This window comes from Pseudomonas sp. LBUM1657, assembly GCF_059716075.1.
Genome location: NZ_CP166799.1, coordinates 5446514 through 5504184, shown reverse-complemented (window position 1 = coordinate 5504184; position 57671 = coordinate 5446514). Strand labels below are relative to the sequence as shown.

The 57671-nt window shown below is 58.6% G+C and carries 48 protein-coding genes, 2 tRNA genes and 3 rRNA genes (2 of these 53 running past the window's edge); 26 read left to right on the top strand and 27 right to left on the bottom strand.

Going from position 1 to position 57671, the window contains the following annotated elements:
• The 15 genes from ACA055_RS25430 to dksA form a co-directional block, all read right to left on the bottom strand.
• A protein-coding gene (locus ACA055_RS25430; protein WP_497681111.1) for a DUF748 domain-containing protein crosses the window boundary here: on the bottom strand, positions 1 to 1064 show its start. 1891 nt of this gene lie to the left of the window's left edge; the window shows 1064 of its 2955 coding nt (coding positions 1-1064); the start codon lies at positions 1062 to 1064; the stop codon falls past the left edge of the window.
• A 93-nt stretch (positions 1065 to 1157) separates the two neighbouring features.
• Positions 1158 to 2174: a class I SAM-dependent rRNA methyltransferase gene (locus ACA055_RS25425; RefSeq protein WP_497681110.1), complete on the bottom strand. Its 1017-nt coding sequence runs from the start codon at positions 2172 to 2174 to the stop codon at positions 1158 to 1160.
• A 156-nt stretch (positions 2175 to 2330) separates the two neighbouring features.
• Positions 2331 to 3203: an oxygenase MpaB family protein gene (locus ACA055_RS25420; protein WP_497681109.1), complete on the bottom strand. Its 873-nt coding sequence runs from the start codon at positions 3201 to 3203 to the stop codon at positions 2331 to 2333.
• 68 nt (positions 3204 to 3271) lie between these two features.
• Positions 3272 to 5206, bottom strand: a complete 1935-nt coding sequence (acs, locus tag ACA055_RS25415; protein ID WP_497681108.1) for an acetate--CoA ligase — start codon at positions 5204 to 5206, stop codon at positions 3272 to 3274.
• A gap of 194 nt (positions 5207 to 5400) precedes the next feature.
• Entirely contained in the window at positions 5401 to 7065 is a 1665-nt protein-coding gene (gene pgi, locus ACA055_RS25410) for a glucose-6-phosphate isomerase (RefSeq protein ID WP_497681107.1), read from the bottom strand.
• Positions 7066 to 7295: 230 nt separating this feature from the next.
• Entirely contained in the window at positions 7296 to 7676 is a 381-nt protein-coding gene (panD, locus tag ACA055_RS25405) for an aspartate 1-decarboxylase (protein ID WP_497681106.1), read from the bottom strand.
• 194 nt (positions 7677 to 7870) lie between these two features.
• The gene (panC, locus tag ACA055_RS25400) at positions 7871 to 8731 is read right to left on the bottom strand and encodes a pantoate--beta-alanine ligase (protein ID WP_497681105.1); all 861 of its coding nucleotides are present in this window, start codon (positions 8729 to 8731) and stop codon (positions 7871 to 7873) included.
• Positions 8728 to 9528, bottom strand: a complete 801-nt coding sequence (panB, locus tag ACA055_RS25395; RefSeq protein WP_497681104.1) for a 3-methyl-2-oxobutanoate hydroxymethyltransferase — start codon at positions 9526 to 9528, stop codon at positions 8728 to 8730. The genes panC and panB overlap by 4 nt, the downstream gene beginning before the upstream one ends.
• Positions 9529 to 9807: 279 nt before the next feature.
• Entirely contained in the window at positions 9808 to 10293 is a 486-nt protein-coding gene (folK, locus tag ACA055_RS25390) for a 2-amino-4-hydroxy-6-hydroxymethyldihydropteridine diphosphokinase (protein WP_497681103.1), read from the bottom strand.
• 2 nt (positions 10294 to 10295) lie between these two features.
• Positions 10296 to 11696: a polynucleotide adenylyltransferase PcnB gene (locus ACA055_RS25385; RefSeq protein WP_059401961.1), complete on the bottom strand. Its 1401-nt coding sequence runs from the start codon at positions 11694 to 11696 to the stop codon at positions 10296 to 10298.
• 710 nt (positions 11697 to 12406) lie between these two features.
• On the bottom strand, positions 12407 to 13843 hold the full coding sequence (locus ACA055_RS25380; protein WP_497681102.1) for a sigma-54-dependent transcriptional regulator: 1437 nt from the start codon (positions 13841 to 13843) through the stop codon (positions 12407 to 12409).
• Positions 13844 to 13865: 22 nt separating this feature from the next.
• Positions 13866 to 16820 carry a sensor histidine kinase gene (locus ACA055_RS25375; protein WP_497681101.1) on the bottom strand — a complete coding sequence of 985 codons (2955 nt, stop codon included), beginning with the start codon at positions 16818 to 16820 and terminating at the stop codon, positions 13866 to 13868.
• Positions 16804 to 16980 carry a hypothetical protein gene (locus tag ACA055_RS25370; protein ID WP_003176118.1) on the bottom strand — a complete coding sequence of 59 codons (177 nt, stop codon included), beginning with the start codon at positions 16978 to 16980 and terminating at the stop codon, positions 16804 to 16806. Before ACA055_RS25370 ends, ACA055_RS25375 begins: the two co-directional genes overlap by 17 nt.
• Positions 16981 to 17057: 77 nt before the next feature.
• Positions 17058 to 17954: a tRNA glutamyl-Q(34) synthetase GluQRS gene (gene gluQRS / locus ACA055_RS25365; RefSeq protein ID WP_497681100.1), complete on the bottom strand. Its 897-nt coding sequence runs from the start codon at positions 17952 to 17954 to the stop codon at positions 17058 to 17060.
• A 203-nt stretch (positions 17955 to 18157) separates the two neighbouring features.
• Complete coding sequence (gene dksA, locus ACA055_RS25360) at positions 18158 to 18598, bottom strand: RNA polymerase-binding protein DksA (protein WP_497681099.1); 441 nt, start codon at positions 18596 to 18598, stop codon at positions 18158 to 18160.
• A gap of 334 nt (positions 18599 to 18932) precedes the next feature.
• On the opposite strand from dksA, the gene ACA055_RS25355 reads away from it, so the two are divergent.
• Both ACA055_RS25355 and sfsA read left to right on the top strand, forming a co-directional pair.
• Positions 18933 to 20105: a pyridoxal phosphate-dependent aminotransferase gene (locus ACA055_RS25355; protein WP_497681098.1), complete on the top strand. Its 1173-nt coding sequence runs from the start codon at positions 18933 to 18935 to the stop codon at positions 20103 to 20105.
• Positions 20105 to 20818, top strand: coding sequence for a DNA/RNA nuclease SfsA (gene sfsA, locus ACA055_RS25350; protein WP_497681097.1), 714 nt, complete (start codon positions 20105 to 20107; stop codon positions 20816 to 20818). Before ACA055_RS25355 ends, sfsA begins: the two co-directional genes overlap by 1 nt.
• Here the strand turns inward: sfsA and ACA055_RS25345 are convergent.
• Positions 20815 to 21132, bottom strand: coding sequence for a Rieske (2Fe-2S) protein (locus tag ACA055_RS25345; RefSeq protein WP_497681096.1), 318 nt, complete (start codon positions 21130 to 21132; stop codon positions 20815 to 20817). The genes sfsA and ACA055_RS25345 overlap by 4 nt on opposite strands.
• A 165-nt stretch (positions 21133 to 21297) precedes the next feature.
• On the opposite strand from ACA055_RS25345, the gene ACA055_RS25340 reads away from it, so the two are divergent.
• Genes ACA055_RS25340 through ACA055_RS25325 form a run of 4 tightly spaced genes read left to right on the top strand, consistent with a single transcriptional unit; the run spans position 21298 to position 24843 of the window.
• On the top strand, positions 21298 to 22170 hold the full coding sequence (locus tag ACA055_RS25340; RefSeq protein WP_497681095.1) for a heme/hemin ABC transporter substrate-binding protein: 873 nt from the start codon (positions 21298 to 21300) through the stop codon (positions 22168 to 22170).
• A gap of 50 nt (positions 22171 to 22220) precedes the next feature.
• Positions 22221 to 23204 carry a FecCD family ABC transporter permease gene (locus tag ACA055_RS25335; RefSeq protein WP_497684488.1) on the top strand — a complete coding sequence of 328 codons (984 nt, stop codon included), beginning with the start codon at positions 22221 to 22223 and terminating at the stop codon, positions 23202 to 23204.
• Complete coding sequence (locus tag ACA055_RS25330) at positions 23204 to 23971, top strand: heme ABC transporter ATP-binding protein (RefSeq protein ID WP_497681094.1); 768 nt, start codon at positions 23204 to 23206, stop codon at positions 23969 to 23971. The genes ACA055_RS25335 and ACA055_RS25330 overlap by 1 nt, the downstream gene beginning before the upstream one ends.
• A 20-nt stretch (positions 23972 to 23991) precedes the next feature.
• Positions 23992 to 24843, top strand: a complete 852-nt coding sequence (locus ACA055_RS25325; RefSeq protein WP_497681093.1) for a ChaN family lipoprotein — start codon at positions 23992 to 23994, stop codon at positions 24841 to 24843.
• Positions 24844 to 25158: 315 nt separating this feature from the next.
• On the opposite strand, the gene ACA055_RS25320 is transcribed toward ACA055_RS25325, so the two are convergent.
• The 3 genes from ACA055_RS25320 to ACA055_RS25310 all read right to left on the bottom strand — a co-directional run bounded on the left by ACA055_RS25320 (position 25159) and on the right by ACA055_RS25310 (position 27668).
• Positions 25159 to 25431 carry a TfoX/Sxy family protein gene (locus ACA055_RS25320; RefSeq protein WP_009050884.1) on the bottom strand — a complete coding sequence of 91 codons (273 nt, stop codon included), beginning with the start codon at positions 25429 to 25431 and terminating at the stop codon, positions 25159 to 25161.
• 245 nt (positions 25432 to 25676) lie between these two features.
• On the bottom strand, positions 25677 to 26021 hold the full coding sequence (locus ACA055_RS25315; protein ID WP_497681092.1) for a pentapeptide repeat-containing protein: 345 nt from the start codon (positions 26019 to 26021) through the stop codon (positions 25677 to 25679).
• Between the two features lie 90 nt (positions 26022 to 26111).
• Positions 26112 to 27668, bottom strand: coding sequence for a bifunctional aminoglycoside phosphotransferase/ATP-binding protein (locus ACA055_RS25310; RefSeq protein WP_497681091.1), 1557 nt, complete (start codon positions 27666 to 27668; stop codon positions 26112 to 26114).
• A gap of 118 nt (positions 27669 to 27786) precedes the next feature.
• On the opposite strand from ACA055_RS25310, the gene mrcB reads away from it, so the two are divergent.
• The 3 genes from mrcB to ACA055_RS25295 are packed head-to-tail and all read left to right on the top strand — an operon-like array spanning position 27787 to position 31197.
• The gene (gene mrcB / locus ACA055_RS25305; RefSeq protein WP_497681090.1) at positions 27787 to 30111 is read left to right on the top strand and encodes a penicillin-binding protein 1B; all 2325 of its coding nucleotides are present in this window, start codon (positions 27787 to 27789) and stop codon (positions 30109 to 30111) included.
• Between the two features lie 16 nt (positions 30112 to 30127).
• On the top strand, positions 30128 to 30862 hold the full coding sequence (locus tag ACA055_RS25300) for a tetratricopeptide repeat protein (RefSeq protein WP_497681089.1): 735 nt from the start codon (positions 30128 to 30130) through the stop codon (positions 30860 to 30862).
• A complete protein-coding gene (locus ACA055_RS25295; RefSeq protein WP_462007497.1) occupies positions 30862 to 31197 on the top strand; it encodes a YqcC family protein in 336 nt (111 codons plus the stop codon). Before ACA055_RS25300 ends, ACA055_RS25295 begins: the two co-directional genes overlap by 1 nt.
• Before the next feature lie 18 nt (positions 31198 to 31215).
• Here the strand turns inward: ACA055_RS25295 and ACA055_RS25290 are convergent, their stop codons facing one another.
• Complete coding sequence (locus ACA055_RS25290) at positions 31216 to 31638, bottom strand: DUF4124 domain-containing protein (RefSeq protein ID WP_497681088.1); 423 nt, start codon at positions 31636 to 31638, stop codon at positions 31216 to 31218.
• Positions 31639 to 32039: 401 nt separating this feature from the next.
• Between ACA055_RS25290 and ACA055_RS25285 the strand changes: the two genes are divergently transcribed.
• From ACA055_RS25285 to ACA055_RS25220, 14 genes are all read left to right on the top strand, one after another.
• On the top strand, positions 32040 to 33764 hold the full coding sequence (locus ACA055_RS25285) for an acetolactate synthase 3 large subunit (protein WP_497681087.1): 1725 nt from the start codon (positions 32040 to 32042) through the stop codon (positions 33762 to 33764).
• Between the two features lie 2 nt (positions 33765 to 33766).
• Positions 33767 to 34258, top strand: coding sequence for an acetolactate synthase small subunit (ilvN, locus tag ACA055_RS25280; RefSeq protein WP_003176102.1), 492 nt, complete (start codon positions 33767 to 33769; stop codon positions 34256 to 34258).
• Positions 34259 to 34306: 48 nt separating this feature from the next.
• Entirely contained in the window at positions 34307 to 35323 is a 1017-nt protein-coding gene (gene ilvC, locus ACA055_RS25275) for a ketol-acid reductoisomerase (protein WP_007948647.1), read from the top strand.
• A 144-nt stretch (positions 35324 to 35467) separates the two neighbouring features.
• Positions 35468 to 36325: a CDP-diacylglycerol--serine O-phosphatidyltransferase gene (pssA, locus tag ACA055_RS25270; protein WP_497681086.1), complete on the top strand. Its 858-nt coding sequence runs from the start codon at positions 35468 to 35470 to the stop codon at positions 36323 to 36325.
• 63 nt (positions 36326 to 36388) lie between these two features.
• A complete protein-coding gene (gene msrP / locus ACA055_RS25265; RefSeq protein WP_497681085.1) occupies positions 36389 to 37402 on the top strand; it encodes a protein-methionine-sulfoxide reductase catalytic subunit MsrP in 1014 nt (337 codons plus the stop codon).
• A complete protein-coding gene (msrQ, locus tag ACA055_RS25260) occupies positions 37402 to 38022 on the top strand; it encodes a protein-methionine-sulfoxide reductase heme-binding subunit MsrQ (RefSeq protein ID WP_497681084.1) in 621 nt (206 codons plus the stop codon). The genes msrP and msrQ overlap by 1 nt, the downstream gene beginning before the upstream one ends.
• A gap of 544 nt (positions 38023 to 38566) precedes the next feature.
• Positions 38567 to 40105 (top strand): 16S ribosomal RNA (locus tag ACA055_RS25255).
• A gap of 82 nt (positions 40106 to 40187) precedes the next feature.
• Positions 40188 to 40264: transfer RNA gene (locus ACA055_RS25250), tRNA-Ile, on the top strand.
• 30 nt (positions 40265 to 40294) lie between these two features.
• Positions 40295 to 40370, top strand: a tRNA-Ala gene (locus ACA055_RS25245).
• 237 nt (positions 40371 to 40607) lie between these two features.
• Positions 40608 to 43499: ribosomal RNA gene (locus ACA055_RS25240) — 23S ribosomal RNA — on the top strand.
• 156 nt (positions 43500 to 43655) lie between these two features.
• Positions 43656 to 43771 (top strand): 5S ribosomal RNA (gene rrf, locus ACA055_RS25235).
• Together the 16S, 23S and 5S rRNA genes with 2 tRNA genes alongside form the textbook arrangement of a ribosomal RNA operon.
• 149 nt (positions 43772 to 43920) lie before the next feature.
• A complete protein-coding gene (locus tag ACA055_RS25230) occupies positions 43921 to 44580 on the top strand; it encodes a paraquat-inducible protein A (RefSeq protein ID WP_497681083.1) in 660 nt (219 codons plus the stop codon).
• Positions 44567 to 45190: a paraquat-inducible protein A gene (locus tag ACA055_RS25225; RefSeq protein WP_497681082.1), complete on the top strand. Its 624-nt coding sequence runs from the start codon at positions 44567 to 44569 to the stop codon at positions 45188 to 45190. The genes ACA055_RS25230 and ACA055_RS25225 overlap by 14 nt, the downstream gene beginning before the upstream one ends.
• Positions 45183 to 47486, top strand: coding sequence for a PqiB family protein (locus ACA055_RS25220; protein ID WP_497681081.1), 2304 nt, complete (start codon positions 45183 to 45185; stop codon positions 47484 to 47486). The genes ACA055_RS25225 and ACA055_RS25220 overlap by 8 nt, the downstream gene beginning before the upstream one ends.
• A gap of 224 nt (positions 47487 to 47710) precedes the next feature.
• On the opposite strand, the gene mksF is transcribed toward ACA055_RS25220, so the two are convergent.
• From mksF to mksB, 3 genes are read right to left on the bottom strand one after another with little or no spacing between them, the layout of a single operon-like run.
• Positions 47711 to 50551 (bottom strand): Mks condensin complex protein MksF, encoded by a 2841-nt coding sequence (gene mksF, locus ACA055_RS25215; RefSeq protein ID WP_497681080.1) that lies wholly within the window; start codon positions 50549 to 50551, stop codon positions 47711 to 47713.
• On the bottom strand, positions 50548 to 51249 hold the full coding sequence (mksE, locus tag ACA055_RS25210) for an Mks condensin complex protein MksE (protein ID WP_497681079.1): 702 nt from the start codon (positions 51247 to 51249) through the stop codon (positions 50548 to 50550). The genes mksF and mksE overlap by 4 nt, the downstream gene beginning before the upstream one ends.
• Positions 51239 to 52516, bottom strand: a complete 1278-nt coding sequence (mksB, locus tag ACA055_RS25205; protein WP_497681078.1) for an Mks condensin complex protein MksB — start codon at positions 52514 to 52516, stop codon at positions 51239 to 51241. Before mksB ends, mksE begins: the two co-directional genes overlap by 11 nt.
• A gap of 206 nt (positions 52517 to 52722) precedes the next feature.
• Here mksB and ACA055_RS25200 point away from each other — a divergent pair, with 206 nt between their 5' ends.
• Both ACA055_RS25200 and rimI read left to right on the top strand, forming a co-directional pair.
• The gene (locus ACA055_RS25200) at positions 52723 to 53463 is read left to right on the top strand and encodes a P-loop NTPase family protein (RefSeq protein ID WP_497684487.1); all 741 of its coding nucleotides are present in this window, start codon (positions 52723 to 52725) and stop codon (positions 53461 to 53463) included.
• Positions 53456 to 53908 carry a ribosomal protein S18-alanine N-acetyltransferase gene (rimI, locus tag ACA055_RS25195; RefSeq protein WP_497681077.1) on the top strand — a complete coding sequence of 151 codons (453 nt, stop codon included), beginning with the start codon at positions 53456 to 53458 and terminating at the stop codon, positions 53906 to 53908. The genes ACA055_RS25200 and rimI overlap by 8 nt, the downstream gene beginning before the upstream one ends.
• 130 nt (positions 53909 to 54038) lie before the next feature.
• Here the strand turns inward: rimI and ACA055_RS25190 are convergent, their stop codons facing one another.
• The gene (locus ACA055_RS25190; RefSeq protein ID WP_497681076.1) at positions 54039 to 54443 is read right to left on the bottom strand and encodes a serine kinase/phosphatase; all 405 of its coding nucleotides are present in this window, start codon (positions 54441 to 54443) and stop codon (positions 54039 to 54041) included.
• Positions 54444 to 54594: 151 nt separating this feature from the next.
• Between ACA055_RS25190 and can the strand changes: the two genes are divergently transcribed.
• Positions 54595 to 55239 (top strand): carbonate dehydratase, encoded by a 645-nt coding sequence (can, locus tag ACA055_RS25185; protein WP_497681075.1) that lies wholly within the window; start codon positions 54595 to 54597, stop codon positions 55237 to 55239.
• Between the two features lie 6 nt (positions 55240 to 55245).
• Here the strand turns inward: can and ACA055_RS25180 are convergent, their stop codons facing one another.
• The 3 genes from ACA055_RS25180 to ACA055_RS25170 form a co-directional block, all read right to left on the bottom strand.
• Positions 55246 to 55770: an SET domain-containing protein-lysine N-methyltransferase gene (locus tag ACA055_RS25180; RefSeq protein ID WP_497681074.1), complete on the bottom strand. Its 525-nt coding sequence runs from the start codon at positions 55768 to 55770 to the stop codon at positions 55246 to 55248.
• A gap of 181 nt (positions 55771 to 55951) precedes the next feature.
• Positions 55952 to 57124, bottom strand: coding sequence for a hypothetical protein (locus tag ACA055_RS25175; RefSeq protein ID WP_497681073.1), 1173 nt, complete (start codon positions 57122 to 57124; stop codon positions 55952 to 55954).
• A gap of 208 nt (positions 57125 to 57332) precedes the next feature.
• A protein-coding gene (locus ACA055_RS25170) for a short-chain fatty acid transporter (protein WP_497681072.1) crosses the window boundary here: on the bottom strand, positions 57333 to 57671 show its final stretch. It continues 1080 nt past the right edge of the window; 339 of the gene's 1419 nt are visible here — the last part of the coding sequence; its start codon lies off the right edge, out of view; the stop codon is at positions 57333 to 57335.

Genomic DNA, 57671 nt, shown 5'->3' with positions numbered 1-57671 from the left:
GCCGGGGTGCTGGCCGGTTCGGCTTCGGCTTTGACGGTTTCTTTGGACGGTTGGCTGGCGAACAGCTTCTGCCAATCGAGTTGCCCATCGGCTTCGAGGGCGGCCCAGGTTTCCAGTTTCTGGCTGCGGATCTTGCCAACCACCACTTGTTGCTTGGCCAGGTCCACGGTGGTTTCGCTGATGTCCAACCGCTCGAGCTTCGCCAGTGGTCGACCATCCGGGGCCTTGATGGCGAAGGGGGCGACGCTGATGGCAACGTTGCTCATCAGCAGTTCGGTTTCCTTGGACAGGTTGAGTTTGTAGTCGGTGCTGAGGTTGATGACGCCGTCTTCGAGCTCCAGTGGCAACGCGTCGCGCACGTAGGGCCAAAAGGCTTTCATCTTGCCGTCGGTGACTTTCAATTTACCTTCGGAGGCGATCGGGACCAGGCTGAAGTTGCCGGTCCAGTCGATCTGTCCACCTGCCGGGCCGACGGCCACCAACGTCATATCGGCACTGTCTTCGGGCAGGGTGCTGAGGTTCTTCAGTTCGAAATCGAGCTTGTCGTAGAGGAACTCGATCGGCTCGCTCGGCCGTGCGTCCTGGAAATGAACATAGCCGTCGGCCAGTTTGATGCGCTCGATGCGCAGCGGGAACGGTTTGGCGTTCGGATCGGCCGGGGTTGGCTCGCTGGCGGGTATTTTGAACAACCCTAGCAGGTTGAGTTTTCCGTCTTTGCCAAAGAGGATTTCGGTCTTGGGTTTGTCCAGTTCGATATCCGACAGATGCAGTGCCTTGGTCCAGAGGCTGTCGATCTGCAGATTGGCATACAGGCGTTCGAAGCCGACCTGTTCCTTTCCCGGCTCGCCGACGATCAGGCCCCACAGGGTGACTTCAAGGCTGAACGGGTTGAGTTCGATCCGCGAAATCGTGGCGGGCGTCGTGGCGTAGTTGGCCAATTGTTGGTTGGCAACCCGCAGCGCGATGCCCGGCAAAATCAGAAACCCCAGCAGGCTGTAGAGGGCCAGAGCAGTCAACAAAGCGCCAATAGCGCGAAACAATCCTTTGGGCATGTGCGGCTTCATCTGTCTGAATCGGAGTGCGTTGGAGTATGGCACGCGATTCCGGTTCCGAAGTGATCATGCTTTATAGGATTTATCTGATTTTCCGGACGAATCTCAGAGCTGCAGAATCAGGGTTTTCAGTGGCGGCTGCTGGTCCATGGACGGAAAATCGCCACCCGGTTTCATCACTGTCCACTCCCGCACTGGACGCCCGGCTTTCTCCGCGCAACGTAGAACCTGCTCGCGCCAATCGTCCATGCTCACCTTCGCCAGGTTGTTGCAGCAGATCAGCACGCCATTGTCGGCGGTAGTCAGCAGCGCGGGTTTGAGCAGGCTCTGATAGTCGCGCAGCAGGTCGACGGTGCCGAAGGCACTCTTGGCCCAGGCTGGCGGATCCAGCAGCACCAGATCGTACTGTCGCTGTTCCAGACGCTGATAGCTCGGCAGCTTCTGCCCGCGACGCTGGCTGATGGGCAGACCGGCCAACTGGCGGATCGCCGGAAAGTAGTCGGATTGAATAAATTGCATGGTCGGCAGCTGTGGATTGAGCAGACCGTTTTCACGACCGACCGCTAGGTTGCCCTCGGCAAAGTCCAGATTGCACACCTCTCGCGCACCACCGGCCGCAGCACTGAGGCCAACGCCACAGGTGTAGGCAAACAGGTTCAGCACACTTTTGTTTTTACTGTGCTCCTTGACCCAGCCACGGGTGTTACGCAGGTCGAGAAACAGCAGTGGATCCTGACCCGCGTGGCGCCCGCGAACCCGGTAGTTCAGGCCCCATTCGTGGCCGATCAGATCTTGCAGCGCGGCTTCGTCAGCACGGTAGACGGTGTCTTCGCGGTCGATACGCGAGTTGCCTCGTGAGCGATCGTTGTAGACCAGCAGGGTTTCAAGCCCCAGGCGTTGATTGACGGTTTCGTGCAATTGCAGCAGGGCATCACGCTCCAGCGCCTGGTGAAAGCTTTGCACCAGCAGTTGCGGACCGTAGCGGTCGATGGTCAGGCCGCCGGCGCCTTCCTGACTGCCATGGAACAGGCGATAGCAATCGGTGCCTTGCTGATGGAGCTCGGCGAGCAGGTCCTGGCGATGATCGAGGGCGGCGCACAGCGCCTGATTCAAGGAAGACATGCTGGGCGCCTTGCAGGAGGGAATTTGGCGCGGGAGTTTAACAGCTTGGCGGCGGACCGAGGTGCTGCCTTCGCGAGCAAGCCCGCTCCCACATTGATTTGATGAACAACACAAATCCACTGTGGGAGCGGGCTTGCTCGCGAAGCTTTAAGCTTTTCAACTAAGCAACCCCATCCGCCGTTTGGCCCGATGCATCGAGCCGTTACGCATTGCCCAACGCAGCATCGGTGCACTGCGATTGACGCTGGCGCGGATCAGTTTGCGTTGCAGCGGGCTTTGGCTGATGCCCAGCATGTCACTGGCCCAGTCCGGCAGCAGGTCGATCCCGGCCTGCATCATCAACCCACCGAACGGCTTGGCCAAACGGCTGGGCGACGGGGCGTTCAACAATCGTCGCAATACTTCGCGACTACGGTCGTCGCACAGCAGTTGCGGGCGAATACGCTCAAGATAATCGGCAATTTCCTGACGGCAGCGGGGGACGTCACACGCGCCCAGACGTTCGGCAACCATCGCGATTTCTTCGTAATAGCGATCCTGATCGGCCAGCGACAGGTGTGGATTGCGGTAGCGTAGATGGGCGGCGAGGAAGTTGCTGACCTCCGCCACATGCACCCAGGTCAGCAGGTCGGGATCGCTGGCGGCGTAAGGCCGGCCATCGGGCGCAGTGCCGGTCACTTGCAGATGAATGGTGCGGACTTTCTCGATCAGCCAGTCGGCGTCCTTGCGCGAGCCAAACGTCGTGCCGGAGATGAACTGCCCGGTGCGACGCAGGCGGCCGAGCATGTCTTCGCGAAAGTTCGAATGGTCCCAGACCCCGGCCAGCGCCAGAGGGTGCAAGGCTTGCAGCATCAGGGCGCTGATGCCACCGATCAACATGCTGCTGAAGTCGCCATGGACTTGCCAGCTCACCGAGTCCGGCCCGAACAGGCCGGGGTCGCCCTTGGGGTTTTCCAGGTCAAGTTTGCCCAGGGACAGACCGGTCAGGCTCATGATCTGGGTTTCGATGCGGGTGCGGATGAATTCCATGGCGACTCAGTGGCGAAAATAAAGCGCGGCCATTGCTGGCCGCGCGGGGGGGATGAAGCAGGAACTCATTAGTTCAGGCGTTTGTCGATCAAACCCTGGACCACGCTCGGGTCGGCCAGGGTCGAAGTATCGCCCAGACTGTCCAGTTCGTTGCAGGCGATCTTGCGCAGAATCCGTCGCATGATCTTGCCCGAACGGGTTTTCGGCAAGGCCGGTGCCCACTGGATCAAGTCCGGTTTGGCGAAGCTGCCGATCTCCTTGCTGACGTGAGCCAGCAGTTCTTTCTTCAGTTCGTCGTTGGGCTCGGTGCCGTTCATGGGGGTGACAAAGGCGTAGATGCCCTGGCCTTTGACGTCGTGGGGGTAACCGACCACGGCAGCCTCGGCGATGCTGTCATGCAGCACCAGGGCACTTTCCACTTCGGCCGTCCCGATGCGGTGCCCGGAGACGTTGATCACATCGTCGATGCGCCCGGTAATCCAGTAGTCGCCGTCCTCGTCGCGGCGTGCGCCGTCGCCGGTGAAGTAATAGCCGGGGTAGGGCTTGAAGTAGGTATCGACCATTCGTTGCGGGTCGCCGTAGACGCTGCGGATCTGCCCGGGCCAACTGGATTTGATCGCCAGCACGCCGCTGCCGGCGCCTTTGATTTCCTTGCCTTGCTCATCGAGCAACACCGGTTGCACGCCGAACATCGGTTGCGTGGCGCAGCCGGGCTTGATTCGTTGAGCGCTGACCAAGGGGCTGAGCATGATGCCGCCGGTTTCGGTCTGCCACCAGGTATCAACGATGGGGCACCGCTGCTCGCCGACCACGTTGAAGTACCAGTCCCACGCTTCCGGGTTGATGGGCTCACCGACACTGCCGAGTAATCTGAGGCTTTCGCGGGAAGTTTCCTTCAACGGTTCGGGGCCTTCGCGCATCAGGGCGCGCAGGGCGGTGGGGGCGGTGTAGAAGATGTTGACGTGGTGTTTATCTATCACCTGCCAGAAGCGCGAGCTGTTCGGGTAACTCGGTATACCTTCAAAGATCATTGTGGTCGCGCCGTTGGCCAAGGGGCCGTAGACGATGTAACTGTGGCCCGTGACCCAGCCGACGTCGGCCGTGCACCAGAACACCTCGCCGTCGCGGTAATCGAGCACGTACTTGAAGGTCATCGCCGCTTGCAGCAGGTAGCCGCCGGTGGTGTGCAGCACGCCTTTGGGTTTGCCGGTGCTGCCGGAGGTGTAGAGGATGAACATCGGGTCTTCGGCGTCCATCGGCTCGGGCGGGCAATCGTCGCTGACGTCGCGCAGGGCCTGGTGATACCAGATGTCCCGGCCTTCCACCCAATTAATCTCGCCTTGGGTGCGCTCGACCACGATGACGCTGCTCACATCCGGGCAACTTTGCAGTGCCTTGTCGACATTCTGTTTCAGCGGCACGAATTTGCCACCGCGCACGCCTTCATCAGCGGTGATCACAGTGCGGCAGTCGGCGTCGAGAATCCGGTCGCGCAGGGAATCCGGGGAGAACCCGCCAAACACCACCGAATGCACCGCACCGATCCGCGTACAAGCGAGCATCGCGTAGGCGGCTTCGGGGATCATCGGCATGTAGATGCACACCCGATCGCCTTTCTTCACGCCGCGGCTTTTCAGCACGTTGGCCAGTCGGCAGACGTTGTGATGAAGTTTTTTGTAGGTGATCTGCGCGGATTCGACAGGGTCGTCGCCTTCCCAGATGATCGCGACTTGATCGCCGCGTGTTGCCAGGTGACGGTCGATGCAGTTGTAACTGACGTTCAACTGTCCACCGGCAAACCAGCTGGCTTCACCGGTCTTCAGGTTATAGCGCTGGACGGTGTCCCACGGGGCGCTCCAGTCGAGGAAACGTGTGGCTTGTTCGGCCCAGAACGTACTGGGGTGTTCAATGGATTGACGGTACAGGCGCTGGTAGTCGTCCTGACTCAAGTGTGCAGCCCGGCGGACGGCATCGGCTTTGGGGAACGTGCTGATATCGAACATGACGGTTCCTTATTCTTGTTTTGCGACAAGTAATAAAGATGCGCCGAGTAGCGAAAGGGTTCAAGTCAGACACAAAACAACTGTGGGAGCGGGCTTGCTCGCGAAGGCGGAGTGCCAGTCGACATCAATGTCGAGTGATACACCGCCTTCGCGAGTAAGCCCGCTCCCACAGTAGGTAGCCGTGTGGCGTCAGATCAACCGCGGTGACGACCGCGGAAGTAGTTGATCAGGCCTTGTGTGGACGCATCGTCAGCGGGCGTTTCTTCGCTGCCGACCAGACGGTTGTAGACGCCTTTGCCCAGTTCCTTGCCCAGTTCCACGCCCCACTGGTCGAAGGCGTTGATGCCCCAGACCACGCTTTGCACGAACACTTTGTGTTCGTACATCGCCACCAGTGCGCCGAGACGACGGGGGCTGATGCGCTCAACCACCAGGGTGTTGCTCGGACGGTTGCCCGGGATCACCTTGTGTGGTGCGATTTTGTGCACGTCTTCTTCGCTCATGCCTTTGTCGCGCAACTCGGCTTCTGCCTCGGCCAAGGTCTTGCCCAACATCAGGGCCTGGCTTTGCGACAGGCAGTTGGCGTACAGCCACTGGTGGTGGTCGGACACCGGGTTGAAGCTGACGATCGGCACGATAAAGTCGGCCGGGATCACTTGGGTGCCTTGATGCAACAACTGGTGGTAAGCGTGCTGACCGTTGCAACCCACGCCACCCCAGATCACCGGACCGGTGTCAGTGGACACCGGGGTGCCGTCCTGACGCACGCTCTTGCCGTTGGATTCCATGTCCAGCTGTTGCAAGTGCTTGGTGATGTTACGCAGATAGTGGTCGTACGGGAGGATCGCGTGGCTCTGCGCACCCCAGAAGTTGCCGTACCAGACACCGAGCAAGGCCAGCAGCACCGGCATGTTCTGTTCGAACGGCGCGCTCTGGAAATGCTGGTCCATGGTGTAGGCACCCGACAGCAATTCCTTGAAGTTAGACATGCCGATGGCCAGGGCAATCGGCAAGCCGATGGCAGACCACAGCGAGTAACGCCCGCCAACCCAGTCCCACATCGGGAAGATGTTCTCTTCACGGATACCGAACGCCACGGCCGCGGCGTTGTTGCTCGATACCGCGATGAAGTGGCGATACAGCTCGGCTTCCGAACCACCCTGAGCCAGGTACCAGGCGCGAGCGGCCTGGGCATTTTTCAGGGTTTCGAGGGTGTTGAAGGACTTCGACGAGACGATGAACAGCGTGGTCTCGGCGCGCAGTTTCATGGTCAGTTCGTGGAACTCACTGCCGTCGATGTTTGCCAGGTAATGGCAGCGCACGCCTTTCTGGGCATAGGACAACAGCGCCTCGGAGACCAGCTCAGGGCCGAGGAACGAGCCACCGATGCCGATGTTCACCACGTCGGTGATCGGCTTCTCGGTGTAACCGCGCCACAGACCGTCGTGGATTCGCCCAACGAGGTCGGTGATCTGGTTCAGCACTTTGTGCACTTCCGGCATCACGTTGACGCCGTTGACCGACAGCTTGTCGCCGACAGGGCGGCGCAGCGCGGTGTGCAGGGCCGGACGACCTTCGGACGAGTTGACGATTTCGCCGTCGAAAAGCGATTTGATTGCGCCCTTGAGGTCGACTTCGTTGGCCAGGCCCACCAGCAGATTGCGGGTCTCGGCGTTGATCAGGTTTTTTGAATAGTCGAGAAACAGGCCGCAGCTGCTGAGGGTGAATTGGGTAAAGCGCTGCGGGTCGGCATTAAAGGCTTCGCGCATGCTGAAATCCTGCATGGCTTGGCGGTGGTCATTCAACGCTTGCCAGGCGGGCAGAGCGGTCACGTCGTGAGGAGTGCGGTAGTACGCCATCGCTGCGGTTTTCCTTTTTACTTGAACGGCCTTTTGAACACTAAAAATACCGGAGCGCTGCGGGTGGGCGTCCGGTCAACTGCGTCGACACGAATTCATGGCGCAGGGCGAATACAGTAAACCCCGCGCCTTGATCTGTCTTGACTTTGTCTGACCTGTTTCCGGTACTTTTTTAACATCAAAGTGAGGAATGGTCCGACAAACGGACGAGTAACAGGACTTGGGCTCGATCAGGCGACCTGGACCGGGATGGCGTTGCTGGTGTGGCTCAGTTCATTGCCCGGCGCCATGTAGAGCATGCGCGGTTTGAAGTTGATCAGCTCGGCTTCGCTGTAATGGGCGTAAGCGCAGATGATCACGCGGTTGCCAACCTTGGCCTTGTGCGCGGCGGCGCCATTGACCGAGATCATGCGCGAACCTTCTTCGCCACGAATAGCGTAGGTGGTGAAGCGCTCGCCGTTGTCGATGTTGTAGATCTGGATCTGTTCGTACTCACGGATGCCGGACAGATCCAGCCATTCGCCGTCGATGGCGCAAGAACCTTCGTAATCGAGTACAGCGTGGGTGACTTCGGCGCGATGCAGCTTGGCCTTGAGCATGATGGCGTGCATGAGAATTTCCCAGGTCGGAATCGAACGGCGGGCAGTTTGCCCGAAGGCTTGAGGGGCAGCAATACGGTACGGAACTGACACAGACCCAATGTGGGAGCGGGCTTGCTCGCGAGTGCAATGTGTCAGTCGACATCAATGCCAAATGACACACCGCTTTCGCGAGCAAGCCCGCTCCCACAGTAGTTTTGTTGTATTCAGGCGGAGGCGTCGAGGTTCAGGTGCAGGTTATCGATCAACCGCGTCGTGCCCAGGAAAGCCGCCACCAGAATCACCAGATCCCGATCATCCGGGGATGCCGGACGCAAGGTCAGGGCATGACGAATTTCCAGATAATCCGGACGCAGGCCAGCGCTTTCAAGCTGTTGCAGCTGCGAGCGGATCAATGCCTGGAAGTCGCGCTCTCCCTGTTTGATCGATTCGGCAATCGCGTTCAGCGTGCGATACACCACCGGCGCCACCGCGCGTTGCTCTTCGCTGAGGAAGCCATTGCGCGACGACAACGCCAGGCCATCGGCCGCACGCACGGTCGGTTCGCCGATGATCTGGATCGGCATGTTCAGGTCATGCACCAGGGCGCGGATCACCGCCAGTTGCTGGAAGTCTTTCTGGCCGAAGATCGCCAGGTCCGGCTGAACCATGTTGAACAGCTTGCTGACGACTGTCGCCACACCTTCGAAATGCCCGGGACGGCTGGCGCCGCACAGGCCTTCGGAGAGTTGCGGGACGCTGACACGGGTCTGGCCAGCCATGCCGTCGGGGTACATTTCTTCGACGGTTGGCGCGAACAGCAAGTGGCAACCGGCTTCGAGCAGTTTCTCCTGGTCGGCGGCGAGGGTGCGAGGGTACTTGTCGAGATCTTCGCCGGCGCCGAACTGCAGCGGGTTGACGAAAATGCTCGCGACCACGAAATCCACGCGCTGGGTGGCTTTGGTAATCAGCGCTACATGGCCGCTGTGCAGGTTGCCCATGGTCGGCACGAAGCCGATGCGCTTGCCTTCGCTGCGGGCACGGGCCACGGCGGCCCGCAGTTCGCGTACGGTTTTGACGGTGTTCATGCAGAGAATCCGTGTTCGATACCAGGGAAAGTGGCTGCTTTGACTTCAGTGACGTAAGCGCTCAGGGCCGCATGAATGCTCGTTTGACCGGCCATGAAGTTCTTCACGAATTTCGGCACGCGGCCAGTGATGGACAGGCCCAGCATGTCGTGCAGGACCAGCACCTGGCCGTCGGTGCCGCTGCCGGCACCGATGCCGATGACCGGGATTTTCACCGCTTGGGTGATCTCTTCAGCCAGTTCGCTGGGCACGCATTCGAGCAGCAGCATTGCCGCGCCGGCCTGTTCCAGGGAAATCGCGTCGGCACGCATCTGCCGCGCCTGGTTTTCATTGCGACCCTGGACTTTGTAGCCGCCAAGGATATTCACCGACTGCGGCGTCAGCCCCATGTGCGCACACACCGGGATGCCACGCTCGGCCAGCAGGCGGATCGAGTCCGCCAGCCACAACGCGCCTTCTACCTTGACCATGTGCGCACCGGCCTGCATCAACAGGGCGCTATTGGTCATGGTTTGTTCGAGGGTGGCGTAGGCCATGAAAGGCAGGTCGGCGAGGATCAAGGCATCGGCATTGCCGCGTTTGACCGCTGCCACGTGGTAAGCCATTTCAGCGGTGGTGACCGGCAGGGTGCTGTCGTGACCTTGCAAAACCATGCCGAGGGAGTCGCCCACCAGCAGCACTTCGACACCGGCCTCATTGCAGGCGTGGGCGAAGGTCGCGTCATAGCAGGTCAGCATGGTGATTTTTTCACCTTTTTGCTTGAGACCTTGCAGAGTGGTCAGGGTGATGGCTGGCATGAAAAGTTCCTCATTCAGGCGCTATGGAAACTACTGCGAGTAACGCGCGTGATTCTTCGTTAAATACAGGCGCACGTTCTGTTGTCGTGCTTGTAAGGCCTGAATTGCGCCCTTCAACGCCGTGTTGGCGGCAGCGGGACGCCTATAGTCGTGAGGAGAACTCGGGAAGTCAATTGTGTGTGTTACCGCGTTGTTACGTGTGGGGTGTTACCGGGGTAACTGATGCGTTTCAGCAGCAGCCGACCCTGTGTGCAACACAAAACCAATGTGGGAGCGGCATCAAGCAGGGGGGAGGCGTTCCAAACCGACGAATGGGCAGGCAGCAAGCAATTCGCTAAGGCTGCGTCCATCGGCCAGTCGCAGATCCGCAGGCGCCAGTTCGGCCAGCGGATACAGAACGAAGGCCCGCTCCTGCAGGTGGTAATGCGGCACTTTGAGGCGGGGTTCGTCGATCAGTCGATCACCGAACAGCACGATGTCCAGATCCAGCGTGCGCGGCCCCCAGCGTTCAAGACGCTCGCGGCCCTGTCCGTTCTCGATGGCTTGCAGCGCATCCAGCAGCTCCAGCGGTGGGAGCGTACTGTCGAGGGCGGCGACTGCGTTGGTGTAACGCGGTTGGCCGGGCAGCAGCGAGTCGCTTTGATAAAACGCGGAAACCCCGACCAGTTCGGTCTGCGGTAACCGCGCCAGCGCATCGACGGCGCTGCGCAATTGTTCGGCGGGGTCAGCCAGATTGCTGCCCATGCCGATGTAGATGCGTTCCATGACTACTCGCCCGTGGTGCTCGGAGCGCCGGCGGCGCGCTTGCGCTTGGCACCACCGCTGCGGCGACGTTTGCGTGGAGCACCGGTGCCTTCGTCCTTGCCGCTGAGGTCGCGGATCATGTCACGACGTTCGCTGTCGTTGGCGTCCTGGTAATCCGTCCACCATTCACCCAGGCCATCGGTCTGCTCGCCGGCGCTTTCGCGCAGCAGCAGGAAGTCATAACCGGCGCGGAATCGTGGGTTGTCCAGCAACAGGTCGGCACGCTTGCCGCTGCGCCGTGGCAGGCGCTCCTGCATGTCCCAGATCTCGCGGATCGGCATGGTGAAGCGTTTCGGAATCGCGATCCGCTGGCACTGTTCGGCAATCAGCTCGTGCGCCGCTTCCTGCATTGCCGGAATCGGCGGCATGCCACGTTCCTGCAGGCGCAATACGCGTGCCGGCAGGGCAGGCCAGAGCAGGGCTGCAAACAGGAACGCCGGGGTCACCGGTTTGTTCTGCTTAATCCGCAGGTCGGTGTTGATCAGGGCTTCGCTGATCAGGGTGTGGGTGTACGTCGGGTTGTATTCCAGCGCCTCGGCACTGGCCGGGAACAGCGGATCGAACAACTGCAGGTCGACCAGCATCTCGAAGGTGTCCGCGGCATGGCCGGAGAGGAACAGCTTGAGGACTTCTTCGAACAAACGGGCTGACGGGATCTCGCGCAGCATCGGTGCCAGGTCGCGGATAGGTGCAGCGCTGTGTTTTTCGATGCCGAAATTCAACTTGGCGGCGAAACGCACGGCCCGCAGCATCCGTACCGGATCTTCCTGGTAACGTTGCTTCGGATCGCCAATCAGGCGGATCAGGTGATTGCGAATGTCGTGTACGCCATTGGCGTAGTCGAGGATGCGCTCGCTGACCGGATCGTAATACAAGGCATTGATGGTGAAGTCGCGGCGTTGCGCGTCTTCTTCCAGCGTGCCGTAGACGTTGTCGCGCAGGATGCGCCCGCTCTCGTTGCGGGAAGACTGGTTGCTGTCTTCCTCTTCATCGTTTTGCGGGTGATTGGCGCGGAAGGTCGCAACTTCAATGATTTCGCGGCCAAAGTGAATGTGCACCAGTTTGAAACGACGACCGATGATCCGCGCGTTGCGAAATTCTGCGCGAACCTGTTCAGGGGTGGCGCTGGTAGCGACGTCGAAATCTTTAGGCGTGATGCCGAGCAACATGTCACGCACACAGCCGCCAACCAGGTAGGCCTGGTAACCGGCGTTCTGCAGGCGTTCGACGATATTCACCGCGTAACGGCTGAATTGCGCCTTTTGCAGCGAATGTTGGCCGCTGTTAAGCACCTCAGGCGTGCTGCGGATGTGTTGCGTATGACGCTTGGGAGAACGGAATGACTGGAACAACTTCTTCAGCATGGGATGCACTGTTTGAAGGAATGTTCGGCCATAACGAAGAATGACCGCATGATGGGCGGGGATTCTAGCATTTAGTCGGGGGATGGTGTAGGAAGCTGCGCAAGCGCTTGAAGGGCGGGTCTGTTGCGGGATTAAACGGCAGAAACCACAAGGGGAGCCGAAGCTCCCCAAGAAGTAGTTGCATGCTCTATTTTTATTTTTGGTTTCGGGCTTTTTGTTTTTGTTGAGTGCCCTCGCCATGAAGTTTTTCCTTCATGACCCTCCCAATCGGGAGCCAAGAGCAAACGGATTGCTTTGGTCGCTGTGTTGCAGTGATCTTGCGATCCAACCAGTTCAGGCACTGTCTTAGGACAGTTTTTTATTGTTCTCGGCCTGGTCGTGGGGCGAGCCCCAAATACAACGCCTCTCCAAAAGAATCAGTTAGCTGCGCCTCTCGCCGTCTTGTTTTTATTGTGCGTGAGTCGATTCGTCTTATTTTTATTGTCTTGTGCATTGCTTGTTATTGTTCTTGTACCAAACATATAGCAGGGGGCGTGCCAACTTTTGTGAGGTCCAGTAAAACAAGGGGTTAGGCCGCTTTACGGGTTTCACCCAGGCGAAAAAAAGCCGGGGCTTCGTTACCGTAAGCCCCGGCTTCTGTTACGTGAAAAACCTGAGGTAACAGTTTCTTCACAATGTCACGTGTAACCCGCACATCAGACAGGCGAGGTTCAGCTTTCGCTGGTCACCCCGGTCTTGCGCCGTGGAATGCCCAGGCGTTGACGGCGTTCCCACAGGCATTTGCGACTGACACCGAGTTTGCGCGCCAGCTCGGTTTCGGTCATGTGGTCCTGGTGCTCGAGAACAAAGTGCTGGAAGTAGTCTTCCAGCGACAAGTCTTCGGTCGGCTCGTGGCTGGTGTTACCGGCATTGTTGCCCTGTTGCGGCGCCAGGCCGATGAAGTCGTCGTCTTCCAGATCGCTCAGCTCGATGTCGATGCCTAGCAACTCTGCGGAAATCTCCGGGCTCTCGCACAGAATGACGGCGCGCTCGACGGCGTTTTCCAGTTCGCGAACGTTACCCGGCCAGGTGTAATGACGAATCGCTTGCTCGGCATCCGGGGCGAATTTCAGATCGGTACGGTTGACCCGTGCGCTCTGCCGCGCCAGGAAGGCATTGGCGATTTCGTTGACGTCCGCACCGCGCTCGCGCAAGGCCGGCAGTTTCAACGCAATCACGTGAAGGCGGTAGTACAAGTCTTCGCGGAACTGGCCGATCTTCGCCAGGCTCTTGAGGTCCCGGTGAGTCGCGGCGATCAGGCGCACATCGACTTTCTGCGACTGCACCGAACCCACCCGGCGAATTTCACCTTCCTGCAACACACGCAGCAGGCGGGCCTGGGCTTCCAGTGGCAGTTCGCCGATTTCATCGAGGAACAAGGTGCCACCGTCGGCGGCTTCCACCAAACCGGCACGCCCGGCGCTGGCGCCAGTGAATGCGCCCTTTTCGTGGCCGAACAGTTCGGACTCGATCAGGCTTTCCGGAATGGCGGCGCAGTTCACCGAAATCATCGGCGCCTTGGCGCGTTTGGACAGGTTGTGCAGGGCGCGCGCCACCAGTTCTTTACCGGTGCCGGATTCGCCCTGGATCAGGACATTGGAATCGGTCGGCGCGACTTTGCGGATCTTGCTGTACAGATCCTGCATCGGCGGGCAGGAACCGATGATGCCAATTTCGCCGTTGCTGTTATCGACACCCGGTTTCGCGGCGCCGTTGGCCGCTTTGCCGGCGACGGGTTCACCGCTGGCTTGCACCGATTGCCGGTCGCGCAGGATTCGCGCAACGGCCTGGAGCATTTCATCGTGATCGAAAGGCTTGGCGATGTAGTCCACCGCGCCCATTTTCATCGAGTCGACCGCCGAACGCAGGCTGGCGTAGCTGGTCATGATCAGCACCGGCGTGCCCTGGCCGAGTTTGATCAACTCGGTACCCGGCGCACCCGGCAGACGCAGGTCGCTGACGATCAGGTCGAACGTGGGAATAGTGAAGCGTTCTTGTGCTTCCTGCACTGAACCGGCTTCGCTCACCTGGTACTGGTTACGTTCCAGCAGGCGGCGCAAGGCGGAGCGGATAATGGTTTCGTCTTCGACGATCAAAATGTGCGGCATTGATTCGATACTCTCGACGGTCTCAGTTCACAGCGGACGTCGCTTCGACATGACGCGGCAAGGTCACCCGGATACGGGTGCCGCGTTGGCTTTGTACATCAGCCGGGCTGTCGATGGTGATTTGTCCATAATGCTCTTCAACGATGGAATAGACCAGTGCAAGGCCCAGACCGGTGCCTTCGCCAGGATCCTTGGTGGTGAAGAAAGGTTCGAACAATCGATCCATGATGCTCGATGGAATACCGCTGCCTTCGTCTTCCACGATCAGATCGACCGTGTGTTCGCCGGCTTCGCTTTTGACCCGCACCGCACTTCCCGGAGGCGAGGCGTCGCGGGCGTTTGAGAGCAGGTTGATCAGTACTTGGGCAAGCCGCTGCGGATCGCCTTCGACCCAGTGATCGGGGTCGCACAAGTTGTAGAACTGCACTTCGAAATTGCGTCGGTTCAAAGCCAGCAGGCCGATCGCGTCCTGGGCCACTTCTGCCAGACAGACGGGCTCGTCGCTGTGTTGATGACTGCCGGCGTGGGCGAAACTCATCAGCGACTGAACGATGCGCGACACGCGTTTGGTCTGCTCAAGAATCTGCCCGCTGATTTCCTTCAGCTCACCATCGTCTTCACGCTCTTCGCGCAGGTTCTGCGCCAGGCACGCAATGCCGGTGATCGGGTTGCCGATTTCGTGGGCCACGCCCGCGGCCAGTCGACCGATGCTGGCCAGCCGCTCGGAGTGCACCAGTTTGTCTTCGAGCATTTGGGTTTCGGTCAAATCTTCCACCAACAACACCAGGCCGCTGTTACCCGGCGCGAGAGGCTCGTCGATCGCCGCTTTGTGCAGGTTCAGCCAGCGGGTCTGGCCGTCGAGGGCCAAGTGTTGTTTGTGCAAATGTTCATCCGGCAGATTGATGAAGCCTTGCAGCAGTGCTCTCCATGGATCGGCAATGGTGCTCAGGCGCGAACCGACCACGCGCTGTGCGGCGATTCCGGTCAGCTCCTCCATGGCTTTGTTCCACATGAGGATTTCCTGATCCTTGGCCAGCGAGCAGACGCCCATCGGTAACTCTTGCAAGGTCTGGCGGTGATAGCGGCGCAAGGCATCGAGTTCGGCAGCCAGCCCGGTCAGGCGCGAGTGGTAATCCTCGAGGCGGCTTTCGATGAAGTGGATGTCTTCGGTGACGTAGTTTTCGCCGCCGGCCTTGTAGGGCAGGAACGTCTCGACCATGTCCTGCGCCACGCTCGGCCCCATCAGGCCGGAGAGGTTGGCTTCGATACGGTCACGCAAACGGCGCAAGGCGTAAGGCCGGCGCTCATCGAAAGGCAGGTAGAGGTCGCGCAGGGCTTGCTCGACTTCTTTCTGTGCAGCCTTGGCGCCCAGTGGTTTTGCAAGCTGCGTGGCGAATTCCTGGGGCGAGGCGGCATGCAGTTCGCGCCGTTGCGGACGCCGCACGTTGTCCACGGCGCAGGCTTCGGCGGCGCTGGCCTCTTCGGAGCTGGCGTTGGTGAACAGCGAGATCAGGGTGAACATCAGCACGTTGGCGGCCAGCGACGCAATCGCTGCCATGTGCCAACTGGTGTCGTCCAGCACGTAGATCATGTTCAGCAGCGGAATGTAGAAACCCTGCAGATTGCCCACCAGCGGCAGCAGCATGGTCACCAGCCACACCAGAATCCCCGCCAGCAGACCGGCGATGAAGCCACGGCGGTTGGCGGTCGGCCAATACAGGACCGACAGGACGCCCGGCAGGAATTGCAGGGTGGCGACGAAAGCGACGATGCCCAGGTTCGCGAGGTCTTGCTCGGCGCCCAGCATCAGGTAGAAGCCGTAGCCCGCCATGATGATCGCGACGATCAGCGCCCGGCGCGTCCACTTCAGCCAGCGGTAGATGTTGCCTTCGGCCGGTGGCTGATAAAGCGGCAGCACCAGGTGGTTCAGGGCCATCCCGGACAGCGCCAGGGTGGTGACGATGATCAGCCCGCTGGCCGCCGACAACCCGCCGATATAGGCCAGTAACGCCAGCGCTTTGCTGTTGGCGGCGATGCCGATGCCGAGCGTGAAGTATTCCGGGTTGGTGGTGGCGCCGAGTTTCAGGCCCGCCCAGAGAATCAGCGGGACGGCCAGACTCATCAACAGCAGGAACAGCGGCAAGCCCCAGCTCGCACTGACCAGCGAGCGCGGGTTGAGGTTTTCGGTAAACGTCATGTGGTACATGTGCGGCATCACGATCGCCGAGGCGAAGAACACCAGCAGCAGCGTGCGCCACGGGCCTTCCTGCAGCGGCGTGTGCAGGGCGGCGAGGGCAGTCTGGTTTTGCAGCAGCCACAGTTCCAACTGTTGCGGACCGTCGAACACGCCATACAGGGCATACAGGCCTACGCCACCGATGGCGATCAGCTTGATCACCGACTCGAAGGCAATCGCGAACACCAGGCCTTCATGCTTCTCGCGAGTGGCGATGTGGCGGGAGCCGAAAAAAATCGTGAACAGCGTAATCAGCGCGCAGAAGCTCAGGGCCACGCGATGCTGTACCGGCTCACGGGTGAGGATGCCGATGGAGTCGGCGACCGCCTGAATCTGCAAGGCCAGCAACGGCAACACGCCAATCAGCATGAAGATCGTCGTCAGCGCGCCGGCCCAGGTGCTGCGAAAGCGGAACGCGAACAGGTCGGCCAGGGACGACAGCTGATAGGTGCGGGTGATCTTGAGGATCGGGTACAGCAACACCGGTGCCAGCAGAAACGCGCCGGACACCCCGAGGTAACTGGACAGAAAGCCGTAACCGTATTGATAGGCCAGGCCTACCGTGCCGTAAAACGCCCAGGCACTGGCATAGACCCCCAGCGATAGGGTGTACGTCAACGGGTGGCGAATGATCGCCCGGGGGATCATGCCCCGTTCGCTGACCCAGGCGACGCCGAACAGCACCGCCAGGTACGCGGCGCTGATCAGGATCATCTGGGTCAGGCTAAAGCTCATCGGCATCTTTTTGGCTCTGCAGGATGAAGGTCACGACGATCAGAATCAGCCAGAGCAGATAGGGGCGATACCAGGCGCCAGTAGCGTCGATCCACCAATCCATGATGGCCGGGGAAAACAGATAAATCCCCACTACCAGGAGCAGGACCAAGCGATAGATGTACATCCCGGCCTCTCTTTTTTATGCGCGTGCCCGAAAACGTGCGGCGATGGTAACGGATGGGGGCGCCACTGCAAGTGCGATCACCGCAGTTGCGCTTCGGGCAGGTTCAGTGTGCGCGGGATCAGCAACGCATCCCAGTGGGTAATGCCCCAGTTCAGCACTTCCCGTGGCGTGGCGTAAGCCAGTTCGGTGCCCGGGTTTTGCCCCAGTGCGCGCAATGCTCGCAACAGCAAAGGGGTCGCCTGATCTTCGGTCAGCGGCGGCGAACGATACGTCTTGCCGAGTTTATTGCCATCGGGCTGAGTGATCAGCGGGATGTGCAGGTAACGCGGTTGCGGCAGACCGAGCAGTTCTTGCAGGTAAAGCTGGCGCGGTGTGGAGTCGAGCAGGTCGGCACCGCGAACGATATCGGTGATGCCTTGCCAGGCATCGTCCAGCACCACCGCCAGTTGATAGGCGTAGAGGCCGTCGCGGCGGCGGATCACGAAATCGCCAACCTCGCGGCCCAGATGCTGACGAAACTCGCCTTGTACCCGGTCGACAAAGTGGTATTCCAGCTCGGGGACGCGCAGGCGAATCGCTGCGTCTTCGGTGCCATGGCCGGCATTGCGGCACAGGCCCGGATAAATGCCGTGATACGGCGCAAGTGTTTTGCGCGAGCAGGTGCAAGCGTAGGCCAGACCGTGGTTGAACAGGCGATTGAGAACTTCGGCATAGGCCTCGTGCCGCTCGCTCTGGCGGACCATCTCGCCATCCCACTCGAAACCGTAGCTTTCCAGGGCTTTGAGGATCGCGGCCTGGGCGCCGGGTTCTTCCCGTGGCGGGTCGAGATCCTCCATGCGCATCAGCCAGCGCCCACCCACCGAGCGGGCGTCGAGGTACGAGGCCAGTGCTGCGACCAGCGAACCGAAATGCAGATGGCCACTGGGCGTAGGGGCGAAACGTCCGATGTAGTTGGGGGAGGCGATGGCGGTCATGGTGGCAATATTACGTTGTCCGGGCGTGCGCAAGTCACCTGTGGGCGCGGGCTTGCTCGCGAAGGGGCCATCAGCGTCAACATTTATGTTGCCTGACCCACCGCTGTCGCGAGCAAGCCCGCTCCCACAAGGTTCGCTGTCGTGGTAAATATCAGAAACAAAAACGGAGCGTTCGCACGCTCCGTTCTTCTTTCAAGTCGAGATTACTTGCCGACTTGCTTTTCCTTGATTTCCGCCAGGGTCTTGCAGTCAACGCACATGTCGGCGGTAGGGCGGGCTTCCAGTCGCTTGACGCCGATTTCGACGCCGCAGGACTCGCACCAGCCATATTCTTCGTCTTCGATCAGCTGCAGGGTCTTGTCAATTTTCTTGATCAACTTGCGCTCGCGGTCGCGTGCACGCAGTTCGAGGCTGAACTCTTCTTCCTGGCTGGCACGATCTGCCGGGTCCGGGAAGTTGGCCGCTTCGTCCTTCATGTGATCAACAGTACGGTCGACTTCCTGCATCAAGTCCTGTTTCCACTTGTTCAGGATCTTGGTGAAGTGAGCGCGCATGGGCTTGCCCATGTATTCCTCGCCCTTCACTACTTTGTAGGGTTCGAAGCCGCTGATCGACTGGTTTTGCTGCTTTGCTTGGGTGGGCATGAAATGGACCGCCTCTACTCTTGTAATCCATCTGCGCAGGATTGCTCCATCACCGACACCTGCCGGCCCTGCGGCTGCAAGCGGGCGAACTTACCAGATCAAATCGGACCGCGCTACTCCCGGATGTCGAGGTAGTGGCCCAAGGGGCTTGCAAATGATTGCAAAGCCTTGTCTGGTGGCTCTGGAGACCTGATCAATAATTGATTTTAGTCAAACCTGGGGCGCACGCTCGAGTCGTTTACGGCCAGGGTCATAACGGCTCTGACCGCTTTAGGTTCTCGCTCGTTCCTGCGCTTGGGTAGAATCGATGTTTTTCCCCGTTGAAGGAAGGCTAATGGCTCAGTCCTACAGTGCCCGCAGTCGCGCTATCGAACCTTTCCATGTCATGGCGCTGCTGGCGCGGGCCAATGAATTGCAAGCCGCTGGCCACGATGTGATCCATCTGGAAATCGGCGAGCCGGACTTCACCACGGCCGAACCGATCATCCGGGCCGGTCAGGCCGCCCTGACGGCGGGGAAGACCCGTTACACCGCCGCGCGTGGCATTCCCGAACTGCGTGAGGCCATTTCGGGCTTTTATCAGCAGCGCTATGGCTTGAACATCGACCCGCAACGAATCCTCATCACTCCAGGTGGCTCCGGCGCGCTGCTGCTGGCCAGTGCCCTACTGGTGGACCCGGGCAAACATTGGCTGCTGGCGGACCCGGGTTACCCGTGCAACCGGCATTTCCTGAGGCTGGTGGAAGGCGCGGCGCAGCTTGTTCCGGTAGGTCCGGACGTGCGTTATCAGCTGACGCCGGACCTGGTGGCCCGCCATTGGGACCAGGACAGTGTCGGTGCCCTGGTGGCGTCGCCGGCCAATCCGACCGGGACGATTCTGACTCGGGATGAGCTGGCGGGCCTGTCCGTCGCCATTAAGGAGCGCCACGGCCATCTGGTGGTGGATGAGATCTATCACGGCCTGACGTACGGCACCGATGCAGCCAGCGTGCTGGAAGTCGACGACAGCGCCTTTGTATTGAATAGTTTTTCAAAGTATTTCGGCATGACCGGTTGGAGACTCGGCTGGCTGGTGGCCCCCGAGGCGGCGGTCGGTGAGCTGGAGAAGCTTGCCCAGAACCTTTACATCAGCGCTCCAAGCATGGCCCAGCACGCCGCGTTGGCCTGCTTTGAACCGGCGACCCTCAGCATTCTCGAAGAGCGCCGGGCGGAATTTGGTCGTCGGCGGGATTTCCTGCTGCCTGCGCTGCGGGAACTGGGGTTCGGTATCGCCGTGGAACCGGAAGGTGCGTTCTATTTATATGCCGATATCAGCGCATTCGGCGGTGATGCCTTCGCGTTCTGCCGGCATTTCCTCGAAACCGAGCACGTTGCGATCACTCCAGGCCTGGATTTCGGCCGTTATCAAGCCGGGCATCACGTGCGGTTTGCCTACACGCAAAATCTTGAGCGCTTGCAGGAAGCAGTCGAGCGAATCGCTCGTGGTTTGCGGAGCTGGCAAGGCTGATGCGTTTTCATCCTCCCCTCGAAGAAGGCCGTTTGATTCGTCGTTACAAGCGTTTTCTCGCCGATATCGAAACCGTTAGCGGCGAGTTACTCACCATTCACTGCCCAAACACTGGCTCGATGCTCAATTGTCAGGTCGAAGGTGGACAAGTCTGGTTCAGCCGCTCCAACGACCCCAAGCGCAAGTTGCCGGGGACCTGGGAAGTCGGCGAAACCCCGCAGGGACGCTTGTTTTGCGTGAACACCGGCCGGGCCAATGGCTTGATCGAAGAAGCACTGCGGGCCGGTTTGATCACTGAACTGAACGGTTTTACCGAGCTGAAACGCGAAGTGGCCTACGGCCAGGAAAGCAGTCGTATCGATTTCCGTCTCGATTACCCGAGCGGCCCGGCTTACGTGGAGGTGAAAAGTGTCACCCTGGGTTTCGATGGTTCGTCGGTGGCGGCGTTTCCCGACGCGGTCACCCAGCGCGGGGCCAAGCATTTGCGCGAATTGGCCCATCTGGCCCGGGACGGGATTCGTGCGGTGCAGTTGTATTGCGTAAATCTCACCGGCATCGACGCTGTGCGTCCTGCAAAAGAAATCGATTCGGCCTACACCGATGCATTGCATGAGGCGGTGGCTTGCGGGGTCGAGGTGCTGGCTTACGGTGTGCGGTTGACTCACGAGGAGATGGGGGTCGACCGGCGTCTGGAGGTGTTGCTCAACGGTTAAAGGCCGACCCAGATCCCTTGCTCGTCTTCGCGGCTGGCGACGCAGGTCAGGGATTGCCCGGCGCACGGGCCGGAGACGCACTCGCCGTCCTCGATCAGAAACAGCGCGCCGTGAGTCGCGCACTGGATCAGGCTGTTGCTGGGGTCGAGAAACTGGTCCGGCGTCCATTCCAGCCCGACGCCACGGTGCGGGCAGCGATTGATGTAGACGTAAACCTGGCCACCCCGGCGCACGGCAAAGAGCTTCTGGCCGTCGATGTCGAAACCGCGACTGCTAGCCTCGGCCAACTCCGCTCCCCCGCAAAGAAACTTCATGTCTATCCTCAAATATCGCCGTGCGTCGTAGGAAATGTCTGTACTTGACGTGCAAATGCAAACAATTATCAAATGACCGCCCACCCATGGGGGGCGTGTGGTCTGCCGAGGATACTTGGCCTGTGATGCCGACGCCCGGGGAAAACCTTAAAAGGAAGCTGTTTTATGCGCCTGAGTACCCGCGTTGCTGCGCTCTGTGTCGGACTTCTCGTTAGTCATTACGCCGCAGCGGCCGAGTTGCCACAACGTTGGGTCAGTGCCGGTGGCGCATTGTCGGAGTGGGTTAGCGCGCTGGGCGGTGAGTCGAAGCTGGTCGGTGTCGATACCACCAGTCAGCACCCTGAATCCCTCAAGGCGCTGCCGAGCATCGGCTATCAGCGGCAACTGTCGGCCGAGGGCGTCTTGAGCTTACGCCCGCAGATTCTGGTCGGCACCGAAGAAATGGGACCGCCGCCCGTGTTGTCACAGATTCGCAGTGCCGGTGTGCAAATCGAGTTGTTTTCGGCGCAGCCCGATCTGACGATGTTGCAGGGCAACCTGGAGCATCTGGGCAAATTGCTGGGCGCTGAAGACCGGGCGGCGCAATTGCTTCAGTCGTATCAACAGCAACTCGATGAACAGAAGGTCCGGGTCACTCGGGCGCAGTTGAAGGAAAAATCCCCGGGGGTGCTGCTGCTTGTAGGTAATTCGGGTGGCAAACCGCTCATCGCCGGCAAGGACACCACCGCCGATTGGTTAATCCAGAAGGCCGGCGGACACAACCTGGCGACGCACACCGGTTACAAACCATTTTCCAACGAATCCTTGATTAGCCTGGATCCACAAGTGCTGGTGTTCGCCGACCGAGCATTGACCGGCGAAAAGGCGCGTGCGGCGCTATTCAAGGAAAACCCGATCCTGTCATCGACCCGCGCAGCCAAGGACGGGCGAGTCATGGAACTGGACCCGACGCTGCTGGTGGGTGGATTGGGGCCACGGTTACCCGAGGCGCTGAAAAAATTGTCTGACGGTTTCTACCCCGGTATGGCCGGCCAATGACCATTCTGGTTAAACCCCGGGCGTTGTTCATTGGTCTGAGTGTGCTGTGTTTGTTGGCGATCTGGTTGTCATTGGCGCTTGGGCCGGTCAGCTTGCCGCTGCTCGATACCTTGTGCGCGGCGTTGCGCATGATCGGCGCGCCGATTGCGCCCGACGGGCTGGAACAGGCGGAATTGATCCTCGGGCAGATTCGCCTGCCGCGAACCTTGTTGGGTTTGGCGGTAGGGGGTGTGCTGGCGCTGTCGGGTGTGGCGATGCAGGGGTTGTTTCGAAATCCCCTGGCCGACCCGGGGTTGGTGGGTGTTTCCAGCGGCGCGGCATTGGGCGCGGCGATTGCGATTGTGGGCGGCTCGGTGTTCGGTGGTCTGCCTGAGTCTTTCGGACCGTATTTGTTATCGCTGTGCGCGTTTCTCGGCGGGCTCGGCGTGACGGCGCTGGTGTATCGATTGGGCCGGCGCAATGGCCAGACCAACGTCGCGACCATGTTGCTGGCCGGTATCGCCTTGACTGCGCTGGCGGGTTCGGCAGTGGGTTTATTCACCTATCTGGCCGATGACGCGACGTTGCGCACTCTGACGTTCTGGAACCTGGGCAGCCTCAATGGCGCCAGCTATTCGCGACTCTGGCCATTGCTGCTGATTACTGCCGGCGTGGCGCTGTGGCTGCCGCGCCGGGCCACGGCCTTGAATGCATTACTGCTGGGAGAATCGGAGGCCGGTCACCTGGGCATCGACGTCGAAAGACTGAAACGTGAACTGGTGTTCTGTACCGCGCTGGGTGTCGGTGCCGCAGTGGCCGCCGCGGGAATGATCGGGTTTGTCGGCCTTGTGGTCCCGCATCTGGTACGTCTTTTGGCAGGCCCTGATCATCGGGTGTTGTTGCCGGCCTCGGTGCTGGCGGGCGCCAGTCTCCTGTTGTTCGCCGATCTGGTGGCGCGACTGGCCCTGGCTCCGGCCGAGTTGCCCATCGGGATCGTCACGGCGTTCATTGGTGCGCCGTTCTTTCTGTATTTACTGCTCCGGGGACGTGCCTGATGTTGCGAACGCAAAATCTGCAAATCCGTCGGGGCCGCAAGATCGTCCTGACCGACATCACGCTTGAAATCAAACCGGGCGAAGTCCTTGGCGTGCTGGGACCTAACGGCGCGGGCAAAAGTACCTTGCTCGGCGCCTTGTGCGGCGAGTTGCAGGCAGATCACGGCAGCGTTTGGCTGGATGAGCATGCGTTGAGTCACTGGGCCGGAACACAGCGGGCCCAGCGTTTGGCAGTGTTGCCGCAGGTGTCGACCCTGGACTTCGCCTTTCGCGTCGAAGAAGTGGTCGGCATGGGCCGCTTGCCCTATCAGAGTGGCCGGGTCCGGGATGATGAAATTGTTGCTGCCGCGTTGCAGGCGGCCGATGCCGGACACCTGAGCGGGCGCAGTTATCTGGCCCTGTCCGGCGGTGAGCGTCAGCGAGTGCATCTGGCACGAGTGCTGGCGCAGCTCTGGCCGGGTGAGGCGGGACAAACGCTGTTGCTCGACGAGCCGACCTCGATGCTCGACCCGCTGCACCAGCACACCACCTTGCAAGCGGTGCGCGAGTTCGCCAATCGCGGCGCGGCGGTGTTGGTGATCTTGCATGATCTGAACCTGGCGGCGCGCTATTGTGATCGCCTGCTGCTGCTCGAAGGCGGGCGTCCCGTGGCGCTTGATACACCCGAGCACGTGTTGCGTCCGGAACCACTCAAGGCTGTGTTCGGGCTTGAAGTGCTGGTGCAGCAGCATCCGGAGCGTGGTCATCCGCTGATCATCGCCCGCTGAGTTTTTAATGGGGTGAGTGCATGCGTTTGATGGTGATTGTGGCGGCGGTGTTACTGAGTGCCTGCCAGCATGTTTCGGTGCCGCCACCGGTTGTTGGCGAGATTCGCGACTTGCGCAGCGGTGAGGTCCTGACAGCGCAGGAGTTGCTTGCACGCTTGGCTAAACCTGCGCGGCTGATCGTTGGCGAGCAGCATGACAATCGCGATCACCATGAACTGCAACTGTGGTTATTGCAGGCGCTGGGCGAGCGTCGGCCTCAGGGCAGTCTGCTGCTGGAAATGCTCACGCCGGATCAGCAGCCGCGCGTCGATGACGTTCGCCATGCCTCGCCGCCACCGACGGATTTACCCGGTGCTTTAGCCTGGCAGTCCGGTTGGGACTGGAACCTGTACGGCCCGATCGTACGTTTCGCCCTGACCCAGCCATACCCGCTGCTGGCCGCCAATCTGGACACGCTTGAAGTCCGTTCTTTCTACGCTAACCCACCGACATTGAGCGGTTATCGTTCCAATGCCACGCCGGTGAAGGATGAATTGCTGGCGCAAATCAGCGACTCTCATTGTGGGCTGCTGCCCAAATCGCAAATGCCGGCAATGCTTGCGGTCCAGCAGCAACGTGACCGTCGTATGGCGGAGCGCCTGCTGGCTGCACCCACTCCTTCATTGCTGTTTGCCGGTGCCTACCATGCACGAAAGGATGTCGGTGTGCCGATCCATGTGTTTGATCTGCGCGAACCCGAGGTGCCGACGGTGTTGATGCTGGCACAGCAGGGCAGTGACGTGACGTCGGCCATGGCCGATTACGCCTGGTACACGCCTGCCACCCCCGCGCCGGATTATTGCGAACAGATGCGCAAGCAGTTCGGCAAGTAACCAGTCAGGTAGATCGCGCGACTTTTCCACAGGCAAAAAAAGACCCGGCAAGAGCCGGGTCAAATAACCGTGATTAGCCTGATGAGGAGATATCTGAGAGTCCGAACCAAGGGCTTTTCAAATATCGACCAGTCTCGCGACCAGTTGTGATAATCATAGCGATTCTCATTACCATGTCAACCGCTGATTCTTCATTTATTTAAATCCAGCCGTCCAATCTCTGGAAAATCCCCGTGATCATTGGGTTATAGCCTGTGCTTTTGACTGGGTTCAACGACGTGATTCTGCTTGATTCGCTGTGACGGCTGCACCCATTCAATTCTTGTGGCGGGAAGAAATAGCGTCCAGCTGTTTGTTCAAGGCTTCCTTGCGCTCGGCAGGAATGTCGTTCCAGTGCACGTCCATCAGGGCGCCTTCGATCGCATACAACAACACCTTGGAGGCCCGAAACCCGCGCGTGCGCACGGCCCGATAAGCATCCACCGCCCCCAGGCGACGCAAGTCCGAGGCGCTGTGAATGCCTACGGCATGCAGCCACTGTGCCGACGTCTTGCCAAGATTCTTCAGGTGTTGCAGTTCATCATTCATCAAGCCTCCTTGCGACAGCCGAACGGTGCGTGGGCGAGCCTCTGAGGAGTGTAGCCATCAGTAGGAAAAGCGTGATTGTTTGGTCGGTTTCGACGCAAATGCTTCTAAGAGGCAAGGTCTTGAAGCTGCGTGAAAGTTCGCGAATGCGGTAGGAAGAAAGGGCGGAGGAGTCAGGTTTTTCAGGCAATTATGCCCAGAGTCCAGCGCAAAGCGGGGGCGCCGGACTTGTCAGCTAAAGGTCGTTTTTAGCGGGTGCGATAACGCAGGCGTGTACCGAAATTCATCGACATCAGTATCTCGTCGGCACTCAGCTCTGGCGGAAAATAGGCACCGGAGATCTGCGCGTGGGCGAGACTCGCGCCTTCCAGAGAGGCGTTGCTGAAGTCGATGCCACGCAAGTCGGCAGAGCGGAAATAGGCGTTGCTGAAGTCGACGCCGTCGGCGTTCAGTTCGCGCAGGTCCAGGCCTCGGAAATCACCACCGACCATGTCGATAGGTCCGTCTTTGGGGCGCTCGTTGTTGAAGCCTGCGATGTCGTCTTTGTGCAGCAAGGCATAAAGCGGGGTGTCGAGAAGTTTCGGCTGGCTCATGTCAGATCACCTGTTGGTTTTATGACGCCAGTATAGTGCCACTATTTGACAGCCGTGAAGCCGGCGAAGGCTTCACGGTTGAAATACTTTTTACAGTCCTGGCAGGCGTTGGCGAATCTGCGCAACAACCGTGTCGAGCGTCCCGCTTTCATTAGTCTGGACGCGTTTGCTGCAGAGGATTTCTTCTGGCGTTAGCGCTTCACGACTGGCGTGCTGCGCTTCAATTATGATCAGGGTAGCGTCGGACGGATCCTTTTTGTCTGCCTGACGCAGGGCCAGCCAGCTCTCGATCACCGCTTGCGGCGCATTGCAATCAAGGATCAGGAACGGTGCACCGGTGGCTTCGGCGATTTTCGCCGCGCCGTCGCGCTGGCCGCGCTTGAGATAAGTCGCATCGATCACCACCGGGAAGCCGGCATGCAGGATGATGGCGGCAATTTCATGTAGGCGGGTGTAAGTCGCGGCGCTGGCGTCGGCACTATAGATGCCTGCTTGCGGGTCATTCGCTACGGTTTGCTCGCCGAACAGACGTTTGCGTTCTACATCGGAGCGCAGGCGAATGGCACCCAATGCTTCCACCAGACGCATGGCCACGTGGCTCTTGCCGACGGCGGAAACACCGTGGGTGATGGCCAGGAACCGCGAAGGAATCGTGCTGTAGCTTTCCGCCAGATTGGCGTAGTTGCGGTACTGGCGCAGGGTAGTGGCGCGCTGCACCGGGTCGGCCTCGGCCGGCATGCTGAACAGGCTGACCTTGGCGCGTACCAGTGCGCGGTAGGCTTTATAGAAGTTCAGCAGCTCCAGGCCCTGGTAATCGCCGGTCAGTTCCAGGTACTGGCTGATGAAACGACGCGCCAGGCTCTTGAGGCCACGGTCTTCCAGGTCCATCGCCAGGAAACCGGTATCGGCGTAAACGTCGGTGAAGCGGAACGGTTCGTTGAACTCGATGCAGTCGAAGATCACGACCTTGCCGTCGATCACGGTGGCGTTGCCCAGGTGAATGTCACCGTGGCATTCGCGGATGAAACCTTCGGCCTTGCGCTGGGCGAACAGCGGCTTGAGGCGTTCGAAGCTGCTTTCGGCCCAGGCTTGCAGCGCATCGAGTTGCAGCAGGTCGGCCTTGTCATTGAGGAACGGGCGGATCTGTTCGAAATTCTGCCGCACTGGCGCCATGACGCTGTCCGGGGTGCCGGCTTCATGTTCGGCGGGCACTTTCGGCGCAGTGAGATGGAATTGCGCGATCTGCGCGGCCATCTCGTCGATGTGCGCGGTGGTCAATTCGCCGTTGGCCTGCAGTGTGCTGAGCAACTGGCTCTGTGGGAATTGGCGCATTTTCAGCGCGAAATCGACCACTGGACCATCGCCGCCCAGTTGCGGTGCTTCGGCGCTGCCAGTGATCGGCAACACTTCCAGATACAAATCGTTGGTCAGACGCTGGTTCAGACGCAGCTCTTCAGCGCAGAAATGCTCGCGAGCGTCGAGGCTGGTGAAGTCGAGGAAGCCGAAGTTCACCGGTTTCTTCAATTTATAAGCGAAGGGACCCGTGAGGATGACCCAGGAGATATGGGTCTCGATGACCTGGAACCCGTCTACGGGATGCGGGTAGAGGGCCGGGTTTTGCAGGGCAGCGATCAGGGACTGGCTCACAGGCGATCCTTCAGAGTCTGGGAAAATTTCAAGGCCGCCATTATGGCCGCAAGTCCGCCTGACGCAAACCTCGGAGGGCTCCTGTTGAGTATGAATAAAGTGCGTATAATCCGCCGCCATGACTCGTACTCGATCCCCCCGTACCCCAAAAAAACCACCTTCCAAGGGCCTGAGCCCCTGGCTGGGCTGGGCCCTTAAACTCAGTCTGGTCGGCCTCGTGGTGCTCGCCGGATTCGCGGTTTACCTCGACGCTGTGGTCCAGGAGAAGTTCTCCGGCAAGCGCTGGACCATACCGGCCAAGGTGTATGCGCGCCCGCTTGAGCTGTTTACCGGCCAGAAGTTAAGCAAGGAAGACTTCCTCACCGAGCTCGATGCCTTGGGCTACCGACGAGAAGCCGTGAGCAATGGACCCGGCGCGGCAGCGGTCAGCGGCAATACCGTCGACTTGAACACCCGTGGATTCCAGTTCTATGAGGGCCTGGAGAAACCTCAGCCTGTGCGCGTGCGGTTCTCCGGCGACTACGTGGCCGAACTGTCGGCGACGAACGGTTCGAAGCTGTCTGTGGTGCGTCTTGAGCCGTTGCTGATCGGCGGGATTTACCCGAAAAACCTCGAAGATCGCATTCTGATCAAGATCGATCAGGTCCCGCCGTATCTGCTGGAAACGCTGGTTGCCGTGGAGGACCGGGATTTCTATAGCCACTGGGGCGTATCGCCCAAGTCGATTGCCCGCGCCGTCTACGTCAATACCTCTGGCGGCAGGATGACCCAGGGCGGCAGTACGCTGACCCAACAGTTGGTCAAGAATTTCTACTTGACCAGCGAACGCAGCTTGAGCCGTAAACTCACCGAAGCCATGATGGCGATGTTGCTTGAGCTGCATTACGACAAACGAGAAATTCTTGAGGCGTACCTCAATGAAGTGTTTGTCGGTCAGGATGGCCAGCGCGCGGTGCACGGCTTCGGCTTGGCAAGCCAGTTTTTCTTCGGGCAGCCGTTGTCCGAACTGAAACTTCATCAAGTCGCAATGCTGGTGGGCATGGTGAAGGGGCCGTCCTATTACAACCCGCGTCGCAACCCTGAGCGGGCGCTTGAGCGGCGCAATCTCGTGCTCGATGTACTTGAGCAGCAAGGTGTTGCCACCGCCGAGCAGGTCGCTGCCGCGAAAAAAATGCCACTGGGTGTGACCACTCGCGGCAAGCTGGCGGACAGCTCGTTCCCTGGCTTCCTCGACCTGGTTAAACGTCAACTGCGTGAAGATTATCGCGACGAAGATTTGACCGAGGAAGGTCTGCGGATCTTCACCAGCTTCGACCCGATCCTGCAGATGAAAGCGGAAGCGTCGGTCAACGACACCTTTAAACGCCTGGCCGGGCGCAAGGGCTCCGATGAAGTCGAAGCAGCCATGGTCGTGACCAACCCGGAAACCGGTGAAGTCCAGGCCATGATCGGCAGTCGTCAGGCGAGTTTTGCCGGCTTCAACCGCGCACTGGATGCGGTACGTCCGATCGGTTCGTTGATCAAACCGGCGGTTTATCTGACCGCTCTGGAGAAGCCGAGCCAGTACACCTTGACCAGTTGGCTGTCAGACGACTCCTTCTCGGTCAAAGGCGCGGACGGTCAGGTCTGGAAACCGCAGAACTACGATCGCCGCTCCCACGGCACGGTTTTCCTATATCAGGGGCTGGCACATTCCTACAACCTGTCGACCGCGCGTCTCGGGTTGGCGGTGGGCGTTCCGAATGTTCTGAAGACACTGGCGCGCCTGGGCGTGAGTCGCGAGTTCCCGGCGTTCCCGTCGATGTTGCTGGGTGCCGGCGGTTTGACCCCGATCGAAGTGGCGACCATGTACCAGACCCTGGCCAACGGTGGTTTCAATACACCGATGCGCGGGATCCGCAGCGTTCTGACTGGCGACGGCGAGCCGCTCAAGCGTTATCCGTTCCAGATTCAGCAGCGTTTCGATCCGGCGTCCATTTACCTGATCCAGAGCGCCATGCAGCGAGTCATGCGTGAAGGCACCGGCAGTTCGGTTTATAACGTGTTGCCCAAGACCCTGACGCTGGCCGGCAAGACCGGTACCAGTAACGATTCGCGGGATAGCTGGTTCGCCGGTTTCAGTCAGGACTTGCTGGCGGTGGTCTGGCTGGGACGCGATGACAACGGCAAGACACCGTTCACCGGTGCCACTGGTGCGTTGCAGGTCTGGACCAGTTTCATGCGCAAGGCCGACCCGTTGCCGCTGGACATGCCGCAGCCGGATAACATTGTTCAGGCGTGGGTCGACTCGCGCACCGGGCAAGGCTCTGATGTCAACTGCCCAGGCGCCGTGCAGATGCCGTATATTCGCGGCAGCGAACCGCCTCCCGGTGCCGCGTGCGGTGGCGACAGCCCTGTTTCCGGCGAAACGGTGATGGATTGGGTCAAAGGCTGGATGAATTAAGCAAAGAGGGTTTCAAGTGAACAAGTGGTTGATTCCAGCGGTTACCGCCGTGGCTTTGCTCAGCGGTTGCTCTTCCGTGCAGCGAGGGTCGATTCCGGTTGTGGATTCCGGCAGCGCCGTCTCCAACAGTGAGCGGGTTCAGGCGAATGGCGGGTACCGTCAGACGACGGTACAGCGTCCTGCGCAGGGCCAGACTCAGGCGATTCCGCAAGGCGATACCGGCGTCGTAGTGATGGTGCCAGGTGCGGGCGCAGTGTCGTCGGCCCCGATCAGCACTTCGCCGATTACTCCAGGTCCGATTACCCCGGGGCCGATCGACACCTCGCCGGTTCAGTCGGCGCCGGTCAATCAGGGTAGCTACAGCATGCCATCGACGCCGAGTGGGATTCCTCCCGCCAGCTCCGGTGGACTGTCTGCCGACGAACAACTGGACGGTCCGGTACTGGCGCTGCTGACCACTGCTCAGCAGCAGCAGGCCAGCGGCGATCTCAATGGTGCATCCTCCAGTCTCGAGCGTGCCCAGCGCGTCGCGCCGCGTGAGCCACAAGTTCTTTATCGTCTGGCTCAGGTGCGCATGGCTCAAGGCGATGCAGCACAAGCCGAGCAATTCGCTCGTCGTGGTCTGACGTTCGCCAATGGTCGTCCGGCGCTTCAGGCAAGCCTGTGGGAATTGATTGCCCAGGCGCGTGAGAAGCAGGGCGATTCCGCTGGCGCTGCTCTGGCCCGTCAGAAGGCCAAGGTTACGCTGTGATGGATGCGCGATTTCCGAAGATTGCCGAGCAGTTGCTGCTGATCGAGCGGGAACTGCGTGTTCAGGGGTGGTGGGATGACGTCTCTCCCTCCGCTGAAGCACTTTCCAGTGTCGAGCCATTCTCGGTCGATACACTGGATTTCGAGCAGTGGCTGCAATGGATCTTCCTGCCGCGCATGAAAACGATATTGGAGCAGGATCTGCCCTTGCCAAATGCGTCGGGAATTCAGGAGATGGCCGAAATGGTCTTCGCCGCACGGAATGTCCAGGGCAAGGATCGACAATTGCAGGTTTTGCTCAAAGAGTTCGACCTGCTGATCACCGCCTCTCGCTGAGTCGTAAACTGCCAGTGTCTACTGGCAGTTTTCCGCAATCTGTTTCTGTGCTTCGGTGGTGCGTTCCTGACGTTGCTGGTCTGTCAGGCGACGCATCTCACCGTCGACATCTTCCCGTAGTCGCGGATTGTTTTGCAGTTGAGCCAGGTTCGTTCGAGCCTGATCGCAGAACACCTTCAGCTCAGCCTGTTGCTCGGCGACCTGCTTTTTCACTGTTTTGTCGATGGCCTGTTGATCGCCAATGGCACTGCTGCGCGCCGGCGTGGCTGGTTTGCCGACGGACGGAGAGGGCGTCACCACGGTGGTGGCCTGCTGACCCTGAGGCGGCTGGGCATCGAAATGGGTCACGCCCTGGGCATCGACCCACTTGTAGATCTGCGCCGCCATGCACACAGGGCTCAGGGTGATCAGCAGGCTGGCGGTAAAGAAGAGCGTACGCATGCCATTTCCTTGTCATAAGTTGCGCAATTGAAGCTAACACACTTGCGGTTTACAGGTTTTTTCTTGCGTTCTCATGTGCTTAGTTCGAATAAAGCACATTGACGACTTGACTTGCGGAGGACGAAACAGAAGAATCCAAAGTCCGCTGTAGAGGGACTGCCAGAAGCAGACCCACTCAGCAGATCATGAGGCGCACATCCGCGCCGACCTGTTACACCCGCAACGCGTTACCTCGCGCTGGGTGGGAAAGGCCCGCAACACTTGGGACGATCCCAATACTTGCTCAGTCAGTGCTGACGTAGTCGGCGACCACCGTCGCTCATGCTCTGCTGAGAAGTAAACCTATTAAGACCCGTCCCCTTTTATGTGGGCGGTATTCTGGCGTTTTAGAGGTGAGCAACGTGGAGCTTTTATCTGGCGGTGAGATGCTCGTCCGCTTTTTGCGTGACGAAGGCGTCAAATATATCTACGGGTACCCGGGTGGTGCTCTTCTTCATGTCTACGATGCCCTGTTCAAAGAGCCGGAAGTGACCCACATCCTGGTTCGTCACGAGCAGGCTGCGACCCATATGGCTGACGGCTATGCCCGTGCTACCGGTAAAGCCGGTGTGGTACTGGTGACCTCCGGTCCGGGCGCAACCAACGCCATCACCGGTATTGCCACGGCCTACATGGACTCCATTCCGATGGTGATCATTTCCGGCCAGGTGCCTAGCACCATGGTAGGTACCGATGCGTTCCAGGAAACCGACATGATCGGTATCTCCCGGCCGATCGTGAAGCACAGCTTCATGATCAAGCACGCGTCGGAAATCCCGGAAGTCATGAAGAAAGCCTTCTACCTAGCGCAATCCGGTCGTCCTGGTCCGGTCGTTGTCGATATTCCGAAAGACATGACCAACCCGGCCGAGAAGTTCGAATACATCTTCCCGAAAAAAGCCAAGCTGCGCTCCTACAGCCCGGCTGTTCGCGGTCACTCCGGGCAAATCCGCAAGGCGGCAGAAATGCTCCTGGCGGCCAAGCGTCCTGTGCTTTATGCAGGCGGCGGTGTGATTCTCGGTGGTGGCTCCGCGCCGCTGACCGAACTGGCGAAAATGCTCAACCTGCCCGTGACCAATACCCTGATGGGGTTGGGTGCCTACCCTGGCACCGACCGTCAGTTCATCGGCATGCTCGGTATGCACGGCAGCTACACCGCCAACCTGGCCATGCACCATGCCGATGTGATCCTCGCTGTCGGCGCTCGTTTCGACGACCGCGTGATCAACGGCCCGGCCAAGTTCTGCCCGAATGCCAAGATCATTCACATCGACATCGACCCGGCTTCGATCTCCAAGACCATCAAGGCAGACGTGCCGATCGTTGGCCCGGTCGAGAGCGTCCTGACCGAAATGGTCGCGATCCTCAAGGAAATCGGCGAGACCCCGAACAAAGAGTCTGTTGCCAGTTGGTGGAAGCAAGTTGATGAGTGGCGCGGTGACCGCGGCCTGTTCCCTTATGACAAGGGCGACGGCAGCATCATCAAGCCGCAGACCGTGATCGAAACCCTGTGCGAAGTGACCAAGGGCGATGCCTTTGTGACCTCCGACGTGGGCCAGCACCAGATGTTCGCCGCGCAGTACTACAAGTTCAACAAGCCGAACCGCTGGATCAACTCCGGTGGCCTGGGCACCATGGGCTTCGGTTTCCCGGCGGCCATGGGTATCAAGCTGAGCTTTCCGGATGATGACGTCGCCTGCGTAACGGGCGAGGGCAGCATCCAGATGAACATTCAGGAACTGTCGACCTGCCTGCAATACGGTTTGCCGGTAAAAATCGTCATCCTGAACAACGGCGTGCTGGGTATGGTTCGCCAGTGGCAGGACATGAGTTACGGCAGCCGTCACTCGCACTCCTACATGGAATCGCTGCCTGACTTCGTCAAACTGGCAGAAGCCTACGGTCACGTCGGCGTGCGCATCACCGACTCGAAGGATTTGAAGTCGAAGATGGAAGAGGCGTTCGCCATGAAAGATCGCCTGGTAGTGATCGACATTTCGGTTGATACCAGCGAGCACGTCTATCCGATGCAGATCAAAGACGGCTCCATGCGCGATATGTGGCTGAGCAAGACGGAGCGTACTTAATCATGCGGCACATTATTTCCTTGCTTCTGGAAAACGAACCGGGCGCTCTGTCTCGTGTAGTCGGCCTGTTCTCGCAGCGCAACTACAACATCGAAAGCCTGACCGTGGCGCCAACGGAAGACCCGACCCTGTCGCGTCTGACGCTGACCACGGTTGGTCACGATGAAGTCATCGAGCAGATCACCAAGAACCTGAACAAGCTGATCGAAGTGGTCAAATTGGTCGACCTGTCGGAGAGTGCTCACATCGAGCGCGAACTGATGCTGGTCAAGGTCAAGGCTACCGGCGCCCAGCGCGCCGAGATCAAGCGCACTACCGATATTTACCGTGGGCAGATCGTCGATGTCAGCGCAAGCGTGTATACCGTTCAACTGACCGGTACCAGCGACAAGCTCGACAGCTTCATTCAGTCCATTGGCACCGCCTCGATTCTGGAAACCGTCCGTAGCGGCGTGACCGGCATTGCTCGCGGCGACAAAGTACTCAGCATCTAAACCAAATTAGCGAATGGCCTGAACGGCCTGGATATATAGGGGAATTTCATGAAAGTTTATTACGAAAAAGACTGCGACCTGTCGATCATCCAGGGCAAGAAAGTTGCCATCATCGGTTACGGTTCCCAGGGCCACGCTCAAGCGTGCAACCTGAAAGACTCCGGCGTTGACGTTACCGTTGGCCTGCGTAAAGGTTCGGCGACTGTTGCCAAAGCCGAAGCTCACGGCCTGAAAGTGACCGACGTTGCTTCCGCTGTAGCCGCTGCCGACCTGGTCATGATCCTGACCCCGGACGAGTTCCAGTCTGCCCTGTACAAAAACGAAATCGAGCCGAACATCAAGAAGGGCGCCACCCTGGCCTTCTCCCACGGCTTCGCGATCCACTACAACCAGGTTGTTCCGCGCGCTGACCTCGACGTGATCATGATCGCGCCGAAAGCACCGGGCCACACCGTGCGCTCCGAGTTCGTCAAAGGCGGCGGTATCCCTGACCTGATCGCTATCTACCAAGATGCTTCGGGCAACGCCAAAAACGTTGCACTGTCCTACGCCGCTGGCGTTGGTGGCGGTCGTACCGGCATCATCGAAACCACCTTCAAGGACGAGACCGAAACCGACCTGTTCGGCGAGCAAGCCGTTCTGTGCGGCGGTACCGTTGAACTGGTCAAAGCCGGTTTCGAAACCCTGGTTGAAGCTGGCTACGCGCCGGAAATGGCCTACTTCGAGTGCCTGCACGAACTGAAACTGATCGTTGACCTCATGTACGAAGGCGGTATCGCCAACATGAACTACTCGATCTCCAACAACGCTGAGTACGGTGAGTACGTGACAGGTCCGGAAGTTATCAACGCCGAGTCCCGTCAGGCCATGCGCAACGCCCTGAAACGTATTCAGGACGGCGAATACGCCAAGATGTTCATCAGCGAAGGCGCTACCGGCTATCCTTCGATGACCGCCAAGCGTCGTAACAACGCCGCTCACGGTATCGAGATCATCGGCGAGCAACTGCGCTCCATGATGCCGTGGATCGGTGCCAACAAGATCGTCGACAAAGCTAAAAACTAAGTCGCGCACTTGTACGAAAAACGCGGCCTAGGCCGCGTTTTTTCGTTTGGGAGGCCGGTTCTGGTATAAAGCTGCATCGTTTGCGGTCGAACCGTCGTCCCAGGCACCTGTCGAAACTTTCCACCCCGTTGCAAGGTAATGTCCATGAGCGAACGTCCCGAAGAGCCAAACCAGGCTTCTGACGCCGAAAGCCTGCTGCCCATCGATGAACACATCGAGGAGGGGCATGACGCTGAAGGTCGTAAAGTCCGGCATCGTGGTATCTATCTTCTGCCGAATCTGTTCACCACTGCGAACCTGTTCGCAGGGTTTTATTCCATCATCAGTTCGATGAGCGCCCAGAGTGCATTGAGCGCCGGCGATTCGATCGGAGCGAGCAAGTATTTTGCGTTTGCCGCGATCGCTATTTTCGTCGCCATGGTGCTCGACGGCCTCGATGGTCGCGTTGCCCGGATGACCAATACCCAGAGCGCCTTCGGTGCCGAATACGACTCACTGTCGGACATGGTCGCCTTCGGTGTTGCGCCGGCGCTATTGGCGTTTGGCTGGGCCTTGGGCGACATGGGCAAGGTCGGCTGGATGGTTGCCTTCATTTATGTGGCGGGAGCGGCGCTGCGTCTGGCGCGCTTCAACACTCAGGTCGGCACCGCGGACAAGCGCTATTTCATCGGTCTGGCCAGCCCTGCTGCCGCAGGTGTGGTCGCGGGTATTGTCTGGGCGTTCAGCGATTACGGCATCCAGGGTTCCAAGATGTCCTTCCTGGTTGCGTTGATGGTTGCGGCCGCCGGCATGCTGATGGTCAGTAACATCAAGTACAACAGCTTCAAGGAGCTGGACTTGAAAGGGCGCGTACCTTTCGTGGCGATTCTCGCTGTGGTGTTGGTGTTTGCCGTGGTATTCAGTGATCCACCGCGCATCTTGCTGCTGGTTTTCCTCGCTTATGCGGCGTCTGGCCCGGTGCAGTATCTGCTGCGTCTTCGTCGGCACAAGAGCGCCGAGTGACGTAATTTCCCTCATACTCCGCAGTCTATTGGTGCATCTGTCCTCCAATGCTGCGGAGTTGCCATGCTGATCAAAGTGTCCAAAGCGTCCGACTGCCGTGAGTCGGACGTCACGCCTGAATCCATCTATCTTTCTCGACGCAATGTGCTCGGTGCCGCGGTTACCGGTTTGGCCTTGAGCAGTTTGCCGCGCTGGGCTTCTGCCGACGATGCTTCGCGCTATGCCGATGTCGAGCCTGGCAAGGCGCCATCCTGGTTTGCCGAAAAGCTACCTTCTACAAAGTGGGGTGCGGTCAACGTCAGGGATGAAGCGATCACACCATTTAAAGATGCGACCCATTACAACAACTTCTATGAGTTTGGCACCGATAAAGGTGATCCGGCCGCCAACGCTGGTGCGCTGAAAACCGAACCGTGGAATGTGGTCGTGGACGGGGAGGTGGGTAAGCCTGGGCGATATGCGCTGGAAGACTTCATGAAGCCGTATCAGTTGGAAGAGCGCATCTACCGTCTGCGCTGTGTGGAAGCCTGGTCGATGGTCATTCCATGGATCGGCTTTCCCATTTCTGCGTTGTTCAAGCAGGTCGAGCCGACTTCCAAAGCCAAATTCATTCGCTTCGAAACCCTGCAGGATCCCAAGACCATGCCAGGGCAGCGTTCCGGTTTTGCCTTGATCGACTGGCCGTATGTAGAAGGGTTGCGTCTGGATGAAGCGATGAATCCATTGGCGATTCTTGCTGTGGGCATGTATGGGCGTGAATTGCCCAATCAGAACGGCGCGCCTCTGCGTCTGGTGGTGCCTTGGAAATACGGCTTCAAGAGCATCAAATCCATCGTGCGGATCAGTTTGGTCAGCGAGCAGCCGAAAACTACCTGGCAGAGCATTGCCGCGGATGAGTATGGCTTCTATGCGAACGTGAATCCGACGGTCGATCACCCGCGCTGGACTCAGGCCCGCGAGCGGCGTTTGCCGAGTGGTCTGTTCAAGCCCAATGTGCGTGACACACAAATGTTCAACGGCTATTCGGACGAAGTCGCTTCTTTATATGAAGGGCTCGATCTGCGGAAGAACTACTGATGCGATATCCATTCTGGCGTATTGGTGTCTTTATCGCTGCGGCGGTCTGGCCTTTGCTTTGGTTGTATCAGGCTTGGGAGGATGTGCTGGGACCTGATCCGGGCAAGGTGCTGGTTGACCGGCTGGGGTTGGGGACGCTTGTTCTGCTGCTCATTACGTTAAGCATGACGCCTCTGCAGAGGCTTACCGGTTGGGCGGGGTGGGTTGCGGTCCGGCGACAACTGGGTTTGTGGTGTTTTGCTTATGTGGTTCTGCACATGAGTGGCTATACGGCGTTCATTCTTGGCTTTGATTGGTCGCAGTTCGGTGTTGAGTTGCGTAAGCGGCCATACATTATTGTCGGAGCACTGGGGTTCCTGTGTCTGTTGGCGCTGGCGGTGACTTCAAATCGATATAGTCAGCGGCGGTTGGGCTCTCGCTGGAAGAAGTTGCATCGGCTCGCCTATGTGGTTCTCGGGCTTGGACTGCTTCATATGTTGTGGATCGTTCGCGCCGATTTAAAGGAGTGGGCTGTCTATGCCTCTATAGGTGCGTTGCTATTAGTGCTGCGATTGCCGCCTGTAACCCGTCGAATCCCCCGTTTGATAACGAAAAAGAGGCCTTCTGCAAGAAAGGTGTAATTAACGGTTGACGGCAGATTCTGGGCGTCTATAATTCGCCCCACTTCCGGCGCAGTCGAAACGGAAAACTCCTTGGTAAACAAAGAGTTACGCAGTTTTCGACAGCGAGTTGCTTCAGGTCATCGAAGCCTGGAAGGAGTTGAAAGAGCAGGGTTGTGTGGCTCTTTTGACGGTTCGATCTTCTCGGTCGACAGCGGTGAAAAAGAGGTGTTGACAGCAGCGAGTAACGCTGTAGAATTCGCCTCCCGCTAACGAGAGATCGAAAGCGCAAGTGGTTGAAGTTGCAGAGGAAACTTTGAAAACTTCGGAAAATAACCGCTTGACAGCAACAGAGGCTGCTGTAGAATGCGCGCCTCGGTTGAGACGAAAGATCTTAACCAACCGCTCTTTAACAACTGAATCAAGCAATTCGTGTGGGTGCTTGTGGAGTCAGACTGATAGTCAACAAGATTATCAGCATCACAAGTTACTCCGCGAGAAATCAAAGATGTAACCAACGATTGCTGAGCCAAGTTTAGGTTTTCTTAAAAACCCAAAGATGTTTGAACTGAAGAGTTTGATCATGGCTCAGATTGAACGCTGGCGGCAGGCCTAACACATGCAAGTCGAGCGGCAGCACGGGTACTTGTACCTGGTGGCGAGCGGCGGACGGGTGAGTAATGCCTAGGAATCTGCCTGGTAGTGGGGGATAACGCTCGGAAACGGACGCTAATACCGCATACGTCCTACGGGAGAAAGCAGGGGACCTTCGGGCCTTGCGCTATCAGATGAGCCTAGGTCGGATTAGCTAGTTGGTGAGGTAATGGCTCACCAAGGCGACGATCCGTAACTGGTCTGAGAGGATGATCAGTCACACTGGAACTGAGACACGGTCCAGACTCCTACGGGAGGCAGCAGTGGGGAATATTGGACAATGGGCGAAAGCCTGATCCAGCCATGCCGCGTGTGTGAAGAAGGTCTTCGGATTGTAAAGCACTTTAAGTTGGGAGGAAGGGCAGTTACCTAATACGTATCTGTTTTGACGTTACCGACAGAATAAGCACCGGCTAACTCTGTGCCAGCAGCCGCGGTAATACAGAGGGTGCAAGCGTTAATCGGAATTACTGGGCGTAAAGCGCGCGTAGGTGGTTCGTTAAGTTGGATGTGAAATCCCCGGGCTCAACCTGGGAACTGCATTCAAAACTGTCGAGCTAGAGTATGGTAGAGGGTGGTGGAATTTCCTGTGTAGCGGTGAAATGCGTAGATATAGGAAGGAACACCAGTGGCGAAGGCGACCACCTGGACTGATACTGACACTGAGGTGCGAAAGCGTGGGGAGCAAACAGGATTAGATACCCTGGTAGTCCACGCCGTAAACGATGTCAACTAGCCGTTGGGAGCCTTGAGCTCTTAGTGGCGCAGCTAACGCATTAAGTTGACCGCCTGGGGAGTACGGCCGCAAGGTTAAAACTCAAATGAATTGACGGGGGCCCGCACAAGCGGTGGAGCATGTGGTTTAATTCGAAGCAACGCGAAGAACCTTACCAGGCCTTGACATCCAATGAACTTTCCAGAGATGGATTGGTGCCTTCGGGAACATTGAGACAGGTGCTGCATGGCTGTCGTCAGCTCGTGTCGTGAGATGTTGGGTTAAGTCCCGTAACGAGCGCAACCCTTGTCCTTAGTTACCAGCACGTAATGGTGGGCACTCTAAGGAGACTGCCGGTGACAAACCGGAGGAAGGTGGGGATGACGTCAAGTCATCATGGCCCTTACGGCCTGGGCTACACACGTGCTACAATGGTCGGTACAGAGGGTTGCCAAGCCGCGAGGTGGAGCTAATCCCACAAAACCGATCGTAGTCCGGATCGCAGTCTGCAACTCGACTGCGTGAAGTCGGAATCGCTAGTAATCGCGAATCAGAATGTCGCGGTGAATACGTTCCCGGGCCTTGTACACACCGCCCGTCACACCATGGGAGTGGGTTGCACCAGAAGTAGCTAGTCTAACCTTCGGGGGGACGGTTACCACGGTGTGATTCATGACTGGGGTGAAGTCGTAACAAGGTAGCCGTAGGGGAACCTGCGGCTGGATCACCTCCTTAATCGACGACATCAGCTGCTCCATAAGTTCCCACACGAATTGCTTGATTCATTGAAGAAGACGATAAGAAGCAGCCCGAAATTGGGTCTGTAGCTCAGTTGGTTAGAGCGCACCCCTGATAAGGGTGAGGTCGGCAGTTCGAATCTGCCCAGACCCACCAATTTTGTGTGGGAAACGCCTGTAGAAATACGGGGCCATAGCTCAGCTGGGAGAGCGCCTGCCTTGCACGCAGGAGGTCAACGGTTCGATCCCGTTTGGCTCCACCACTAACTGCTTCTGACACGTAGAGCTTAGAAATGAGCATTTCCTTCGAGTGAAGGTTAAATGTTGATTTCTAGTCTTTGATTAGATCGTTCTTTAAAAATTTGGGTATGTGATAGAAAGATAGACTGAACGTTACTTTCACTGGTAACGGATCAGGCTAAGGTAAAATTTGTGAGTTTAATCGCGAATTTTCGGCGAATGTCGTCTTCACAGTATAACCAGATTGCTTGGGGTTATATGGTCAAGTGAAGAAGCGCATACGGTGGATGCCTTGGCAGTCAGAGGCGATGAAAGACGTGGTAGCCTGCGAAAAGCTTCGGGGAGTCGGCAAACAGACTTTGATCCGGAGATGTCTGAATGGGGGAACCCACCTAACATAAGTTAGGTATCTTAAGCTGAATACATAGGCTTAAGAAGCGAACCAGGGGAACTGAAACATCTAAGTACCCTGAGGAAAAGAAATCAACCGAGATTCCCTTAGTAGTGGCGAGCGAACGGGGACTAGCCCTTAAGTGGCTTTGAGATTAGCGGAACGCTCTGGAAAGTGCGGCCATAGTGGGTGATAGCCCTGTACGCGAAAATCTCTTGGTCATGAAATCGAGTAGGACGGAGCACGAGAAACTTTGTCTGAATATGGGGGGACCATCCTCCAAGGCTAAATACTACTGACTGACCGATAGTGAACTAGTACCGTGAGGGAAAGGCGAAAAGAACCCCGGAGAGGGGAGTGAAATAGATCCTGAAACCGTATGCGTACAAGCAGTGGGAGCCCACTTTGTTGGGTGACTGCGTACCTTTTGTATAATGGGTCAGCGACTTATTTTCAGTGGCGAGCTTAACCGAATAGGGGAGGCGTAGCGAAAGCGAGTCTTAATAGGGCGTCTAGTCGCTGGGAATAGACCCGAAACCGGGCGATCTATCCATGGGCAGGTTGAAGGTTGGGTAACACTAACTGGAGGACCGAACCGACTACCGTTGAAAAGTTAGCGGATGACCTGTGGATCGGAGTGAAAGGCTAATCAAGCTCGGAGATAGCTGGTTCTCCTCGAAAGCTATTTAGGTAGCGCCTCATGTATCACTGTAGGGGGTAGAGCACTGTTTCGGCTAGGGGGTCATCCCGACTTACCAAACCGATGCAAACTCCGAATACCTACAAGTGCCGAGCATGGGAGACACACGGCGGGTGCTAACGTCCGTCGTGAAAAGGGAAACAACCCAGACCGTCAGCTAAGGTCCCAAAGTTATGGTTAAGTGGGAAACGATGTGGGAAGGCTTAGACAGCTAGGAGGTTGGCTTAGAAGCAGCCACCCTTTAAAGAAAGCGTAATAGCTCACTAGTCGAGTCGGCCTGCGCGGAAGATGTAACGGGGCTCAAACCATACACCGAAGCTACGGGTATCACTTAGGTGATGCGGTAGAGGAGCGTTCTGTAAGCCTGTGAAGGTGAGTTGAGAAGCTTGCTGGAGGTATCAGAAGTGCGAATGCTGACATGAGTAACGACAATGGGTGTGAAAAACACCCACGCCGAAAGACCAAGGTTTCCTGCGCAACGTTAATCGACGCAGGGTTAGTCGGTCCCTAAGGCGAGGCTGAAAAGCGTAGTCGATGGAAAACAGGTTAATATTCCTGTACTTCTGGTTATTGCGATGGAGGGACGGAGAAGGCTAGGCCAGCTTGGCGTTGGTTGTCCAAGTTTAAGGTGGTAGGCTGGAATCTTAGGTAAATCCGGGATTCTAAGGCCGAGAGCTGATGACGAGTGTTCTTTTAGAACACGAAGTGGTTGATGCCATGCTTCCAAGAAAAGCTTCTAAGCTTCAGGTAACCAGGAACCGTACCCCAAACCGACACAGGTGGTTGGGTAGAGAATACCAAGGCGCTTGAGAGAACTCGGGTGAAGGAACTAGGCAAAATGGCACCGTAACTTCGGGAGAAGGTGCGCCGGTGAGGGTGAAGGACTTGCTCCGTAAGCTCATGCCGGTCGAAGATACCAGGCCGCTGCGACTGTTTATTAAAAACACAGCACTCTGCAAACACGAAAGTGGACGTATAGGGTGTGACGCCTGCCCGGTGCCGGAAGGTTAATTGATGGGGTTAGCTAACGCGAAGCTCTTGATCGAAGCCCCGGTAAACGGCGGCCGTAACTATAACGGTCCTAAGGTAGCGAAATTCCTTGTCGGGTAAGTTCCGACCTGCACGAATGGCGTAACGATGGCGGCGCTGTCTCCACCCGAGACTCAGTGAAATTGAAATCGCTGTGAAGATGCAGTGTATCCGCGGCTAGACGGAAAGACCCCGTGAACCTTTACTATAGCTTTGCACTGGACTTTGAATTTGCTTGTGTAGGATAGGTGGGAGGCTTTGAAGCGTGGACGCCAGTTCGCGTGGAGCCAACCTTGAAATACCACCCTGGCAACTTTGAGGTTCTAACTCAGGTCCGTTATCCGGATCGAGGACAGTGTATGGTGGGTAGTTTGACTGGGGCGGTCTCCTCCTAAAGAGTAACGGAGGAGTACGAAGGTGCGCTCAGACCGGTCGGAAATCGGTCGTAGAGTATAAAGGCAAAAGCGCGCTTGACTGCGAGACAGACACGTCGAGCAGGTACGAAAGTAGGTCTTAGTGATCCGGTGGTTCTGTATGGAAGGGCCATCGCTCAACGGATAAAAGGTACTCCGGGGATAACAGGCTGATACCGCCCAAGAGTTCATATCGACGGCGGTGTTTGGCACCTCGATGTCGGCTCATCACATCCTGGGGCTGAAGCCGGTCCCAAGGGTATGGCTGTTCGCCATTTAAAGTGGTACGCGAGCTGGGTTTAGAACGTCGTGAGACAGTTCGGTCCCTATCTGCCGTGGACGTTTGAGATTTGAGAGGGGCTGCTCCTAGTACGAGAGGACCGGAGTGGACGAACCTCTGGTGTTCCGGTTGTCACGCCAGTGGCATTGCCGGGTAGCTATGTTCGGAATAGATAACCGCTGAAAGCATCTAAGCGGGAAACTAGCCTCAAGATGAGATCTCACTGGGACCTTGAGTCCCCTGAAGGGCCGTCGAAGACTACGACGTTGATAGGTTGGGTGTGTAAGCGCTGTGAGGCGTTGAGCTAACCAATACTAATTGCCCGTGAGGCTTGACCATATAACACCCAAGCAATTTGTTGGCCTGAAAGGGCACCAGATTGCGGTGTGTGAAGACGAAACGAACCGAAAGTTCGAGAAACAAACACACAAACTATCGCATACCCATTCGCTGGAGCGTGAACCTGCAAAGGCCCACGACCTGGCTCCCGAATTTCTTGACGACCATAGAGCATTGGAACCACCTGATCCCATCCCGAACTCAGCAGTGAAACGATGCATCGCCGATGGTAGTGTGGGGTTTCCCCATGTGAGAGTAGGTCATCGTCAAGATTAAATTCCGAAACCCCTATCTGCGTATGCAGGTAGGGGTTTTGTTTTGCCTGCAGGAAAAGCACGATCCCAGTGCCGCACAAATTTGCACAGTTATTTTTGATCCATGACACTAGAATAGATCCAACTTTTTCGGAGCCAGAGCCTTTATGCCAGATCCGGTTGACGCCTCCGGGCTGTCAGAATTACCGCTGGACAACTTGGTGGCGTGCCATGAGTGTGACTTGCTGATGCGCAAGCCCGAGCTCTCCCGTGGCGAGAAAGCCCTGTGCCCGCGCTGTGGTTACGAGCTCTACGCCCATAGGCACAATGTCGTGCAGCGCAGTCTCGCATTGGTTATCGCCGCACTGTTGTTGTATATCCCGGCGAACTTTTTACCCATCATGCAGCTCCATCTACTCGGGCAGTCGTCGCATGACACGGTCTGGAGTGGTGTTGTTGGCCTGTTCAATACCGGCATGCAAGGCGTAGCCGTGGTGGTGTTTCTCTGCAGTATGGGAGTTCCGCTGCTCAAGCTGCTCTGCCAACTGGTTGTACTGCTGAGTATTCGTTTTGATATCGGACGCAGTTACGGCTTGCTGCTCTATCGCATTTATCACCACTTACGCGATTGGGGGATGCTCGAGGTCTACCTTATGGGCGTGCTGGTGGCGATCGTGAAACTGGCAGATATGGCAGCCATTACCGTCGGCCTCGGCCTGGCGTGCTTTATCGGTTTGTTGTTGGTCCAGGTCGGTTTGGAGGTCGTGATGTCGCCTCATCAGATCTGGCAGGCTTTATCAGGAGAGGATGCCCATGCGGGCGATTGATGCAGGCATTCTGATTTGTGCCGAATGCCATGAATTGAACAAGCAGGAAGCCGATACCGACGAGCAGGTCTGTACCCGTTGTGGTGCACTGGTTCACGCGCGTCGCCCGAACAGTGTGAAACGTACCTGGGCGCTGTTGGTAACCGCCGCGATTCTCTACATCCCGGCCAACGTGCTACCGATCATGACCGTCAGTTCACTGGGGCAGGGCGATCCCAGCACCATCATGTCCGGTGTTATCCAATTGGTTCAGCACGGCATGATTCCTATCGCCGCCGTGGTTTTTATCGCCAGTATCCTGGTACCAACGTTCAAGTTGGTGGGCATCGCACTGCTGCTGTTTTCCGTGCAGCGCCACCAGCCACTTTCGGCTCGACAACGTATTTGGATGTACCGCTTCATTGAGTTCATCGGTCGCTGGTCGATGCTCGATATCTTTGTGATCGCCATCCTGGTGGCAGTTGTGAATTTCGGACGGCTTGCCAGCGTCGAAGCCAATCTTGGCGCCATCGCTTTCGCCAGTGTGGTGATTTTGACGATGCTTGCCGCAGTTACTTTCGATCCCCGACTGATTTGGGATAACACGGAGTCGGACGACGACCATGACTGATTTGCCTACAGCGAAAACCCGACCGGCCTCGAACTGGTCTGCAATCTGGGTGTTGCCCCTTATCGCCTTGATCATCGGTGGCTGGTTAGGCTGGCGTGCCTACACCGAGACGGGCATCGAGATTCAAGTGCGTTTCGAAAGCGGTGAAGGCATTCAAGCCAACAAGACCGAAGTCGTCTACAAAGGCATGTCGGTCGGTAAGGTGAAAACCCTGAAGCTCGACGACGAAGGCAGCTCCAAAGGCGTAATTGCTACCGTCGAGATGAACAAGGACGTGGAGCAATACCTGCGGACCAGCACCCGTTTCTGGCTGGTCAAGCCGAGCGTTACCCTGGCCGGTATCACCGGGCTGGAGACGCTGGTCTCGGGGAACTACGTTGCGATCAGTCCTGGTGAAGGTGAGCCGACTCGCAAGTTCAAGGCCCTGGCCGAAGAGCCGCCGCTGTCGGACGCCCAGCCAGGTTTGCACCTGACCATCAAGGCTGATCGTCTGGGGTCGCTCAATCGCGGCAGCCCGGTGTTCTACAAGCAGATCAGGGTCGGCCAGATCAAAAGCTACCTGCTGTCCGAAGACCAAAGCACGGTTGAACTCAAAGTCTTCATCGAGCCGACCTACGCCAAACTGGTGCGCAAACACACACGCTTCTGGAACGCCAGCGGCATCAGCATCGACGCCAATCTGTCGGGTGTGAAAGTGCGCAGTGAGTCCCTGGCTAGCATTGTTGCTGGCGGTATTGCGTTTGCCACGCCGGAGAACCGCAAGGACAGCCCGCCCACCGATCCAAGCCTGCCATTCCGTCTCTATGAAGATTTCGATGCTGCCGCTGCCGGTATCCGGGTCAAGGTCAAACTCAGCGATTTCGAGGGCCTGCAGGCCGGTCGTACGCCAGTGATGTACAAAGGCATCCAGGTCGGCACGCTGAAAGCGCTGAAGATTGATCCGGATCTGTCCGGCGCCAGCGCTGAGTTGACCCTTGATCCATTGGCCGAGGATTACCTGGTCGAAGGGACTCAGTTCTGGGTGGTCAAACCGTCGATCTCCCTCGCCGGGATCACCGGCCTGGAAGCCCTGGTCAAAGGTAACTACATCGCCGTGCGTCCTGGCGACAAAGGCGCCGCGCCGCAGCGCGAGTTCGTGGCGCGGCCCAAGGCGCCGCCGCTGGACCTGCGTTCGCCGGGCCTGCACCTGGTGTTGTTCACCGAGAACCTCGGTTCACTGGAAGTCGGCAGCCCGATTCTCTACAAGCAGGTCAAGGTGGGTTCGGTACAGAGTTATCAGTTCTCCCGCACCAAAAAGCAGTTGGTGATCGGAGTACACATCGAGAAGGAATACGAAGATCTGGTCAACGCCTCGACGCGGTTCTGGAATGCCAGTGGCGTCACGCTGACGGGTGGATTGACCGGCGGTATCCAGGTCAAAAGTGAATCATTGCAAAGCCTGATGGCCGGCGGCATTGCGTTCGAAACCCCGCAGGCCAAGGCGCCCCTGCAAAAACGGATACCCCGTTTCCGCCTGCACGCGAACCATGAAGACGCGCAGCAAAAAGGAGCGGTAGTCACCATCAAGGTTGATCGCGCCGATGGCTTGCGCAGCGGCACGCCGATTCGATTCAAGGGACTGGATGTCGGCAAGATTGAAGACGTCGACCTGAGTGACGATCTGCAATCGGTGCTGCTGACGGCGCGAATCACCGAAGTGCCGGAGCGTATCGCACGGGTGGGCAGTCAGTTCTGGGTGGTCAAGCCTGAGCTGGGTCTGATCAAGACGTCCAACCTTGAAACCCTGGTCACCGGGCAATACATCGAAGTGCAACCGGCAGCGAAAAACCTCGGTCCACAGAAGAACTTCGTGGCCCTCGCCAATCCACCGGAAACGGCCAAATCCGAAGCCGGTTTGAGCCTGGTGTTGAGCGCGGCTCGCCGTGGTTCGCTGAAAACCGGTGTGCCGGTGACGTATCGCGAAATCACCGTAGGAAAGGTGACGGGCTATGAACTGGGCCAGACTGCGGACCGTGTGTTGGTGCACATCCTGATCGAACCAAAGTACGCGCCGCTGGTGCGTAGCGGCACTCGATTCTGGAACTCCAGTGGTTTTGGTTTTGACTACGGCTTGTTCAAGGGCGCGACGATGCGTACCGAATCGCTGGAGACGCTGATTCAGGGCGGCATCGCTTTTGCCACGCCGGACGGGGACCGCATGGGCAGCCCGGCGCGAGCGGAGCAGACGTTCCCGCTGTTCGACAAATTTGAGGATGAATGGCTGACCTGGGCGCCGAAGATTTCGATCGGCAAGTAGCAGGCGGTTAAATGGGTGTCTGTGAGGGCCCCTTCGCGGGCAAGCCCGCTCCCACAGTGGTCAGCGTCGTTTACAGATTTTGTGTACGACACAGATTAATGGTGGGAGCGGGCTTGCTCGCGAAAGGGCCCTCAAATTCACTGAAGCCGCAAGAATGAACCCGCAATAAAAAGGCCGCGATCCATTGGATCGCGGCCTTTTTTTTATCGGCTTCGATTAACCCGTCAAACCGCGTCCAACTCAGGCTCGTCAGCTTGTACGTTAACGGTCGGCTTCACTTCATCGTGGCGACGGATGTACTTCCAGTCCGCCTCGTCGATGTAGATACCGTTCGGCCCGCTGCCACCTTCCAGGTCGATGGCGACACTGGCGCAAACCTGTGGTTTCACACTCGCCAGGATCGGTACGAAGCCCAGTTGGAGACTGGTTTCCAACAGCGCTGCCTGGTTCTTCTCATCGATATCCGCCGCTTCGTCGAGGTAGTACGGCAGGCGCACGCGACCGGCCTGATCGCGGTCCATCAAGTGCAGCAACAAGTACATGTTGGTCAGCGCCTTGATGGTCATGGTGGTGCCGTTGGACGCCGCGCCGTCGATGTCGGTGTGAATCACCGGCGATCCGTTGACCTTGGTGATTTCGAACGCCAATTCGAACAAGTCCTTGAGGCCGAGCTGGTTGTGGTTTGCCGCCACCAGGCGCGCCAGGTATTCCTTGGCTTCTTCGTTCTTGTTGTCCTGATCGGCGCTTTGGCTCAAGTCGAAAACGGAGAGGGTTTCGCCTTCTTCGTATTGGCCGGCGCTGTGGATGATCTGGTCGATGTGCTTGAGCGCTTCCTTGTTCGGCGCGAGGACGATGCGAAAGCTCTGCAGGTTGGAGACCTGGCGCTTGTTGATCTCGCGGTTGAACAGCGCCAGTTGATGCTCGAGGCTGTCGTAGTCGCTACGGATGTTACGCAGGGTCCGGGCGATGTCAGTGACCGCCGCACGACGGGCCTTGCCCAGCGTCAGGGCTTCGTCGGTGCGGTGCGCGTAAGCGTTGATCAACAGTTGCAGGCGACGCTCCATATCGTCTTCGCTGTCGAACTTGGCCACGCCCTTGAGGCGAACCTGGGCGTACAGCGCTTCGATCTGACCGTCGCTGCGCAGCAAACCTTGCCAGCTGTCCTGATAGTCGTTGAGCAGCGGCAACAGGTTATCCATGGAATCGTCGATCGGGTCCATGAACGGCGTGCCGAATGGCAGGTCTGCGGGCAACAGCTGACGGCGGCGCAGGGCGTCGTCGAGGGTGCGTTGCTTGGCTTCCATGTCGCCGATCTGCCGACCGACCAGTTGCAGCTTGGCTGACAGCTGCTGGACGCGTTCGGTGAAGGCATCGCTGGAACGCTTCAGTTCGTCTTGCGCGGCTTCCATTTGCGCCAATTGCTCAAGCTTGTCGCCTTCCTCGGCGCTCAGGGTTTGTGCGCGACGGAAATCTTCCAGGGCTTTCTGCGCGTCCAGCACTTGTTGGTACAGCGCTTCGGTCTGGGTCTTGCTGGCCGCGCGGTCGGCGGCCACGGCAGCTTGAGTTTTCAGTTGCTTGAGTTCTTTTTCCAGACGCTCTTTCTGATCGCGCAATGCCGCACGGTCGGCCAGGGCTTGCAGTGCTGGAGGCTCGATGTGCGAGATGTCGATGGACAGGCCCGGCACTTCGAAGCGCTCGCCCTTGAAGCCGTCGAGAATCAGCTCCATGGATTTGACCCACTGACCGTCCTCGTCCAGCGTAATGCCGTGTTCGCCCAACGGCAGGCTGAACAACGCGCTGTTGAACAGGCGCATCAGGCGCTCGACATCCTGTTGCGAGAACTCCTCGCGCAGACGGGCGTAGCTGTTGTTGTCGGCGTGATCGAGTTGTTGCTTCACCGACTTCAGGCGTTTTTCCAGATCCCGCTGGCGCTCCTCCAGGTCTTCGGCGCTGAATTGCCGGGACTGAGCCAGCGCACCGGCCAGTTCATCGTGCGCATCCTTGGCCGCGAGCAGTTGTTGCTCCAGAACCTTGACGTCATCGACCAGCGCAAAGCGATGCTTGAGCACCGACAATTCGCCGAGCCAGCGCTGGATGCCGCTGATTTCCCGTTCCAGGCGCATCAGTTCCTGAGTGCCGCCGCGTTGATCGTTTTGCAGGGCGTCCTGCTCGTTGCGGTAATGCTCGGCCTGAATCGTCAGCTCTTCCTTGCGGGCACTGGCGTAGTCCGACCAGGTGCCGAGCAGGGAGTCGAGCAGCGGCGAGATGCGGTGGAGTTTGCCGCGCAGAATGTTGCGCTGGGCAACCCCGGAGGCCAGCGCTTCAACCAATGGACCCGCCGTGACCAGCGAGTTGTAGTCCTGCTCCATCCGTCGTACATCGCGGAACGCTTCTTCGCACGCGGCGATGTAATCCACGCTGCCGGAACGCAGGCTGTGTTCGAACGCATCGAGGAACAATTGTTTGAGCTTGGCCGCGGTGATTTCGCGCATGTGCAGCAAGTTGATGAACAGGGCACGGAAGGTTTTCAGGCTCTGTTCGCTAGTGGAACGCAGCGGGATCAGCGTCAGGTCCAGCGGGATCGAGGTGTGGCCGCCCACCAGCAAACGACGCAGTTCATCCGGCTTGAGTTCGTAGGCTTTCAGGCCTTCGCGCTCGAGGTTGGTGAACAGCTCTTTCTGCCGCAGGCAGGTGTCGTTCTTCTGGTAATGGGCCAGGTCGAGCTTGCCGGCGTAGGCAAAGAACTGGTGACCGAAACCGCCGCCAGGGCCGCGACCGACCACGCCGATCACGTGCGGACCGTGAGGCAGCGAGACTTCCACCAGGATGTAACTGGTGTCCGAAGCGAAGTAGAAACGTCGGGATTGTTCCAGGCTGTACTTGCCGAAACTCATGTCCGACATGCGCGCCAGGATCGGGAACTGCAAGGCGTTGATCGAGGCGGATTTACCGAGGTTGTTCGCGCCGTAGACCGACAGCGGCTCTTCCAGCGGAAACAAGCCGAGGCTATAACCAGCGGTGTTCAAAAGGGCAAAGCGGCGAATGCCGTAGCGTTCCTTGCTCATGCGTCGGTCTCCTGTTCTTCGGCAATGGCGCGGGCCAGGGCGTCTTCTTCGCTATCTTCAGCGAAGTCACTCAAGTCGAGCGGGTCATCGGTTTCCAACAGTTTTTCATCGCTGTCGTCATCGATCAGCACCGGCGCCGGCAATGGCAGCACGCTGTGCAGGCTGGCCGCCAAGTCGCGGTCCTGCTGGACCGACAAGCAGACGTCGAGGAAACGGTGCATCGGTGGCAGGAAACGGTAGACACCGTTTTCTTCACCAGCGAAACCGAGCTGGGTCATGCGGCGCATGATTTTTTCTTCGAGTTCTTCCTGGGTCTGCACTTCGGCCTGGATGAACAGGTCGCGGTACTTTTCCAGCAACGACGGCAGTTCGTCGCGACCGAGGCTGCCGCCGTCGAGTACGGCGACCGGGTCGCGGCCCTGATCCGCCAGATGCTCGACGAGGATGAAAGTGAACAGCGCCAGGCGTTGCGCGGTTTTGTTCACTGCCGCAGCGGCGAGGTCCGGCACGAAATAGTAGAAACCACGGGTGTCGCACACCAGCTCAAAGCCCAACGCCTTGAACAGCGTGCGGTATTGGTCCTGGAAGTTCGACAGTTGTGCGTACAGCTCGGGATCGCGGCGGCTGACGTGGTAGCCCTTGAACAGCTCGCGAAAGATCGGCGCCAGCTGGGACAGTTCGGATAGATCAAGATGCATGTGGGATGCTCGCAGAATCCTCGGCGGCGGTGTCGCCGGCCGAGAGCAGGGCGAAGGAGCGCAGGCTGACCTGATGCTCGTGAGTGTGGTAATCGCGGCGTTCCAGACGCTCGCGTTTGAAGCGTTTTTCCCGCGACAGACGCGAGAACCAATAAAGCAATTCGTCGGTGGCGCCGTCCGGTTCCTGCTCCAGCAACCAGGTCATCAGGTCCGGCATCGGCAGGGCGTCTTCGCAGCGTTCGAGCATTTCCCGAACCGTGCGTGGCGCGCGCGGTGCTTCGCCTTTCTGCGTCTTGTGGGCTTTGGGGAAACGCGCCGGTTTCGGCTCGAAACGGGCCAGGGCGTACACGTAGGCTTCGACCTGACTGGCGCTGCCGAGAAAGGTGCTTTGCGGGCGGGTGAACATCGGCATCGCCGCTTGCGGCACGGCATCGATGCCTTTGCGTCGAATGGCCGCCAGGGCCAGTGCCGCGCCACGGGTTACTGCGTTGTGCCGGCGCGCTTCTTCACGCAGCGGCAACAGCAGTTCCCGGGCATGACGCAAGGTCAATTGGGCGCTGGTTTGCATTTCGAGGATGCGCGCGTGGGTGCGCAGCAGCATGTCGTCGTCGACCAAGTGGCCGAGGCGTTGCTGCTCGGTGAGCATTTTCAGCAGGACGTTTTCGACCTTGCGTACACCTTGTTCGAAGGCGCCGTCAGCGTTCACCAACTGAATCATCGGCTCGACGTATTCGTCCCAGGTCGCCAGCACTTCGGCATAACGCTGACGCAGCGGAATCTGCCGGTCGCTGGTCTTGGCGCGCTCGGCAACGGCCACCAGGGCTTGTTCGTCGTTCGCGAGTTTCTTCAATACGTCCCGTACGCGCATGTCGAGCAGGCGCAACTGGCGCGCCAGATCGTTGCCGTCGCGGATGTCGAACGCGTCCTGGATGTAACCGGCCAGGCGTTCGAGATGGCGCAGATAGGCTTCGATTTCCAGGCACAGGCCCAGACGGTGCTCACGGCGCAAATAGGCGAGGAAGTCGTGAATCTGCGCGTTGAGCTCGAAACGGTTCGGGCTTTTCGCCACGGGAACCAGAATATCGAGGCGAATCCACACGTCCAACAGGCTGGTGATGTCCTGGGGCGTGCTGTCCAGTTGCTGGGCGGCCAGTTGCGTGCGCAGTTCGTTGAGGCTCAAGGTGCCTTGGTCGAAGTGCTCGCACAGTGGCTCCAGAAGTGACCAGTGTTCAGCGAGGGCGCGCAAGACGCGCTTGGGTTCGATCATCGGAATGGCCGGCTGGTTGGCGATTAAAAGCCGCGATTGTACTGCATCGCAGGCGTGTCGATTCACTCTCGGGACGGGCTGTCTGCTTTCTATCGATCAACAGCGGGCGATCTTGAGCGAAGGGCGGTAGAATCACCGCACTTTAGTTATCCACAAGTGGCCGACCTTTGCTTATCGAGTCCCGTCGCCGCGCTTATTTGACCGCCATGCAGGTGGTCAACTGGCTGCCGCGCACCGAATTGCCCTTTGCTGCGCCCTCGCGCCCCGAACTGCTGGAGGTGCCCGAGCCGTTGGTCGTCGCCCCGGTTGCGCCGGCTCCAGTAGCGGAAGCGCCCGTGGAACCTGTGGTCAAACCGACCGTACGGGTGAAAATCGAGGTGCCGCGACCATCGTTGGCCAGCACGCGCACGAACGCCAAGGTCGAAGAAGAGGAGGCGCCGGTCGCGATCAAGGCGCCGATCGTGCCGCCACCGCGTTTTGCCCTGCAATTGCTGCGGGCCGGGCGTTGTCTGCTGCTGGTGGAGTTACCCACAGGCGAAACCTTCCAGACCCGCGATCCCGCTTATTTGCTGCTCAAGGACATGTTGCGCGCCGCCGGTCTGCCGGACAGCCCGCAAATCGTCGGTGAGCCGGTACGCTGGCCGCTGTTGGTCCGGGGCACCATGGACCAGGGGCCGGAAGCGGCTCGCGATTTCGTGCAAGGTTTCCTCTCGGCCCGCCTGGAAGACGCTCCGTGCGTCTGCCTGTGGCTGATCGGCCTGCCAGCCGTGCGTTTTGCCGGTGAGGCGAACGCCGAATCCTTCAACCGTGAACTCCAGGTCGAAGGCCTGGGCTCGGTCTGGGCCCTGCCGGGCCTGGAATTATTAATGGAAGAGCCACAGCGTAAGGCTGATGTCTGGCAAGCCATGCGTCGGCTGATGGCGCGCTGGAAAGAATCAAATGAGTGACGCTGTATCGTTCCGCCCGATGACCGAGGCGGACCTGGACGCTGTACTGAAAATCGAATACGCGGCCTACAGCCATCCCTGGACCCGAGGGATTTTTCTTGATGGGCTGGGCAAGTACCAGATCTGGCTGATGTTCGAAGGTCAGCAGCAGGTCGGGCACGGCGTGGTGCAGATCATTCTCGATGAGGCGCATCTGCTGAACATCACCGTCAAACCGGAAAATCAGGGCCGTGGCCTGGGTTTGACGCTGCTTGAGCATTTGATGTCGCGGGCTTATGAATCCAAGGCACGGGAATGTTTCCTGGAAGTACGCGACAGCAACCGTGGCGCGTTTAAGTTGTATGAGCGTTATGGGTTTAATGAAATTGGACGTCGACGGGATTACTACCCGGCGGTGGGTGGGCGCGAAGATGCGGTGGTCATGGCTTGCACCCTCGTCGACTGATCGGTTTTAAAAGCTTCGCGAGCAAGCCCGCTCCCACATTGGAACGGTGTCGAACACAAATAACGTGACCGACATAGATCCAATGTGGAGCGGGCTTGCTCGCGAAGGCTGCTTATCAGGCGCTAAAGAATCAACGATTACCGTCCATCGGATCGCGCCGCGCCAGTTCTTCCTCATCCAGCCCATTACCACCGCCAATGTCATCTTCATCGACAATGCTCAAATCCCAATCGGCCTGGCCACCTTCGCCCGCTTCATGGGCATCCCGGGCGCCGTCTTCGCGAATCAGGTTTTCGGGGCTCATGTCGTCGTCGGTGGATTCATGGTCATCGGTCGAGGCCCCGGTCATGCCGGCTTCACGCACGCGGTGCCGAGGCATCAGTTGTTCGCGTTCCTTCTCCGGTATCTCGTCGCCGATTTTGGCGCTCGGTTCTTCCTCGTCGAAATCCAGCTCATGCATTGATCCCATGCGGTCTTCATTGTCATCGACGGGCTCGGGTTGCACCGCATCGAAAGGACGTCGTGATTCAGTCATGGCAATTCCTCATACTGTGGGCCTTACTAGGGTGGACCCACTGTGCAGCTGAGAATTCCTCCGGCATGGAAACCGGGTGTCTGCATCTCGCGCGTGACCTCGACAGGCGGTTGTCTGTCATAGAAACGCATCAATCTCGAGGCTTCATTGCATGAACGAATTACAAGATCTGATCGATAACAACGAGCGCTGGGCTGACGCGATCACCAAAGAAGACCCTGACTTCTTCGCCAAACTCGCTCGTCAGCAAACGCCGGAATTCCTGTGGATCGGCTGCTCCGACGCCCGGGTGCCTGCGAACGAAATTGTTGGCATGCTGCCCGGCGACCTGTTCGTCCACCGCAATGTGGCCAACGTGGTGCTGCACACCGATCTTAATTGCCTGTCGGTGATTCAGTACGCGGTTGACGTGCTCAAGGTCAAACACATCCTCGTCACCGGCCATTATGGCTGCGGCGGTGTGCGGGCCTCGATGCAGGACCGGCAGTTGGGCCTGATCGACGGCTGGCTACGCTCGATTCGCGATCTCTACTATGAAAAACGTGAAGAGCTCGCCAAGTTGCCGACCGAAGAAGAACGGGTCGACCGCCTCTGCGAACTCAACGTGATCCAGCAAGTGGCCAACGTCGGGCACACCAGCATCGTGCAAAACGCCTGGCACCGCGGGCAGAGCCTGTCGGTTCACGGTTGCATCTATGGCATCAAGGACGGTCGCTGGAAAAGCCTGAATGCCACTATCAGCGGTTTCGAGCAACTGCCGCCGCAGTACCGTTTGCGACCGGTCGAGACGTTATAAAGGCTTTCAGTTGACACTTCGCCGGCGCCAGTGCTGCAAAAACAACTGGCCGTCGGCGTTCGGCGGTTCATCGTAACCGGTGATCCAGCCACGACAGTCGTATGAGCCGCACTGGCAGGCGAACTGACGTAGCAGTTTGTCTTCGGTGGCGGCGTAGTCCATCGTCAGTCGGTCGCCTTTTTGGATGTCCTTCAGCGCCCATAACCATAGCTCGCTCATGTCGAGGAACACGTTCGGGTCGCAGGAGTGACGCAGCAGCCCGCAGAAGATCGGGTCGTAGACATGGATGCCAGAGGCCATTTGCCTGCTATGTCGGCAACGATAAGGCAGCAGATGCCCCGAAGCCCGGCAGATTCGGCTGATCCGGGGAAATTCGCGCCGTGCCGCAACGGCCACCGCGCAGCCCTCGGCATTGGCGATGATCTCGAAGTCAGCCGCGGACGGAAATCCAAGGTGAACGGGCAGTTCTTTGAATGGATAAATACCATCCGGTGATTGCGCATGATGGCGGGGCTGGCCGTGGGCTTTCATAACGATCCTTGTCGGCTGGGGGCTGCGACCTCTGTCGGCTGACGATCCTGTCAGCCCTGCAGCACAGGGTGGCACTTCAAGATCTCGCAAATGAAACATTCGGTCTACTGTCAGATCTGACAGGAGAAAAGCGCGCTTTCCCGTGTAAGCCAGGGCTGACACGGGAAGCTATTCATCTTTCTTACAGTTGTGGAGCCGCGATCGCGGTCGCAGGCGCCGGGGCCTTGAGCTGTTTGAGTTGAGCCACGACCGGTGGCGTCGTGCACTTGGTCACGGCCTGTTCGGGCGTCAGGTTGCGGATCGAGGTGTAGAACAGTTCGCAGGTTTTTTCTTTCTGGGTCACTTGCCAGGTCTGGGTGCAGCTTTTCAGCTGAACTTGTGGGTCGGTGCCTGGCTTGCTACCCATGCCGGCCTGCCAGCACGCGGCGCTCAAATCCTGCCCCATGACTTTCAGGCCCGCCGCGTCGGCCTGGGCCAGGGGATCGTCGCCGGTGTAGCTTTCCGGATTGGCGGCGTACCAGATGTAACTCGGGTGGTTGGAGCCCAGCACCGGCACCTTCACCCCCGCACTCGGACTGATCGTGGCCAGCCCCAACACGTTCACGGTCGGCCCGTATTGCTGTTTGATCCAGTTTCGTACCGGTGAACCGAAGGCGACCATCGGTAACGCAGCGCCGCTGGCGTTCTGGCTGACTTCCTTGACCATGGTGGTCTGGTAGTCCTTGAAGTAGCCATAGACGCCTTCAAGATCCTTGCCGGCGCTGGCCGGCGCGGCAATCGGTGCAATGTCGATGATGGTCTGGTAACCCGGCGTCTGTTCGGTGGGTATTCCATTGACGGTGAGCAGCGTGGCCCAGCGATCCGTGGTGGCAGACCTCAGGTAATCCTGCGCCTGGGTCAACGAATAATCCGGCGGGAAGTGCAGCAATTCGACGCTTTTGCGGTTTTCCAGCGCCATGCCCAGTGGCAGGAACAGGTTCCAGCTATAGGCCCACTTGCCGTCGGTATTCAGTTTGGTGGCGCCGGTATAGGCCAGATCCCCAGCATCGAGCAACGCCGCCAGTGGTTTTTCATAACCATCGGGCACGCCAATGATTTCGGCGTAGAGCTGATCGTTATCGGTTTTCACCAGGACCTTCGCCGCGCTATAGCCATCGCGTTGCACGCTTTGGGTCAGGTAATGCTCGACGGTCTGCTCCAGCGTCCAGTTGCGAAAGCAAATCACATTGCAGTTGTTGGGGTAGGCGAACAGGCGGGTGACGCGTTCTGTGCTGCCCAGCTTCAGATCGACATCGGCGTGGGCGGCGGCACTCAGGGTGAGGGCGGCGAGGGTGAATCCTGCGAGTTTTAACATGCTCAGATCCTTTTCAGCGTGGTTCCCCAGGATAGGGTGGGCTTCATACTGGATCAGTAGTGGCGGACAAAGAAGTGGTGCGTCCGGTTTTTTGTGGAGTAGTCGGCGAAATTCAACGTTGAGACAAGTTGAATGGTCGTCCGCCGGCCTAATGTGGGAGCGAGCAAGCCCGCTCCCACACTGATCTATGGTGTTTTGAGGATCAGGGTTACGGCATCACTGGCGCCGTATACGTCAGCGTCGTCCCCAGCGCCCACAGCAACACCAGCACCAGCGGTGTGTGCACCAGCAGTTGTACGAACGAAAACCCGATCAAGTCCCGCGCCTTCAATCCCAGTACGCCCAGCAGCGGCAGCATGTAGAACGGGTTGATCAGGTTCGGCAGGGCTTCGGCGGCGTTGTAGATCTGCACGGCCCAGCCCAGGTGGTAGTTCAGGTCGTTGGCCACCTGCATCACGTACGGTGCTTCGATGATCCACTTGCCGCCACCGGACGGAATGAAGAAACCAAGGATGGCCGAGTACACGCCCATCAGCAGCGCATAGGT

Bases quoted from the DNA above. Each gene is read 5' to 3' on its own strand.
- ACA055_RS25425 (WP_497681110.1), bottom strand. From the start codon at position 2,174: ATGTCTTCCTTGAATCAGGCGCTGTGCGCCGCCCTCGATCATCGCCAG.
- ACA055_RS25420 (WP_497681109.1), bottom strand. From the start codon at position 3,203: ATGGAATTCATCCGCACCCGCATCGAAACCCAGATCATGAGCCTGACC.
- acs (WP_497681108.1), bottom strand. From the start codon at position 5,206: ATGTTCGATATCAGCACGTTCCCCAAAGCCGATGCCGTCCGCCGGGCT.
- pgi (WP_497681107.1), bottom strand. From the start codon at position 7,065: ATGGCGTACTACCGCACTCCTCACGACGTGACCGCTCTGCCCGCCTGG.
- panD (WP_497681106.1), bottom strand. From the start codon at position 7,676: ATGCACGCCATCATGCTCAAGGCCAAGCTGCATCGCGCCGAAGTCACC.
- panC (WP_497681105.1), bottom strand. From the start codon at position 8,731: ATGAACACCGTCAAAACCGTACGCGAACTGCGGGCCGCCGTGGCCCGT.
- panB (WP_497681104.1), bottom strand. From the start codon at position 9,528: ATGCCAGCCATCACCCTGACCACTCTGCAAGGTCTCAAGCAAAAAGGT.
- folK (WP_497681103.1), bottom strand. From the start codon at position 10,293: ATGGAACGCATCTACATCGGCATGGGCAGCAATCTGGCTGACCCCGCC.
- ACA055_RS25385 (WP_059401961.1), bottom strand. From the start codon at position 11,696: ATGCTGAAGAAGTTGTTCCAGTCATTCCGTTCTCCCAAGCGTCATACG.
- ACA055_RS25380 (WP_497681102.1), bottom strand. From the start codon at position 13,843: ATGCCGCACATTTTGATCGTCGAAGACGAAACCATTATCCGCTCCGCC.
- ACA055_RS25375 (WP_497681101.1), bottom strand. From the start codon at position 16,820: ATGCCGATGAGCTTTAGCCTGACCCAGATGATCCTGATCAGCGCCGCG.
- ACA055_RS25370 (WP_003176118.1), bottom strand. From the start codon at position 16,980: ATGTACATCTATCGCTTGGTCCTGCTCCTGGTAGTGGGGATTTATCTG.
- gluQRS (WP_497681100.1), bottom strand. From the start codon at position 17,954: ATGACCGCCATCGCCTCCCCCAACTACATCGGACGTTTCGCCCCTACG.
- dksA (WP_497681099.1), bottom strand. From the start codon at position 18,598: ATGCCCACCCAAGCAAAGCAGCAAAACCAGTCGATCAGCGGCTTCGAA.
- ACA055_RS25355 (WP_497681098.1), top strand. From the start codon at position 18,933: ATGGCTCAGTCCTACAGTGCCCGCAGTCGCGCTATCGAACCTTTCCAT.
- sfsA (WP_497681097.1), top strand. From the start codon at position 20,105: ATGCGTTTTCATCCTCCCCTCGAAGAAGGCCGTTTGATTCGTCGTTAC.
- ACA055_RS25345 (WP_497681096.1), bottom strand. From the start codon at position 21,132: ATGAAGTTTCTTTGCGGGGGAGCGGAGTTGGCCGAGGCTAGCAGTCGC.
- ACA055_RS25340 (WP_497681095.1), top strand. From the start codon at position 21,298: ATGCGCCTGAGTACCCGCGTTGCTGCGCTCTGTGTCGGACTTCTCGTT.
- ACA055_RS25330 (WP_497681094.1), top strand. From the start codon at position 23,204: ATGTTGCGAACGCAAAATCTGCAAATCCGTCGGGGCCGCAAGATCGTC.
- ACA055_RS25325 (WP_497681093.1), top strand. From the start codon at position 23,992: ATGCGTTTGATGGTGATTGTGGCGGCGGTGTTACTGAGTGCCTGCCAG.
- ACA055_RS25320 (WP_009050884.1), bottom strand. From the start codon at position 25,431: ATGAATGATGAACTGCAACACCTGAAGAATCTTGGCAAGACGTCGGCA.
- ACA055_RS25315 (WP_497681092.1), bottom strand. From the start codon at position 26,021: ATGAGCCAGCCGAAACTTCTCGACACCCCGCTTTATGCCTTGCTGCAC.
- mrcB (WP_497681090.1), top strand. From the start codon at position 27,787: ATGACTCGTACTCGATCCCCCCGTACCCCAAAAAAACCACCTTCCAAG.
- ACA055_RS25295 (WP_462007497.1), top strand. From the start codon at position 30,862: ATGGATGCGCGATTTCCGAAGATTGCCGAGCAGTTGCTGCTGATCGAG.
- ACA055_RS25290 (WP_497681088.1), bottom strand. From the start codon at position 31,638: ATGCGTACGCTCTTCTTTACCGCCAGCCTGCTGATCACCCTGAGCCCT.
- ilvN (WP_003176102.1), top strand. From the start codon at position 33,767: ATGCGGCACATTATTTCCTTGCTTCTGGAAAACGAACCGGGCGCTCTG.
- ilvC (WP_007948647.1), top strand. From the start codon at position 34,307: ATGAAAGTTTATTACGAAAAAGACTGCGACCTGTCGATCATCCAGGGC.
- pssA (WP_497681086.1), top strand. From the start codon at position 35,468: ATGAGCGAACGTCCCGAAGAGCCAAACCAGGCTTCTGACGCCGAAAGC.
- msrP (WP_497681085.1), top strand. From the start codon at position 36,389: ATGCTGATCAAAGTGTCCAAAGCGTCCGACTGCCGTGAGTCGGACGTC.
- msrQ (WP_497681084.1), top strand. From the start codon at position 37,402: ATGCGATATCCATTCTGGCGTATTGGTGTCTTTATCGCTGCGGCGGTC.
- ACA055_RS25230 (WP_497681083.1), top strand. From the start codon at position 43,921: ATGCCAGATCCGGTTGACGCCTCCGGGCTGTCAGAATTACCGCTGGAC.
- ACA055_RS25225 (WP_497681082.1), top strand. From the start codon at position 44,567: ATGCGGGCGATTGATGCAGGCATTCTGATTTGTGCCGAATGCCATGAA.
- ACA055_RS25220 (WP_497681081.1), top strand. From the start codon at position 45,183: ATGACTGATTTGCCTACAGCGAAAACCCGACCGGCCTCGAACTGGTCT.
- mksF (WP_497681080.1), bottom strand. From the start codon at position 50,551: ATGAGCAAGGAACGCTACGGCATTCGCCGCTTTGCCCTTTTGAACACC.
- mksE (WP_497681079.1), bottom strand. From the start codon at position 51,249: ATGCATCTTGATCTATCCGAACTGTCCCAGCTGGCGCCGATCTTTCGC.
- mksB (WP_497681078.1), bottom strand. From the start codon at position 52,516: ATGATCGAACCCAAGCGCGTCTTGCGCGCCCTCGCTGAACACTGGTCA.
- ACA055_RS25200 (WP_497684487.1), top strand. From the start codon at position 52,723: ATGCAGGTGGTCAACTGGCTGCCGCGCACCGAATTGCCCTTTGCTGCG.
- rimI (WP_497681077.1), top strand. From the start codon at position 53,456: ATGAGTGACGCTGTATCGTTCCGCCCGATGACCGAGGCGGACCTGGAC.
- ACA055_RS25190 (WP_497681076.1), bottom strand. From the start codon at position 54,443: ATGACTGAATCACGACGTCCTTTCGATGCGGTGCAACCCGAGCCCGTC.
- can (WP_497681075.1), top strand. From the start codon at position 54,595: ATGAACGAATTACAAGATCTGATCGATAACAACGAGCGCTGGGCTGAC.
- ACA055_RS25180 (WP_497681074.1), bottom strand. From the start codon at position 55,770: ATGAAAGCCCACGGCCAGCCCCGCCATCATGCGCAATCACCGGATGGT.
- ACA055_RS25175 (WP_497681073.1), bottom strand. From the start codon at position 57,124: ATGTTAAAACTCGCAGGATTCACCCTCGCCGCCCTCACCCTGAGTGCC.